The following is a 57671-nucleotide window of genomic DNA, read 5'->3' as shown; positions in this document are numbered from 1 at the left end:
ACCGAGCGGAAGGCCGCAAACAAGATGATATAAGTGAGCAGCAGAACAATGGCAAGGACGTATGGAATCCCGTTTTGAATTCTGTCCATGATATCCAGCTTGTAGGCCGGCGAACCCGTCACGTAAATGTTCATGCCTTCCGGCGGGTTCTGCCGGATTTCACGCACCAGCTTGACGGTAGCAGGGGCATTTTCGCCGTTTTCCGGCACTACCGCGATAACGGCCGCGTTCCCTTTAGCGGCATGACGTTTTGCGATTTCGGATCTCAGTTCGGGGCTGACGCCATCCGCCTCATCCTTGATGTAACCTGCGTAACTTTCGACGCGGCGAACGCCTGGTAGATCTTCAAGCATGGACATATATGATTTCACCAGACGGACGGACCGTGAATCTTCGTAAGGCTCGTTCAGCTCCGCCGCAATCATGATGCTGTTCGCTTCTTTCATGTCGTAGGCCTTTTTCATCAGTTCGGCGCCGTATCTGGAACCGTAAGTCGGCGGCAGCACTTCGGCGGACGGGATGCCCAGCTTCATGTGTATTGCAGGCAGCATCGCCGCAAGCAGTGCGGCCGTAACGCCGATCGCGATCAGCCCGGGGCGGGCCATGATCCATTCGGAGATGCGAACCCATGCCTGGCTGCCGATCCGGCTGCCGTCGTCGGCTTTCCGCCGGATGCGGACGGGAAGAGCGAATATCCGGCGCCCTAAAATGGCCAGCAGCGCAGGAAGAAGCGTGCTTGCCGCAATCACGGATACCAGCACGACCAACATCCCGCCGAGCGCCAGCGACCGAAAAACGGGTAGATCGACCAAGCAAAGCGCGAGGAGGCCCGCCATCACGGCCGCCCCCGAATAAAGCACCGATCTCCCCGCCGTCCGGCACGCCGCCGCAAGCGCCTCCTCCACAGGCCTTTCAGCCAGCTCCTCGCGAAAACGGCTCACCATAAACAACGCGTAATCGATTCCCACCGCTAAGCCGAGCATCGTTACCATATTGGGCAAAAAATTGCTCAAGGCAGCCCCCTGCGCCGCTGCGAAATATAAGCCCCCCATCGTCACCGCTACGCTCCCGATGCCGATCACGACGGGCAGCAGCGCGGCGGGAAGCGTGCCGAACAGAAGCAGCAAAATAAGCAGCGCGGCAGGAATGCCAAACGATTCGGCGCGGACGATGTCATGCCTTACGGCGGTGCTCATGTCGTGATAAACGGCCAAATTGCCGCTAATGTATGTATCGGTGCCGCTGATCCGCGGCACCGCGGCTTTGATCTCGTCAAAATGCCGCAGCGCTTCGCTTGCCGTTTCATTCAGCAGCACCGTATAAGAAATGATGCTATCTTCACCCGCGTTCCGGGTCACCATGCTTGCGTACATATCCTGCACGTACGGCTGCTGCCGCAGGGGGGCCAGCTCCTCCCATATGCGGGCCTGCTCTCCTGAAACGGTCAGGTTTTTGCCCTCCCTGCTTTGCAGCACGATGTCGAGCGAAGCGGCGGACATGCCAAGCTTTTCTTCGAGAAAAGCAATCCCCCGCTCCGATTGGCTGCCGGTCGGCGTAAAACCGCTGTCCTGCAAAAGAGACGGCGTTCTGAACGCAAACATGCCGAGAACAACGATAAAAAAGACCCACGCGATAGCGACCGCCCAACGGTAGCGGAAAATGATGCTCCCCCACTGCCCGCTTGGCGCTATACTCTGTCGCTTCCTCATGGATCTTCCTCCTTAATGCTCAAAAGAAATCGCCGGCTCGGCGGCGCTGTCCACTTCCGTAATGATGACGGAAAGCGACCGCGAAAGGTCTAATTCGTAGGGGACCTTCAAGCTCTGCCCCTCCGCGTCGCCGACAACGCGAACGATCGGTCGATGCGGCGTGCTCGGATGGATGGCGGATACGACGCCCGTTTCGCCCGTGCTTAATTTCACCGTTAATCCGGGCGGATAAATCGCCACCTTATCCCGGAACAACTCCAACTTTTTTTGATCGTATAATGTTCCCGATCCTGTATACAGAACCTCTACGGCCTGATGAGGCAGCATAGCGGGTCTGTACACACGATGCGAAGTCATGGCGTCATAGGAATCGGCCAGCGCCACCCACTGTGCGTATTCGTGTATATCCTTCCCCTGAACCCCCCGCGGATACCCGCTGCCGTTCAGCCGCTCATGATGCTGGAATGCGCAATGGGCGGCTAGCAGCGGGATGTTGGGCTCGTCTTTCAAAATTTTGTATCCGATCTCCGTGTGGGCCTGCATCACTTTATACTCTTCCTCCGTCAGCTTTTGGGGTTTGGCCAGCACCCGCTGCGGAATTTGCGTTTTGCCGATGTCATGGAGAAGCGCCCCGAGGCCAAGCGCCGTCATCTGCTGCTCCGTATAGCCGAACGCAATGCCCAACACAAGCGTGTACACGCATACGTTCAAGGAATGCTTATACAAATAATGGTCGGCCGTATTCATGTCCATGAGCATAATCATGGGCTGCTCCTGCCTGCTGACATCGTTCAAAATCGCTTCCAGCACCTTGGTAAAATCTTTGCCGAGATGAAAATAGCCCTTCGCAATTTTCGAGGTTTCGGACAAACGCTGGAAATTTTTACGGATATTTTGCAGCGCTTGACGGCGGGTTTCCTCATGGAGCATTTCCGGGATGCGGATTCCTTCCGTCAGTTCGTCTTCGATGTGTACGTAACCGATATCCAGCTCCACGAGCCGCCGAATCAGCGGCGGCGTCAGCTCGACGCCGTCGGCCAAAAGCACGACGCCTTCGTCGTTGAATATTTTTTTGCCGATCCTCATACCTTCCTGAAGCCTACCAACGGGTACTAAACGCAAAGCATATCCTCTCCTGCCTTAAATCACGGATGCTGTGGGCGTAAAGCCGTTATCCGTAAAAGTCTCCAAACCATGATTTCCACTGATACCGTTTTACAGGAAAGCCCATCCTTTGCATGTCTCAAACTTACGAATCAGCGCATAATGAAAAGCCAAAACACGATCGCTAAAATAAACCGGTATATCGCGAAATGGGTCAAGCGGATTTTTTGGATCAGTTTCATGAACGCAAGAACGACGACATACGCAACGACAAACGCGAGAATGAATCCGATGGCAAACAAACCAAGCGTGTCTTTCGTCAAATTTTGGTACGAATCGAGCATTTCATAACCCGAAGCGGCCACCATGATCGGAATCGCGATCAGAAACGAGAAATCCGCAGAAGCCTTATAGCTGGCGCCCGACAGCATCCCGCCCGAAATCGTCGAACCCGAACGGGAAAAGCCCGGCCAAAGCACGGATAAAATTTGATAAATGCCGATTAAAAACGCCTGCTTGTAGCTGATGTCATCGATCGTTTCCGCCGTGATTTTCGCCTTCGATTTATTGAACCATTCCGCAAAAATCATGAAAATGCCGCCTGCGACCAAAGCCCATATGACGGTGCTGGCGCTAAACAAGCTTTTGATGAAGTCCCTCGCAAAAAAGGCGACGATCAGCGCGGGCGCGATGCCGATAATGACGTGCAGCAGGTTCAGCTTTTTGTGCGGCGCGATGCGATTTTGCCCCGAATCGATTTTTTTGATCCCGAGCAAATCGAGAATCCGCCGCCAGTAAACGAGCGCGATGGCAAGAATCGCTCCGAGCTGGATGACCACTTCGAACGTTTTCATGGTCGGATCCTGATCGTTGTAGCCAAGCAGCTTCGACGTGAGAATCATATGCCCGGTTGAAGATACCGGAATAAATTCCGTAATGCCTTCCACAATCCCTAATACGATCGCTGTTATTGTATCCATTGCTTCCTCCCCAAGGAAAATCTTTACTTGGCTTCCGCCCATCGGTTTCGTTCGCTTTCGGCAAGGCTTCCCGGACGCTGAAGCTCAAGGCGCAGCAAATCACGCAGAAATTCGGGCAGCAAAAACCGCTGATTCCGCCCCATCGCAAGCGATTCGTATCCAATGCCAAACGTGAACATATCGAGCGTTCCAACCTCGTATTCCTGCTCGTCCTGCAGCCTTTCTCCCATGTATGTAATTTCGACAATCCTATCATAAGGGATTCGGCCCTTATCGTACAAGACTTCCAGACCATCAACCGCCACATTTCCCAAAATCTCCCCGCGAAATCCGAAGCCCCGGATCTCCCGGCCCCAAAAATCGGGCAGCAAACTTTCTTCCAGCGCGTTCCGAATATCCTTGCCTTTCAGCATGACGACGCAAGCGTTCACCGGGGACGGGCACAACGTATGGAGCAGCCCGGCCGAAATTTCCCCTTCAGGCAGCGGACCAAGCAGTTGCCCCGTGTTGACGATCGAAATGCCTGTCCCGGTAAACCTGCGGACGGCCTGAGCCAACAGATTCCCGAACGCGGATTCCGACGTATGATCGAGCGGCAGCGGCCGGTCGGTCGTTGCGACCGTCTCGCTTAGCGTTTCTTCGGCATGTTTGCGATGAAGGCTTAGCGCCTTGCTGACGGTTTCGTCCACCATGTCCGTATCGACCGGAACACAACCTCCTTCCGTCATCCGGTAACCGCCGTCCGGCTGCAGGTCCATTCGGATTTTGCCGACATAGTCCCCGAACTTTCCTGCCGCGCAAACGGCCGTATGGCCGATCAGGAGCGGTTTTTCGAGCAGGTGGTGGGTATGTCCGCCCAGAATCGCATCGATCCCCGGAATCCGTTCCGCAAGCCGCTGATCCGTCGCCAGTCCGAGATGGGACAACAAAATAACGATATCCGACTGAGGGCGAAGCAGCTCCACCTCTCTTCGGATCGCCGTTTCGGGATCCAGCGCTTTAAGGCCAAGCAGATCGTAAAAGGCCGAAAACGGCGCCGTCGCGCCCGTGATGCCGATTTTGGCGCCTCCTTTTTCGATGATCGCGTGCGTTTTCATCCAGGACGGGGGTTCGCCGGTCGCTTCCTCCAGCATATTGCAGCAAACCACCTGTGCCTGCAGATCGGCGTACACCTTAGCCAAATCTTCCGGCGTCAACGTCAATCCTTCGTTATTCCCGATTGTAATCGCGTCGTAGCCGGTCAAATTCAGCAGATCAACGTTAACTCCGCCCATCGTACCTTCGGTTTCCACCGCCGAGCGGTCCATATGGTCTCCGACATCCACCAGCAAGAGCGGGTTTCCGTTCGCCTCTTCCCGCTGCCCGGCTACATAAGCAGCAATAGGACTGACCTTGTCAAAATGGCTGTGTATATCGTTCGTGTGCAAAATCGTGATCGTTTTGGGCTTGTTGCGCTCCATAAGCTAAAGTCCTTCCTTTCTCGCGCAGGTGCAATATCGCTGACAAAAGCGGGTCTTCTAAGGGATAAGCATAACATTTTCATGACGGATATGGTATATTGGTTAGACATGAACATCATTGGTTGAGGTGAAAAATATGCAGCTTCGCATTCAATTATTTGCCGGTCTGGCGGAACGCCTGCACACCCGGGTGCTGGACTATACGGTTGAACGGTCCGAAATAACCGCCGACGAGCTGAAGATAGAGCTGTCCCATTCGTTTCCGGAGGCTGCCTCGCAGATCTCCGTTTCTTTTGTTGCCGTAAATCAGGAATATGCGCCAGGAGACTTCCTTATTACGGAAGGGGCCGAAATTGCCCTCATCCCGCCGGTTTCCGGCGGCGACGGCCAGGCTCACGTTGACGCCGCTTCCAAGGACGGACGATTTTGCATTACGGACCGGCCTCTGTCGGTTGAGGAAGTAACAAACAAAGTGCTGCATCCCAATCATGGGGCCACCCTTTCCTTTGTCGGCACGACGCGGGAGATGACCGGGAGCCAGCGCACGGTCCATCTGGAATATGATGCATACATTCCCATGGCGCTTTCCCAACTGGAAGCGATCGGCAAAGATATTGATACCCGCTGGCCCGGAACCTTATGCGCGATTTCGCACCGGGTCGGCAAAGTCGACGTTCAGGAAGCCAGCGTGATTATCGCCGTTTCGACAAGCCACCGTGCCGATTGCTATGAAGCGAGCCGATATGCCATCGAAAAATTGAAGCAGTCGGTCCCGATTTGGAAAAAGGAAATTTGGGACGATGGTTCCGAATGGAAGGGGCATCAACAAGGGCCGTGGGACCCAACCGCAAGCCTTTAAGTCTAACATATTGGCATTGTCAATCCATTTTTTTCTTGATATGATAGCAGGTAACAGATGTCGAATTTTGAAGAAATGGAGTGACGATTGCTTGAAAGTGCATGTCACAGACTTAAAACCAGGCGACCGGCTGGCGGCGGACGCATTCAGCGAATCAGGACTTCACGTGATGCAAAACGGAACGCCGCTGACGGAAGAAGATATCCGCAAGCTGATGAAGCACGGCGTGGACTACGTGGATATCGAGCCTGCCGTCCAGCAGCCCGCGGTCACGATGATTCACTCCCAGCAGATGGAGCTCTTGCAAAAAACAAAGCCCTATCTCGAGCAAGCCGTGGACGGATTCGAATCGATGTACTTGGAAGCGTTAACTACCGGCAGGTTTAACGAAACCATGGTTGATGATATCATGGAGCCCCTCGTCGATCAATTGAAGGAGCATAAAGACATCGTCTCCCTCATGCTCTGCATTGATCAAAACGACGATTATACATATCACCATTCGATGCAGGTCGGCATTTTATCTTATTATATTGCATCCTGGCTGGGATTTTCCAAGGAAGAAGCTTACGAGGCCGGTCGGGCAGGGTATCTTCACGACATCGGCAAATGCCAAATTCCCGGAAGCCTGCTGAACAAGCCCGGCAAACTGACTCCGGAAGAATTCGAAATCATGAAAAAGCATACGGTTTACGGGCACGATATCATCCGCGATTCGTCCCCGGACACCATTCCGGCGCTTGTTGCGCTTCAGCATCATGAACGCGACGACGGCAGCGGGTATCCCCACGCCATCGAGAAAAACGAGATTCATCCGTTCTCGAGAATTACGGCGGTGGCCGACGTGTTCAGCGCCATGAGCATGAACCGGGTATACCAATCCAAACAGGAGCTGCTGACCGTTATGCACGAACTTCACACCATGAGTTTCGGAAAACTGAGCGCCAACGCCACCCAGGCTTTCATCCGCCACATGCTCCCAAATTTCATCGGCAAAAACGTCATTCTCTCTACCGGAGAAAGAGGCACGATCGTCATGACCAACCCCGCCGACTTCTTCCGCCCACTGGTGAAAACCGAAACCAGCTTCGTGGATTTATCTTCCCGGCGTGACATCGGAATCGACCAAATTTTCCTGTAATATATATATCGCTATTTTATTCAACGTGTCCCGGTCAAACTTTGTCCGGACACGTTTTTTTACGCCTTAAGTAAAAGAACGGCCCATCCCTAATAGCTGAACTTCCACAAAAAAATACGTACCCGAGGCGCCAAACCGCGAAGGTCCGGCACAACGGATACGTATTTGGGTAAAGGTGAACGGATTAACCGATCGAACCTTCCATTTCGAATTTGATCAGACGGTTCATTTCAACCGCATATTCCATCGGCAGCTCTTTCGTGAACGGCTCGATGAAGCCCATGACGATCATTTGCGTCGCTTCGGCTTCGGTCAGGCCGCGGCTCATCAGGTAGAACAGCTGATCTTCGGATACTTTCGAAACCGTCGCTTCGTGTTCAAGCACGATGTTGTCGTTTTTGATTTCGTTGTACGGAATCGTATCCGATGTGGACTCATTGTCCAGAATCAGCGTGTCGCATTTGATGTTAGCTTTCGCTCCGTCGGCGTTGCGTCCGAAGGAAGCCAGACCGCGATAGGTAACTTTACCGCCGTGCTTGCTGATCGATTTGGACACGATCGTGGAGGTCGTATCCGGAGCGAGGTGAATCATTTTCGCGCCGGCATCCTGATGCTGGCCTTTGCCCGCAACCGCGATCGACAGCACCATGCCTTTCGCGCCGCGTCCTTTCAGGAGAACTGCAGGATATTTCATCGTCAGCTTGGAGCCGATGTTGCCGTCAACCCATTCCATGGTTGCATTTTCTTCGGCAACGGCACGTTTCGTAACGAGGTTGTAAATGTTTGGCGCCCAGTTTTGGATCGTGGTGTAGCGCACGCGTGCATCCTTTTTGCAGATGATTTCCACGACCGCGCTGTGCAGCGAGTTGGTGCTGTAGATCGGAGCGGTACAGCCTTCGACGTAATGCACGAAGCTGCCTTCGTCCGCGATGATCAGCGTACGTTCGAATTGTCCCATGTTTTCGGAATTGATCCGGAAATAGGCTTGCAGCGGAATTTCGCATTTCACGCCTTTCGGAACGTAGATGAAGCTTCCTCCGGACCATACCGCGCTGTTCAAAGCGGCGAATTTGTTGTCGGATGGAGGAACAACGCTCGCAAAATGCTCCCTGAAAATTTCAGGATGCTCTTTCAGCGCCGTGTCGGTATCCATGAAGATAACGCCCTGATCTTCCAGATCCTTTTGCATGTTGTGGTATACGACTTCGGACTCGTATTGGGCGGATACGCCGGCGAGGAATTTTTGCTCCGCTTCCGGAATGCCCAGCTTGTCGAAGGTTTCCTTGATTTCTGCAGGAACCTCTTCCCACGTCTTTCCTTGTTTTTCGGAAGGTCTTACATAGTACTGGATATCGTTGAAGTCCAACTCGTCAAGGTTGCCGCCCCATTTCGGCATCGGCATTTTTTCGAACTGTTCAAGCGACTTCAGACGGAATTCCAGCATCCATTCCGGTTCGTTTTTAATTTTGGAGATCTCGGTGACGATTTCGCGGGTCAACCCTTTGCCGGTTTGAAAAACCGCTTTGTGTTCGTCGCGGAACCCGTATTTGTACTCTTCTATTTCAGGGGCTTTTTTAGCCATGGGTTTGAACCTCCCTATCAATTAATGATCATGCTGTTTCTCGTCGATCCCTTTCCGCAGCGCATTCCATGCCAAGGTGGCGCATTTGATGCGGGCCGGGAACTTGTTTACTCCGGACAGGGCTTCAATATCCTCGTAGTCGTCGAAATGGACGTCTTCCCCTTGCATCAGCGCGGAGAACCGGGATGCCAGCTCCTTGGCTTCCTCCACCGATTTGCCTTTGACGGCTTCGGTCATCATGGAAGCGGAAGACATGCTGATCGAGCATCCTTCCCCCGTATATCTCGCATCCTGTACGATTCCGTTATCCACCTTGAGCTGCAGCGAAATTTTGTCGCCGCATGTCGGGTTATTCAAATCAACTGTTACGGTTCCGTCTTCGAATTTTCCCCGGTTCCGCGGATTTTTGTAGTGGTCCATAATCACGCGCCGGTACAAGTCATCAAGTTGCATTAGCCAAAATACTCCTTTGTCTGGATTAATGCGCTGATCAGACGGTCCACATCTTCTTTCGTATTATACAGATAAAAGCTTGCGCGTGCAGTCGAACTTGCTTCCAGCCAGCGCATCAGCGGCTGGCAGCAGTGATGTCCGGCACGAATCGCGATGCCGCTGGCATCCAGAACCGTGGCCACATCATGCGGATGCACCTCTCCGAGATTAAACGTGACCAGCCCGACCTTCCGTTCGCGCGGACCGTACAGCTTCAGGCCGTCAATCTCGGACAGGCGGTCGACCGCGTACGCGGCCAGATCATGTTCATGCGCCGCAATGGCGTCAAGCCCGATGCTTTCGAGAAAATCGATGGCTGCCCCAAGCCCGACGGCTCCGGCAATAATCGGCGTTCCTCCTTCGAACTTCCAAGGGAGCTCCTTCCAGGATGAATCGTACAAACCGACATCGTCGATCATTTCGCCGCCGAATTCCACCGGCTCCATCGCTTCGAGCAGCGCTTGTTTCCCGTACAAAACGCCGATCCCGGTCGGACCGCACATCTTATGGCCGGAAAAAGCATAAAAATCGCAATCCAGGTCCTGAACGTCCACCTTCATATGCGGGGTGCTCTGAGCTCCGTCAACGACCATGACAGCCCCGTGACGGTGCGCCAGAGCGGCGATCTCCTTCACCGGATTAATGACGCCCATGACGTTGGAGACGTAAGCCATCGTTACGATTTTCGTTTTGTCCGATACGACTTTTTCAACTTCCGGCAAAGTCACCGAACCGTCTTCCTGCAGTTTAACATATTTAAGCACGGCGCCGGTGGCTTTTGCCACCTGCTGCCATGGAATGAGATTGCTGTGGTGTTCCATCGGGGTCAAGACGATTTCATCGCCTTCGGCCAAGATGGAGCGGGCGTAAGACGAAGCAACCATGTTCAAGGAAGTCGTCGTCCCGCGCGTAAAAATGATTTCTTTCGTGCTTTTGGCATGAATGAATTTAGCCACTTTCTCGCGTGCGCCTTCATAAGCATCGGTAGCACGGCTGCCGAGCGTATGCACACCCCGGTGCACGTTCGCATTATCGTATTCGTAATAATGCCGCAGCGCTTCAATGACGGCCAGCGGCTTCTGGGAAGTCGCCGCGCTGTCCAGGTAAACCAATGGATGGCCGTTAATCTCCTGCTTCAGAATCGGGAACTGCTCGCGAATGGCGTTATTCATTGTCCCAACTTCCTTTCGATGACGGCTTGCAGCTGCTTCTGCAGGCTTTCCATCGGAACTTGGGATACGACAGGCGCCAGGAATCCGTAAATGATAAGGGATTCGGCGATTTCGCGGGAGATGCCGCGGGACATCAGGTAGTAGATTTGTTCCTGATTGACCTGGCCTACCGACGCCGCGTGACCCGCTTTAACGTCGTCCTCGTCGATCAACAGGATCGGATTCGCGTCGCCGCGGGCTTTCGGGCTCAGCATAAGCACTTTTTCCGTTTGCTGGCCGTCCGATTTCGTCGCGCCTTTTTCGATTTTCGTAATCCCGTTGATGATGGCCGACGCTTCCTCGCGCATAACGGCGCGGGTAATCATCTGGCTCTCCGAGGATTTGCCGAAGTGGTTGGCGCGTGTCGTATAGTTCAGCTTCTGGGATCCGGAACCGACCGCGATGACTTTCGAGTCGGATGTCGAACCGTTTCCTTTCAGCACCGAATACGTATCGCTAACCGTGTCGCCGCTGTTCATTTCGCCGACGATCCATTCCATCGACGCATCGTTTTCAATGACCGCGCGGCGGTAGCTCAGATCCGTAACGTTCGTTCCCATTTGGTGAATGGTTGCATAGCGGACCTTCGCCCCTTGCTTGGCGAATACTTCGACGGCCCCGTTGTGCGTAACCGCTTGGTTGCCTTCGGAAACGTAATTGTCCACGTAGGTGACCGAACTGTTCACGTCGGCGATGATCAGCACATGCGGCGCAAACGTCGCTTCGCCGTCATCCGTAAGCAATACGGCCTGAAGCGGTACCGTTACTTCGACGTTTTTCGGAACGTAAAGGAACACGCCTCCGTTCCAAATCGCGGCATGAAGCGCGGCCACGGAGCTTTCGTCCGCTTTTACCGCGGTATGCAGATGGGCTTTGACAAGCTCCCCATGCTCATTTGCCGCCGTTTGCAAATCGGTGAAAATAACGCCTTTTTCGGCAAGCTCCGGCGCAAGTTTCGTGTAAACGACTCCGGAGTTGCGCTGGATCAACAGGCTTCCGGATTCCTGATCCTGAACCAGCTCCTGAATGGATGCCGGAACCTCCGCCAGCGATGTCATGCCGGCATTTTCTTTATAGCTTCCGTAATTTTGAATGTCCAAGCGTTCGATTCTCATTTTCTCGAGCTTGGGCAGCTCCAGATTGGCGGCAAGCTCCAAGGCCTTCAGGCGATTTTCCGTAAGCCAAGCCGGTTCTTGTCTTTGTTTGGACAATTGGCTGAGGCTGTCCGCGTTCACCGGAAGAATGGTTTGTGTCGTCATTTCGGTTTCCTCCTTCCGTTTTTTACGCTTCTTGACCTACAGTCTCGTCTTCGATGCCAAGCTCTTCCTTCACCCAATCGTAACCTTCGGCTTCCAGGCGCTCTGCAAGCTCAGGACCGCCGGATTTCACGATACGCCCTTGCATCATGACGTGGACGAAGTCCGGTTTGATGTAGTTCAGCAGGCGCTGATAGTGGGTAATGATCAGGAATCCGCGGTCGTCGCTGCGCATGGCGTTTACGCCGTTAGCCACGATTTTGAGCGCGTCGATGTCAAGGCCCGAGTCGATTTCGTCCAAGATGACGATGTTTGGCTCGATCATCATCATTTGCAGAATTTCATTCCGTTTCTTTTCGCCGCCGGAGAAACCTTCATTCAGGTAGCGGTGCGCGAATTCCGGATTCATGTCGAGTTCTTTCATTTTCGCTTCCAATTGACGGATAAAACGGATCAAAGAAATTTCTTGACCTTCTTCACGGCGGGCGTTAATGGCGCTGCGCAAAAAGTCGGAGTTTGTCACGCCCGTAATTTCGCTCGGATACTGCATCGCCAGGAACAGACCTGCGCGTGCGCGCTCGTCGACTGCCATTTCGAGCAAGTCTTCCCCGTTCAGCGTTGCGCTGCCGTCGGTGACTTCGTATTTAGGATGCCCCATCAGCGCGGAAGCCAAGGTACTTTTACCGGTACCGTTCGGACCCATGATGGCGTGAATCTCTCCGCCCTTTATTTCGAGGTTGATTCCTTTCAGAATTTCCTTACCTTCAATTTCCGCTTTAAGGCCTTGAATCGAAAAGTGAGTAGCCATGTACGTTATTCCCTCCGTTAATTTGTTTTACCGAAATCAGACAGTCTATTTAAACAGGGGACCTTCCCTGATTTCAAGCAATCATAATTATCAATTTAAAATGAATCTAAACTGATTCTCACTGATTATCAATAATTCTATAATAAATACAGATTCATATCAACCTTCGCGCCGATGATTCCCCGAAATAATCGCAAAAGCAGGCCTGGCCTACAGCCAAGCCTGCTTATATATTCGCATTTCTCCCTTTTCGATGGGCAAAGCCGTCTTTTCCTTCGCGAATTACCGGAACCCTCGCCGGGTTCCCTGATAATATATTATGGAAGCTTTTCGGTTTTTTCAAAAACGGGGTTACTCCCTTCGAAAAGCTCTCCCGGCTTATCCGAGGTAGGAGCGCAGCATCCACATATGCTTCTCGAGATCGTTTTTGATTTTGATGAACAGATCTCCCGTCGGCTCGTCCCCTGCTTCGTCGGCAACCCGAATGCCCTCATGCAGCTCTTCGGAAACCGTCGCAAAATCCTCGATCAAGGTCTGCACCATTTGACGGGCATCCTCTTTGCCGGAAGCTTCCTGAATGGTGGCCAGCTCCAAATATTCTTTTATGGTTGCGGCCGGGCTTCCTTTAATCGTAAGAAGACGCTCGGCGACCTCGTCCATCTTGAGCGTAACGTCGTCGTACAGTTCTTCGAATTTGGCATGCAGCGTAAAAAAATGTTCCCCTTTGACGTACCAGTGGTAGTTGTGAATTTTCACGTACAGGACGTTCAGGTTCGCTACTTCCTGGTTCAATATTTGCTCAAGCGTTGTCGGTTTCGTTTTTGCAGATGTTTTTGCCATGAAAATCCCCGCCTTTTCTTTAAAATAATCGGCTCGCGCGCCAAACGCCCGCAAAGCCGCTTGCAATCCACATGTACAGGCTTTTTGGCCGGCATGCCGCCGCCTTTTGCCTTTGTTCATATATTACCCTGCCGCCGCCCGCATGAAACAAAAACGCGCCATCTTTCGGATGGAAATCTGTGCATGCAAAAAAATGTACAAAAAACCGCTGACATCCGATATACTGGATAATACCAAGCGATTAAGTTGGGTTTATTCGTTTTTACTTAGCGGAGGTGACTTTTGTGTCCAATTATCATCCACTCACGTTCGAAGAAGCGATCTCTTTCGCCCGCAGCATTCCGGGTCATTTTCCTGCAGACGCCAAGCTTGATTGCCAAGAAATCGGCGACGGGAATTTGAATCTGGTTTTTCATATTACGGACCAAAACGGCGGCAAAAGCATCATCATCAAACAAGCGCTGCCTTATGCGAAGGTTGTCGGCGAATCTTGGCCGCTGTCCCTGGACCGCGCCAGAATCGAGCGGGAAGCCCTTCAGCTGCAATACGGCCTCTGCCCTGGGCTTGCTCCGGAAGTGTATGCTTTCGATGATGAGCTTGCCGTTACCGTGATGGAGGATTTGAGCGATCATACGATTATGCGCAAAGGTCTCATTGAAGGCGCAGCCTATCCGCTTTTTGCAGGCCATATCGGCGAATTTCTGGCCAGAACGCTGTTTTTCACGTCCGATTTGGCCATGAACCCGCAGCATAAAAAGGAGCAGGTCAAAAAATTCATCAATCCCGATCTGTGCAAAATTACCGAGGATCTCATTTTCGAGGATCCTTACAAGCTGTCGGACAATAACAACTATCCGGAATATCTGGAGGACGAAGCCCAAGCCTTGCGGGAAGACGGGGCTCTTCATCTCGAGGTGGCGCTGCTGCGCGAAGCCTTCCTGACCCGCACGGAAGCGCTCTTGCACGGCGATCTGCATACCGGCAGCATTTTCGCAACAGCGGAATCAACCAAGGTCATCGATCCGGAGTTCGCTTATTACGGGCCGATGGGCTTTGACGTCGGGGCCATCATCGCCAACCTTCTGCTGAACTACGCCTCCCGGCCGGGGTGGACGAAGGACGCGGATGCCCGCCGGGAGACGGAGGAGCGGCTTCTTCGGATGGTGTCCGACATCTGGACCGAATTCGAAACGCGCTTCCGCAAGCTGTGGAACGAAGAAGCCAAAGATCCGATGGCGGGTGCCCCGGGTTACCAGGATCTTTACGTAACCAAAGTCCTCCGGGATACGGCAGGGTTCGCGGGCTGCAAAATAATCCGCCGCATCGTCGGCCTCTCCCACGTCGCGGACATCGACACCATCGAAGACCAGCGGCTTCGCGAGGAAGCGCAGCGCAAAGCGCTGGCCATCGGCAAGCAGCTCGTGAAAAACCATCGCGGCGTGAACAGCGGCGACGATATTCTACGGCTTGTGAAACAAGCGGTACAACCATTCGAAGGAGCGGTACGATGAACATTCAGGAATCGACGCAAAAATATGATCAACCGCTGACCTCGGTTCGATGGGAAGGGGACTCGCTGCGGCTGCTGGATCAGCGTCTTCTTCCCGAGACCATCGACATGAAAAACCTGACCACACCGGAAGAAGTATGGAAAGCGATCCATTCCATGGTGGTTCGCGGCGCGCCGGCGATCGGCATCGCTGCCGCGTACGGCGTCGTTCTCGGCGCCAAACAATACACGGGCGGGGACAAGCTTGAATGGCTTCAGCAGATCGAACAAGTATGCGCCTATCTGGCCACCTCCCGCCCGACGGCCGTCAACCTGTTCTGGGCGCTGGACCGGATGAAGAACAAGGCCTCCCGCCTTGCCGCATCGGAGGACGGCATATCCGGATTCTACGGCGCCCTCCTCGCCGAAGCCGCATCGATTCAGGCCGAAGACGAAGAAGTCTGCCGCCTGATCGGGGAGCATGCGCTGCCGCTCTTGTCCGACGGCATGGGCGTCCTGACGCACTGCAATGCGGGCGGGCTGGCTACGGCCAAATACGGCACGGCAACCGCGCCGATGTATCTCGCCCATGAAAAGGGCATGAAGCTGAAGGTTTACGCGGACGAGACGCGTCCCGTGCTTCAAGGCGCACGCCTGACCGCATTCGAGCTGCAGCAGGCCGGCATTGACGTAACGCTGCTTTGCGATAATATGGCCGGCATGGTCATGTCCAAAGGATGGGTGCAGGCGGTGATCGTCGGCACGGACCGCGTTGCGGCCAACGGCGACGTCGCGAACAAAATCGGCACCTACAGCCTTGCCGTTCTGGCCAAAGCGCACAACATTCCGTTCTACGTCGCTTGTCCGCTGTCCACGATCGATCTGAACACCGCGTCGGGCGAGCTGATTCCGATCGAGGAAAGGCCGGAGCATGAGATTACGGAAGGTTTCGGCAAAAGAACGGCGCCTCAGGGCATCAAAGTGTACAATCCGGCATTTGACGTGACGCCAAACGAATGGGTCACCGCCATCATTACGGAAAAAGGCATCGTCCGCGCTCCTTATAAAGATAACCTGGCCGCCCTTTTCCGCTAAAATACCGATAAGCCATCGTTGCTATCAGAGACCGGCTGACACAAAAAAAACCAGTCCTTAGCTGAACTGCACCCCAATTGTTAGACACCATCTAACATTGGGATTGCAGTTCACTTAGCGGGGGCTGGTTTTTGATTTGCGGCTGTTCCATCACTTGCTTCGCGAAAATCTATGACTATCGAACCACGCTACAGCATTTTAAGAAGCGCTTCATGTCCGGGCATGCCCGGAACGATACCAAGGGCGGCAGCTTCCGTTGTTACGGATTCGAGCGGCGACTCCAGCAATTCCTTGAGCGTCCGAACACCTACCGCCCTTCCGGCGATGATTTTGCGGTCTCCCAGGCGATCGTTCAAAAGCCCGACGTCAAGCGCCCCGCACATGATGTACCCGCGCGAGGTGCTGATCGTGAGCAGGGTGGTCTTGGGCAGCTTTACCTCAACTCCGACAAGGGTTTGCCCTCCGACCGAAATAGGCTCCATCGTCACCATAGGCTCACACCTCCCTTATAGGATAAATGCTCAGAATATGTGTATTCGTACATGGAGCTTCGCGTGTAGGCGTCCTTCACGCACTTAGGAATAAAGTTATGTCCGTATCCGACATTAGGACTATTCACGCTTACATGTTCGTGATATTATTTATACAGTTTGAGAGTTATTTTGCACATGGTATAGGCTGGGGGAATTATGGAGAATAAATCAAATCAAGAAGATTCAGGGTATTTGTTTAACGTCGATATCCTGGTGAAAAGCAGATCAAACGCGCTTGCGCTGCAAGCCATGATCGAAATGTTGAACGGATGCGAAAGCATCGCCGATTTCCGGATCAAATCCGGTATGGAGCTAGGGCAGCTGATCGAGTCTATGCTTCGGGAAAAACGGAAATCGCTCATTCATAAGTCAGAAGCACCGGCGGCGTCGCCTTTACCTGACGGCCACACTCAAAAATCAAAGACTGGACAACCGGCGAAAAGCCCCAGCTCCCCCGCTGAGAAAAAAATGAGTTCCGCGGATTACAGCTCCCAGCTGTATGAATGGATTACGGAATGCATCCGCGATAACCGGCTGACCCGGTTGACGACGAGCCGCGGCGGACAACCGACGAGCATGCCTTGCCGCATCCTGAATTTCGATGAAACCAATCAGCTGTTGAACGTTTACCATGTCGACGAAAAGCAGGTCTATTCGTTTAAGCTTAGCGAGATCATCGAAGTCGTCTGAAACGTGCAAAGCCCTTGGCCATCCGGCATACGGAAGGTGCAAGGGCTTTTTTAGCGTTAGTCTTTTCTGCGCGTCGCCGCTTCGGCAATCAGGCATACCCATCCGGCAATGAATGCGACGCCGCCGATCGGCGTAATCGCCCCAAGCGGCTTGATGCCGGTAATCGCCAGCACATACAAGCTGCCCGAGAACAAAATGATGCCTGCAAACAAAAGCCATGCCGCCCAGGCCAGCTTGCGCGTGCAACCCCAAAATCCGGTGACGACCGCGATCAAAAGAATGCCGAGCGCATGCGCCATATGATACTGAACCCCGGTTTCATACACTTTCATCGCGTCTTCGCCGACGATCGGTTTCAGCATATGGGCTCCGAAAGCGCCGATCACCACGGAGAGCATTGCCATCACCGCGCCGATGACCAAAAACTTGCGCTGCATGTCCGACCCAACTCCTTTTTTGCTTTTCGTAATGGAACAATCCTTCCCCATCTTACCCGATCCGGTACGGCTTTTCCACCGCAGCAACCCTCTTGAAGCCTTTTGCCGGCTTGATTTTTGCTTCATAATATGGAAGAGTAAGAAACATACATATCTATTTTTAAGGAGAGAAAGAGTATGGAACCACACCGGCATCCGCCGCAGCATAAACGGCACTCCGGTCCCGGGATCGCTTCGTTTATCATCAGCCTCGTATCCATGCTGGCTTATATCGTGAGCGTAGGCGCGATGGGGGCGATATTCGCAAAAGGCCTGGAAAGCGACAGCTCCTGGACCCAAAGCACGACGACGGGCGTCACCGTCATGACGATCATTCTGATCGGCCTGTTTGCCGCCAACATCATCGGCATCATTTTGGGCATCGTCGGAACGATCCTCCGGAACCGCAAAAAAATCTTTGCCGTGCTGGGGCTCTCTCTGAACGCCGTCATCATTTTCAGTTTTGGTCTGATGTTTGTCGTACTTATGCTAAGGGCAGGAAGGTGACGAAAATGCCAAAAGTTAAAATTTTTGCCGACAGCACTTGCGATTTGCCGCAGGAATGGATTCGGGATTACGGAATCGGCATAATTCCGCTGTACGTCACGTTTGGGGATACGACTTATAGGGACGGCGTGGATATTTCCGTGGCCGAGCTTTACGCGAAAGTGGACAAAACCGGCAGCTTGCCGAAAACGGCGGCACCGTCGCCGGCGGACTTCGTGCAGGCTTTTTCCCCCGACATCGAGGCAGGCAGAGACATCGTATATATCAGCTTATCTTCGGAATTATCCTCCACCTATCAAAACGCGCTCATCGCCGCGGAAGAATTTCCGGAAGGAAAGGTGACGGTCGTCGATTCCTTAAACCTGTCCACGGGCATCGGGCTTCAGGTGATGAAGGCGGTCAAAGCGGCCGAAGCAGGAAAAAGCGCGCGTGAAATCGCCGAGCTGGTCACAAGCGTCAGACCTCTCGTCGAAACCGAGTTCGTGATCGATTCATTGGATTATTTATATAAGGGCGGACGCTGCTCCGGCATGCAAAATCTCGTCGGGAGCCTGCTCAAAATCCGGCCGGTCATCAAGGTCATCGACGGAAAAATGACTCCGGCCTACAAAGTGCGGGGCAAAAGGGAAAAAGCATTGGAGCAAATGCTGAACAACGCCTTGGTCAACCGGGATCAAATGGACCCCGACCTGATTTTCGTTACCCATTCCATGGCCGATGAAGACGCACAGGAGCTGAAACGGATCCTTAAGGAGAAAACCGGCGCCAGCGAAGTCGCCGTCTCCGATGCCGGATGCGTTATTTCCTCGCATTGCGGGGCCAAAACGATCGGCATTTTATACGTGAAAAAACCATAAGGGAGATGTTCATGCCAAAAATCAAAATTTTCGCTGACAGCACAAGCGATCTGCCGGAGGCGTGGGTCCGCCGATACGACATCGGGATCGTCCCGCTGTACGTCGTTTTCGGCAACGAGCAGCTCCGCGACGGGGTGGACATTACCCCGGCCGAGCTCTATGAGAGAGTGTCCCGAAGCGGAAGCTTGCCGAAGACCGCCGCCCCGTCCCCTGCGGATTTTATGGCTGCCTTCGAGCCGCATGTCAAACAGGGGGATTCGATCCTTTACATCAGCTTATCCTCCGGTTTATCCGCCACCTATCAAAACGCCCTGATCGCGGCCGGCGAATTTCCGGAAGCTTCGATCCGCGTCGTGGATTCCTTGAACCTTTCCAGCGCCATCGGGCTGCTTGTCATGAAAGCCGTGCATGCCGCCAGGGAAGGCAAAAGCCTGGACGAGATCGCGAACCTGCTCGAAGCCGTCCGGCCGGAGGTCGAATCCGAATTCGTGATCGATACGCTCGAATATTTATATAAGGGCGGGCGCTGCTCCGGCGTGCAAAATTTGCTCGGCAGCCTGCTGAACATCCGCCCCGTGATCAAGGTCATTGGCGGAAAAATGACCCCGGCCTACAAAGTGAGAGGCAAAAAGGAAAAAGCGACGAATCAGATGCTGCAAAACGCTTTGGAGAAAAGCGGCCTGATGGACAACGACCTTATTGTGGTCGTCCATTCATTTGCGGAAGAAGAAGCGATCCGTCTGCAGAAGGCGCTTCAGGAAAAAACAAACGCCCGCGAGGTGGCTCTTTCCACGGCGGGCTGCGTGATCTCAAGCCATTGCGGCCCGAAAACGATCGGCATCATGTACAGTAAAAAAATATAATGCCATTATCCCGATTATAATGGAACGCCAAAAGGACAGCCTTGTTTCTGATATGCTCAAGGCTGTCCTTTTTATTTCCGCAAAAAGCCTGGATTGCATCGAATATCCGGTCCGGTCATTACATCCCAAAATTGGTGCGCTATGATGAATATGATGCCTTATTTTTTCCCCGGGTCGATATCTTGCGGATTGAGGCCGGCCCAAATGTTAGGAATTTTCACGTCTTCCGGATGCTCGAACACGAGAAATGCCGTGGGCAAGTACCGTTCGCCGTATTCCGAAGAAGGCTTATTGACGATTTGGTTATCCTTCACGAGTACCGTCGATGAACCGCCGTCCAAGTTGGCCGCGATGACGGCTCCGTGCTCCAGCATGATTTGCTGGACGTCGTACAAATTGGCGCCGATGCTGTATGTCGGCTGGCGGCCGTCGATCACAACGAACAAAATGGCGCCGTCGGCCCGTTGGCCCATCGCCGTCCGCGGCGCGATGCCCCAGCCTTCGCTGGCATTCCGGATCAATCCTTTGCCGTTGACGATAATCCGCGGCTGGAAGGTGACGGCTTCCTTGATGCCCATATCGCTGAGTTCCTTCAAGGAATAATGGCCTGCAACCATTTTGCCGTTTTTGTCGATGCCCACGACCTGGGTGGACTTGCTGTTTCCAAGGCCGTTGTAATACAGCTTGCCCTGGGAGATGACGATTCCGATCGGCTTAAACCCGTTGCCTTTCCAGTTCGGATCGGCAAAGCCGCCGGCGTTGACGCCTGCAATGGCCCCGGTCCGCTTCACCATGCTCGAGACTTTTTCGCCCTTCCCGCGGTTTTTCGGCACGCCAAGGCGTATTTTCGTCGGATCGTTTACCGTCATGACATAGCCGTGATATCCTTTGCCGGAAATTTCCTCGATTTCGACGAGCGGTTTTTTCTGTGGGGAAGTCTCAGCCGATGTCTGCTCCGGAATCGGGAGATGAATCTGATGCATATCCTTTTCCTCGCCCATCGCTTCGAAGCGCTTGTTGTATTCCGCGACTCTGCGGTCAAGTTCGGCCTGCCCGATAATATATTTGGCCAAATAACGGTGCTGCGTCGTAATGAGCGTATCCGCCATCAGAAAACGAACGTCGTTGCCGCTTGGCGTCAGGAACAACCAGCCGGCACCAAGAATCCCTATAATGAATACGGCCATGATGAAACGGGAAAAAAACCATCCAAAACCTTTTTTTCTTTTTCTTCGTTTTTTATTTTTTATCGATTGCTGTCTTACGGTAGATCTTTTCGGAAGCGAAGTCTGGCTCATCGTCTACGATCCTCCATATTTCTTCAAGCTTTGAAAATAAGACGCATGTTTTCAATAAAAAGTTACATGAAACGCAAGAAAAAAGCCAATCCTTTTTCAGGATCGGCTTTAAAAAGACACCTTTTTTGTTAATCCATGCTACAGAATGGTCAGCTTCTCTGCGGCCGGCACCCGCTCCTTTAATCTGGGAACGTCTTCGTAATAGCCGAGGCTTAGTATACTCACCGCTCTTTCGCCGGAGTGAATGTCCAACCATTCGCGAAACTGCGGGGAATCGCATACATCGTCGTCCTTGAGCCAAGTCATGCCGATCCCTTTCTCCCAACCGAGCAGGCTGAAATTTTGAATCATGCAGCAGGTTGTGGCAAAATCATCCTCCCATCCCGTTTGATCCGGATGCTCCTGCATGACGACAATAAGATAAGACGGCACGCTCATCGCCATGTCGGCGAATTGTTCCTTGATCCTGGCTTTATTTCTGTCGTACCTGCCCAGCTCCGCGCCGACCTCAAGCATGATGCCGACCAGCCTGCTTTTGGCTTCCATGCTGTCCAGAAGGATGAAACGCCAAGGCTCGCTTAGGCCGCGATTCGGCTTGGCGGCGTAGACCGCATCGTTCAGCAGCTCCACGATCGCCTCGCGCGGTACCGAATCCTCCGAAAAACGAATCACCTGTCTTGCGTCTTTGATGATCTCGGAAATGTTCATTCTTGCCATCCATCTTCATTCCTTTACCTATTGTTTGCTTGCCTAGCGGCCGGCGGCGACGCAACGAAGGATGTCGCCCGGACTGATCTTTCCCGCCAGTACCCCGTTTTTTTCGACAAACAGCGAACAGGCGCCCAGTCTTCCGAGCAAGGCCGCAGCATCGTCGAGTTCCGAGTCGAATCGGACTACCGGAGCTTTGCGCGTGGCGACCTCCATGACGTTGCAGTCCAGCAAACGGTACAGCTTCCGGTCTATTTCCTCATCGTCGAACCAAACTGCATAAGGGAACAACACGCAGCACATTATCGCCGGCACGATGGCCGGGTTCGTTCTGCCGATCCGCTTCATAATCTCCCGATCGCTGATCCAGCCGACGATTTCATTACGGTCATTGACGACCGGAAGCTCGCAAATTCGATAGAGGAGGAACCGTTCCAAAACGTCTCTGATTCGGTCGCTTTCCTTCACTTTCACTACGTCCCGAACGATAATATCCGACACAACCATGCTAAAGACCCTCTTTTATCCGATGGACCCTTCCATTTCGAATTTGATCAAACGGTTCATTTCCACCGCGTATTCCATCGGCAGCTCCTTCGTAAACGGCTCGATGAAGCCCATGACGATCATCTGGGTCGCTTCCGCCTCGCTGAGGCCGCGGCTCATCAAATAAAACAGCTGGTCCTCGGAAACCTTGGATACGGTTGCCTCATGCTCAAGCGTAATGTTGTCGTTTTTGATTTCGTTGTACGGGATCGTATCGGAGGTCGATTCTTTGTCCAGAATCAACGTATCGCATTTGACGTTCGATTTGGAACCCTCGCTGTTGCGGCCGAACGAAGCCAGCCCCCGGTAGGTCACTTTACCGCCGTGTTTGCTGATCGATTTGGAAATGATGGTCGACGTCGTGTCCGGCGCAAGATGGTACATTTTCGCTCCGGCATCCTGATGCTGGTTTTTGCCCGCAACGGCGATCGACAGCACGGAACCTTTCGCGCCGCGGCCTTTCAGAAGCACCGACGGGTATTTCATCGTCAGCTTGGAGCCGATGTTGCCGTCCACCCATTCCATATTCGCGTTTTCTTCCGCCACCGCGCGTTTCGTCACCAGGTTGTAAATGTTCGGCGCCCAGTTTTGGATCGTCGTGTACCGCGCGCGCGAATTTTTCCGGCAAATGATTTCCACCACGGCGCTGTGCAAGGAATTCGTGCTGTAGATCGGCGCGGTGCAGCCCTCCACGTAATGAACGAAGCTGTCTTCGTCCGCGATGATCAGCGTGCGTTCGAATTGTCCCATGTTTTCCGAGTTGATCCGGAAGTAAGCCTGCAGCGGCACCTCGCATTTCACGCCTTTCGGCACGTAAACGAAACTGCCGCCGGACCAGACGGCGCTGTTCAGCGCGGCGAACTTGTTGTCGCTCGGAGGAACGACCGTCGCAAAATATTTCTTGAACAGCTCGGGGTGCTCACGCAGCGCGGTATCGGTATCCGTAAAAATGACGCCCTGCTCTTCCAGCTCCTTTTTCATGCTGTGATACACCACTTCGGATTCGTATTGCGCGGATACGCCCGCAAGGTATTTTTGCTCCGCTTCGGGAATCCCCAGCTTGTCGAAGGTTTCCTTGATCTCGGAAGGAACCTCTTCCCATGTTTTCCCCTGGCGCTCGGCCGGCTTCACGTAATAGTGGATATCGTCGAAGTCCAGGTCGTTCAGGTTCCCTCCCCACTGCGGCACGGGCATCGCCAAAAATTGCTCCAGCGCTTTCAAGCGGAAATCGCGCATCCACGCCGGTTCCCCCTTCATCTCCGAGATGGCGGCGACGACGTCGCGGCTCAGCCCTTTGGCCGTTTGAAAGACGGATTGGTGCGCGTCCTTGAAACCGTATTTATAATCATCCAATTCAGGCATTTGTTTAGCCATGATCCATTCCCTCCTTTGTTCAAGCCTGTCCAAGCTTGCGTTCCGCCAGCGCCTGCAGCCGTTCCCGCAAACGGTCGTTCGGAATTTCCGATATGACGGGAGCGAGGAATCCGTAGACGATCAGCCGCTCGGCTTCCGCCCGGGCAATGCCGCGGGACATCAAATAAAAGATCTGTTCCGGGTTCACCTGCCCGACGCTGGCGGCATGCCCTGCCTGCACGTCGTCCTCGTCGATCAGCAAAATCGGATTGGCGTCGCCGCGGGCCTTCGGACTCAGCATCAGCACTTTTTCGGTCTGCTGTCCGTTGGTGCCGCTCGCCCCTTTTTCAATTTTCGTGATGCCGTTAATGATCGCCGTCGCGTCTTCGCGCATCACGGCGCGTGTCACCATGTCGCTGGTGGAAAACTGCCCGATATGCACTGCGCGGGTCGTCAAATTCATGTGCTGTTCGCCCGCCCCGACGCAGATCACTTTGGCGTCCGAATCCGCGCCGTCCCCTTGAAGAATCGACGCGGTGTCCGCCATGGCGTTGCCGGCGTCCATCTCGCCGACGATCCAGCGGATGCGGCCGTCAGCTTCGACATGCGCGCGGCGGTAGGTCATGTCCGTCACTTGTTCGCCAAGGCCCCGCACGGATGCGACATGGACCTCGGCCCCGCGTTTGACGAATACTTCCATGATGCCGAATTGGTCATGTTTTGCGCTTACCTCGGATATGGCGTTCTCCACGAAGGTGACCGAGCTGTTTTCTTCGGCCACGATCAGCACATGCGGCATAAAGCAGGCTTTTTCGTCATCCAAACGGAACAGCGCCTGCAGCGGCTCGGCGACGTGGACGTTTTTCGGAACGTAAAGGAACGCCCCTCCGCTCCAAAGCGCGGCATGGATGGCCGTAACCCGGTTTTCGTCCGCCCGGACCGCCTGCATCAAATACGGCTTGACAAGCTCCGGATATTCCCTCACCGCCTGTTCGAGGCCGGTGAAGATAACGCCTTGTTCCCGAAGCTCCTCGCCAAGCCGCTGGAACTCGATCCCGGAGTTGCGCTGAACAAGCACGTTATCGGATTCGATCCATTCCGAGACCGTGCCTTCCAGCTCCTTCAGGGAAGCACGTTGCTTCGGACGCGTGATTTCCCCGAACGTTCCCAAATTCCATCTTTCGATTTTTGTTTTTTCCAGCTTAGGCAGCGGCAGCTCTTCCGCAAGCCGAAAGCCTTGCTCCCGAAGCGCCGTCACCCATTCCGGCTCCTTTTCCGTGCGGAAGGCTTCAAGCACCCGATCCTTGTCCAAAGACATCGTGATCTCCGTATTCATGTTCAGATTCCCCCTGCATCTATCGGATTTTTGGCCCCGTCGTGTTCATCGGCATTGAAAACTCGTCCTCGTCTTGCCCGACCGTCTCGTCTTCGATGCCGAGTTCCTCCTTGACCCATTCGTAGCCTTCCGCTTCCAGCCGCTGCGCCAGCTCGGGCCCGCCGGATTTGACGATTCTGCCCTGCATCATGATATGGACAAAATCGGGCGTAATATAGTCCAGAAGCCGCTGATAATGCGTGATGATCAGGAACCCGCGGTCCGCGCTGCGCAGCGAATTGACGCCTTGGGCGACGATGCGAAGCGCATCGATGTCCAGACCCGAATCGACTTCGTCGAGAATCGCGATTTTCGGCTGGAGCATCATCATCTGCAAAATCTCGTTACGCTTTTTCTCCCCGCCGGAGAAACCTTCGTTCAAATAACGGTGCATAAACTCCGGATTCATTTCCAGCGTGTTCATGTTCGATTCCATCAGGCGGATGAACTTCATCAGGGAGATTTCATTTCCCTCCCCGCGCTGTGCGTTGATGGCGCTGCGCATAAAATCGGAGTTGGTCACGCCCGTAATTTCGCTTGGATACTGCATCGCGAGAAACAAGCCGGCCCGTCCGCGCTCATCGACGTCCATCTCGAGCAGATCCTCCCCGTTTATCGTCACCGAGCCGCCCAGCACCTCGTATTTGGGATGTCCCATCAGCGTGGAAGCAAGCGTGCTTTTCCCCGTACCGTTCGGTCCCATGACCGCATGGATTTCGCCGCCCCTCACTTCGAGGCTCAGCCCCTTCAAAATTTCCTTTCCCTCAACGGATGCCCGCAGTTGGTCAATTCGCAATGTCGTGTTCATTTTTACATCTCCTCCTGAATGGCGTTTTCCACTTCGCTTACGGCGTCTTCAAAAAAAGTTTTGATGAAATCGAGCTCGGCTCCGGAATAACGGCCAAGAAAACGGTCAATCCACTCTTCCCCGGCGCGGTGCATCTTATCATGCAGTTCGTAAAGCTTTCTGCCTTTCGGCGTCAGGTGAAAATAAATTTCTTTCTTGTTGTCGCGCATGCGCGCCCGCGCAATGAACCCGTGGTCGACAAGCTTGGCGCTGATCTTGGTAATGCTTGCCTTGGACAATTCCATATGTTCCGCAATCGCGGTATTGTTAATGGGCTCATGCTTGCCAATGCAGTCGACGACGTGGATGCTCGTGACGCTTTCCGGGCAATCCGTGATCCCGCACGCCCTGGCTTGTTCAGCCAAATTGGCATGTTCCTGGGTTTCGTATTGTTCCGTCAGATGAATGAACTTCCAATGCAGTCTGAAAATGGCCTTTTTTTGATCATCGGCATGCTCCACTTTCTCTACGGCTCCTTCCCTTGGCTAAATTCAACCCGTACCGTTTTCGGACCGTTTTCCAATTTCATCAAAATATTGTTTACTAGCTAACAATTCCAGTTTAACATCATTGATAATGATTATCAATATCAATATTAAACCTAAATAAAAATAATATTTTCCCTTTGTTAAAGCGGATATCATTGATATCATTCTTTACATTTTCTCGATATTGATAATCATTATCATTATTTTTCATTCATCTTATGCCTTCAACGCTGCTTAACCTCCAACAACGCTTCTTTGAGACTAATCATTTTCTTTAGTAACAATAAGCAACGGAAAAAGCCGCTAACGGCGCGAACTGCGCTATTAACGGCTTTCTTTGAGTCGGATATGCAATTCAAGGACGCTTGTCCCGCGCTCGTACCCAAGGCTATCCCCTCTTACCGCGAATAATCGCCGGGAAACGGTCTTGAGGAACGGCTGCGGCTGCGTTTGCGCCAGACCAGCTTGTCAAAAAGCTTGTAAACGACAAGTGCCGACACGATTCCGATAATTGCGCCGCTGATGACATCCGTCGGGTAATGAACCCCGTTCCAAATCCGGGAAAACCCGATCAACACAGCAAGAATGAGCCAAAAGACTCCGTCCTTTTTGCGGCATAAAAATATCGAAAACGCGATGACGAAAGACCCTATGGAATGATCACTCGGGAACGACGCGTTCGCCGCGTGCTCGATCATTTGATGAACATGATGGGTAACGAAAGGACGATCCCGGTAAAATAGATGGCTCAAAACAAACCCGATGCCAAATGCAAGACAGGCCGAAACCAGAGCCTGCACGACCATTCCGCGGTCCTTTCCTTTCCGTGTAAAACAGTATACGATCACAGCCAAATAAAACAAATACTCTGCATCCTTGGATAAAAAACGCATGATCGCGTCAATGGCCGGGTGACTGCCAGCCGCATCGTTAATCCAGCTAAACAGCGAATAATCCCATGATAACAGCAAAAAATCTTCTCCTTCCTTCAGTCGGCGCCCTGCATTGCTGACTTTTCTGCCCAAAAGTTTTTGCACGTTGTCCAGTATAATCGATTCCTGCCGTTTTTTACAAATCCAGCGATTTTATTTTACATTGCTTCAATAAAACTATCCCGACTTAAGCGGCATTTTCTCTTTCCCATTGATCCAGGCCCCGCAGCTCAAAATGAAAAGAGGCATCCCCCGCCGGGGAATGCCTCTGATGGCGCTTCCGGATGATTCAGTAGTTTTTTACTTTCATCGCGTCCAGGCTTTTGAACTCGTAGCCCTGCTGCCGAGCCCCGTCGATGATTCTGCCCAACGCCTCGGTGTTGTCCCTCGAGATCGAATGGAGCAGAATGACCGCCCCCGGGTGCAATTGGGCCATCACATGCCTGTAGGCATGATCCGCGCCCCGCTGGTCGTTGACGTCCCAATCCTTGTATGCAACCGACCAAAATACGCTGACGTAACCTTCCTTGCGGCTTACCGCCAACGAACGGTCATTAAAAATCCCCCGCGGCGGGCGCACGAATTTCATCACCTGCTGCCCGGTTTCGGCCGCCACCGCCTGTTTTACTTTTGCAAGCTCTTGTTTCAACTGGCTATCCGAAATTTGCGTCATGTCGGGATGGGACCAGGAATGGTTGCCGATCAGATGCCCTTCCGCCGCCATGCGCTTGACCAGCTCGGGTTTATCCTCGACGTAATGGCCCGTAAGAAAGAAGATGGCCGGAACCTTTTTCTCCTTCAGCACATCCAAAATTTTGGGCGTAAACCCGTTTTCGTAGCCATTGTCGAACGTCAAGTACAGCTCCTTGCGGGAGGTGTCCCCCAAAAAAATCGCTTCGTTTTTCTGCAATACTTCTTTAAAGCCTTCTTCGTTTATGGATGGAAGCTGGCCGTTTTTGCTTTTTTTGAATCCGAAATGGTAAGGACCGTCCGCCGACGCGGTTTGCTGAAAGCCGCAGCACAGCAGCAGCGCCGCAGCCAATACGATCGCTAAGCGCTTCATGTGGATATCACCTCTCCATCAAAAATGGTCTACATTCACAAACTAGTGGTAATATGCCACAATGAAGGCCAAGTTATGTGCGCTTCAGGCGATTTTTGGCACGTTTTCTCCCTTATTCATCCTTTCCGTTTTTTTCTTCGTCATGTTGTCCTTCGGAATGCCCTTGGTCCGATGCGGGTCCGTGATTCAGCAGCCGGCGCTTTTGGGCCGCCTCTTCCCGTTTCCGCCGCCCCGCTTTCCTGACCAGCAGCCAGACCAGAAATGCGAGCGCCGCAATGATGAGCACGGGAAGCGAGCCGGATAGAATCACGATGATCCACTGCACAATCAACGAAATGACGTCGACGCTGCTTTGAAAAGCTTGGGAAACGCGGTGCCCGAGCGGTGTCTGAACGGCCGACGGTTTTGGGTCATCCGGTTTTTTAGGCGTCTCATACAGACGGATTTCCACGGTCGAATAGGCCACGTTCTGATCGATGTAACGCATCCGGCCTTTCATCTGCTCGATTTCCGACTGGATGCGCTCCAGCTCATTGGCAAAAGCGACGAGATCGGTTGTTTTGGTCGCTTTTTTCATGAAGTTGACGTACTGTTCCTCCATGAGCTGTTTGGCCTTGAGCCTGGACTCCAGATCGACGTATTCCTCGGTTACGTCCTGTCCTTCGATGCTGCGCTGAAGATTTTCATGCCGGATGTGCTCTAGCCGGGATAAAAAGGAGGAGAAGCCGTTCGCCGGAACTTTGACGATAAACGTGCCTCCTTTTTCGCTCACGGACTCGGTTTCGCTGAAATTGACGATATACCCGCCGGACAGCGTCACCATATTCCGGACTTCCGTCTGCGCCGCTCCGTAGTCCTTAGTCTCCATCACGATATTCGCTTTGTACATCAGCTTTTTGTTCAGTCCGTCCGCCAGATCCTGCGACTGGATGCTCGCAGTTGAAGCCTGGATTTGCGACGATGCGTCCGGAAGCTTAGCATCCGCGGAAGCCGGTGCCTCTGCGCTATTTTCTCTCTGAACTTCCATTTCGCTTTTGGCTTCCGTCGCCTTCCCCTCGCTTGGCGCCTCCGCCCTGTCCGCCGAAGAAGCTTGCGTTTCGACCGACGCTTCATTTCCCGCGCTTTTGTCTTGTGCCCCCGACGAACAGCCGCTCGCCAATACCGCGAGAAGCAGCAGCGCAGCCATCCATAACCCCGGCTTTTTCATGTCTGAATCCCCCCTGAAAGATGGATAAATCCCATTTTATCTACTAACGGTTCCATCATCTGGAAGGTTGCAGGCGGCACAAAAAAGCTCCCCGGGAGTTTCCCGGAGAGCTTTTGCAATACAGCCGAAGGATTTTATCTGGCGGATACGCCACCGTCGATGGCCAGTTCCGCGCCCGTAATAAAAGAGGATTCGTCGGAAGCGAGGAACAAGACGCCGGCTGCGATATTTTCCGCTTTCCCCAAACGGGCGAGCGGCGTGTTGGACAAAAACCATTTCGTCATCTGGTCGTCGGCGAGCAGGTCTTTGGTCATCGGCGTTTCAATATAACCCGGGTGAATCGAGTTGCAGCGGATGTTGTCTTTGCCGTAATCGATCGCAATCGCCTTCGTCAACAAACGGACCGCGCCTTTGCTTGCCGTGTAAGGACCTGCGCCGTTGCTGCCGGTCAGGCCGGCGATCGAGGAAATGTTGATGATCGATCCGCCGCCATTTTTCTGCATGACCGGAATAACATGTTTAATGCCGAAAAATCCGCCGGTCAAATTGATCGACATGACTTTGTCCCAGTCTTGTGCCGTCGTATCCACGAGCGATTTGGCCAAAGAGATGCCGGCGTTGTTTACCAGAACGTCGATTTTGCCCCATTTTTCCACCGTTTCGTCAATGATACGGATCCATTCTTCTTCGGACGTGACGTCATGGCGGAAGCCGATCGCTTCGCCGCCGCTTTGGTTGATTTGATCCACGACTTCGTTAACCTTCTCTTCCTGAATATCGGTCACGACGACTTTTGCCCCTTCTTTGGCCAAAAGCAAGGCGTCCTCCTTGCCCATGCCGCCTGCAGCGCCGGTTACGATGGCTACTTTGCCGGATACTCTACCCATATCGCATTACTCCTTCCACATATCGGACTGAACTATCGTTAACTGTTCGTCCCAAAATTCGTTCCAGGCTACCTTGAAATCAATCGGATGATATGATAACTATCACTACGATATCAATTATATCACCATTCTGCTTTCAGCTCAATTGAAAGGGTTTTCAATTTTGTGAACATTTGTTAACCGTAAAAACAAAATAGACCAGCGTAAAAAAACCGCCCACCCTCTTTGAAAAAAAGGATGGACGGTTTTTATACCTGTTAACGGAAGTCGCTAGCGCGTCCGGCGCAGCCGCAAAGCTGCATTTTTTCGATGGCCGCTTTTTTCAGCGCTTGCTTTGCCGGAATCATGTATTTACGCGGATCGTTTTCTTCCGGATTGGCGGCAAATACCGCTTTGATGGCGTCCGAGAACACGATGCGAAGCTCGGTCGCCACGTTCATTTTCGCCATGCCGAGGGATACGGCACGTTTGACTTGCTCTTCCGGAATGCCGGAGCCGCCGTGCAAAACGAGCGGTACGCTGACGACGTCGGCGATCCGCTTGATGCGGTCAAAGTCGATGTTCGGATCGCCTTTGTATATGCCGTGCGCCGTTCCGATCGCCGGAGCCAGCGTATGAACGCCCGTGCGCTCCACGAACTCGGCGCATTCCGCCGGATCGGCCAGCATGGCGTCGCGTTCGTCCACGACGATATCGTCTTCGACGCCACCCACCTTGCCAAGCTCGGCTTCGACGTTGATGCCGACCGCATTGGCGGCTTCCACGACCTTTTGCGTAATCGCCACGTTTTCTTCAAAAGGCGAATGGGAGGCATCGATCATAACCGATGTGTAGCCCGCGCGGATGCAGCTCATGATGACGGAAAAATCGGAGCAATGGTCCAAATGGAGCGCGATCGGCACGCTGGCCCGGTTCGCGGCGACGGTGGCCGCGGCGGCGATGTAATCCGCGCCCAGATGCTTGACGGTGCCCACGGTCGACTGCAAGATCAGCGGAGACTGGGCTTCCTCGGCCGCCTCGACGACGGCCTGCAGCATTTCGAGCGTATGCACGTTAAAAGCGCCGATTGCGTATTTGTTTTTTCTGGCGGTTTGCAGTAATGAAGTTGAAGAAACAAGTGCCATGTTCATTTTCCCCTTCGTTGTATGGATTTCGATACATGAATGGCTTTTGGTGAATGGTTAGCTTTTTTGGTCTGTCAAACGGATGCCGCATGTCTTTGTTTTGCGTACATGGCGCTTCCGGTCACGCCCGCATCGTCGTTGTTTAATGCCGTGGCCACCTGAAGGCCTTCCCTGTAATCCGGCAAAATCCGGCTGTACAGCTCTTTTCGCAGCGGCTCAAGCAAACGGTCTCCCGCAAGCGCGCCCCCTCCGCCGACGATGATCAGCTCCGGGCTGTACAGCGGGACGGCATAGGACAAAGCGCGGCCAAGCAAGGTTCCCGCCTTTTCCATCACGCTCCGGGCGAGCGGGTCGCCCTGGTCATATGCCCGGGACAGATCCGCGGCCGCCAAATCCTCAAGCCGCTCTCCCGGATACCATTCCTGCAGAATGGACGCCTCTCCGCTTTGGATCCGCTTTTTCGCCTGGCGCACCATCCCCGATGCCGAGGCATAGGTTTCAAGGCAGCCGTGCAAACCGCAAGGGCATGGGTCGGAAAGCCCTTCCATCACGATATGCCCAAGCTCGCCGGCCATGTTCCGATAGCCGTAATAAAGCCGGCCGTCGTTCACCATCGCCGAAGCGATGCCGGTGCCAACCGTCAGCCCGAGGACATCCTTGAAGCCTTTGCCGGCTCCGTACATCGCTTCGCCGAAAACATAAGTACGGACGTCATTGTCGATGTACACCGGCAGGTTCAATCTGGCCTGCAGCCGCCCGGCCGCGGGAAGGTTCCGCCAGCCGAGGTTGCCGGCGAACCGGGCGATCCCTTCTTCCGGATCGACGAAGCCGGGCAAGCCGATCCCCGCCGCCGTGACCGAAACGGCGGACCCCGATCGGCCGGCGAATCCGGCGGCCGCTTCTTCGATCATGGATGCGATTTTTTCCAGGATGGCGTCCGGACCTTTGGAAACCTCCGTCGCCCGTTTGATTTGATGCACGACTTCGCCGGAAGGCGTTACCAAACCGCATACGATGTTGGTGCCGCCTACGTCCACGCCTGCATATATTTCCATCTTCACACCCGCCCTGCATGGTTCGTTATATTTGAAAATGTCAAAACAGCTGATGTTATTCCGCTTTTGCCACATAAACCCGGACTTGTTCCGCTTCCAGGCGCTTTCGCGTCTCCTCGCCGAGTTCTTCGTCCGTCATAATCCCGTGGAGGGCCGATATCGGCGCTACCTGAAACAAAGAGTTCCGGCCCGATTTGGTATGGTCGAACACCGCGATCGTCCGTTCCGTTCGCTTCATCATGATTTTGGCGGTGTTCGCCTCCAGCTCCGAGTAGGTGCTGACGCCCTGCTCCACGGAGAAGCCGTCGATGCCCATAAACATGATGTGGATATTCAGCGCTTCGAGCGTCCGTTCGGCCAATGGCCCGCACAGCTCAAAGTTTTTGCTCCGCAGGATGCCGCCGGTAAGCACCACCTGGATGTCTTCGTTTGCGGCCAGATCCATCGCAATGTTGACGGCATTGGTGACGATCGTGATGTTCCGGCGGTTTTTCAAAGCCCGGGCGATGAGATAGGTCGTCGTGCCACCCGTCAAGCCGATGACGTCGCCTTCCTCGACCAGGGACGCCGCGAGCTGGGCAATGCGTTCTTTTTCCCGATAGAGCTTGTTTTGCTTCTCGTGAAATGGAATCTCCCTTCCGGCCATGAGTCCGGCAGCCTTTGCTCCTCCGCCCATCGTCCGGATGACCTTTCCCGCCTTTTCCAAAGCCTCCAGGTCCCGTCTGGCCGTCGCCTCCGAGCAGTCGAATTGCCGGACGACTTCCTGAAGGGAAATCGAACCGTTTTCCAGGATGTATTCAAAAATTTGCTCCTGACGTTCTTCTTTCGATCCATTTCGTTCTCGCAAAACCATTACGCTCCTTTAGGTGTCAGATTTTGACCACTTGGGTCAAATTCCGCGGACTGTCCGGGTTTCTTCCTTCCCGCAGCGCGGTATAGTAACCGATATATTGAACCAGCGGCATGTTGAGGGCCGCTCTCGCCTCGTCGCTGAGCTGCCGGCCGCCCGTCGCGAAGACCAAATCCGCAAAAGCGGTATCTTCGCCGGCTTCGGCCGTCACGAGCACGACGTAAGCGCCATATGCTTTCATTTCCTGTGCAACTTTGATTTCATAGGCTCTGGCCGTTTCGGACAAGAACAGGCACACCATCGTACCCGGCTCCACCACCGATTTCGGACCATGCCGGAATTCCATTGTACCAAAGCTTTCCGTCCATACGCAGGACATTTCCTTCAATTTCAGGCAGGCTTCGTGAGCCAGGCCGTTATATGCGCCCATCCCGAGATAGATGAACTTGTTCAGCTCCGGATGGCCATGGATCAGTGCTTTGGCTTCGGCATCGCCTTTTTCGACGACGGACTTGCTAAGCTCCATCACTTCCTTCAATTCGGAAAGATGAGCTTCGCTGCCTGCGGCCTTGGCCATCGCCGCCTGCAGCATAAAGGTCATGCTGCTGAACGATTTGGTCATGACGGTGCTTTTTTCGTTGCCAAGCGGGGACAACAGGCACGGTACGTTTTTCGCCATCGTGCTTTCCCCGTGGCAGGTAATGCCGCAGGTCGTCCAGCCGGCCAAATCTTTGACCGAATCCAGCGCCAAAATCACTTCGGAAGATTCGCCGGAACGGGAGATGCCGACAAGCAGCACTTCCTTTTTCGCGGCGACCGCCTGCTCCCTGAACAGGTAAATCTCCGAGGATGGATGAGCGCTTGCGCTTTTGCCGGTCCATTTGCGGTAGGTGCTGGCGGCGGTCAGCGCGAGATAATAAGACGTTCCCGACCCGATAAAAATGACCTCGTCGAATTTGTCGCTTTTAAAATAATTGTCCACCCAATCCTGCTGCTGATCAAGCTGCTTCCAAGCGGCGGCAAGCGCTTCGCTTTGCCCTCCGATTTCCGGATACGTCAATGCGCCAAACTGTTCTGACAATACGAACACCCCAGTCTTTAAAATGTAATGATGAGTCTTTATGATGACATTATATTTCAATAATATGAAATATTCAATCATAATTTTGATTGATTTTTTCACCAATAAAGATCGAACTCCCCATGAAACACCGGAGACGATCCGACCTTAGAGCTTCTTAGCAAAGGTGCCTTTTCCCGATTCATCCCTTGCTTTTTTCCGGAACTCTCCGGGCAAATAGCCCGTCGTTTCGCGGAACACCTTGAAAAAATATTTCTCGTTCGGATAGCCGGACTGGACGGAAATCCACTGCACCGGTTTGTTCGTCTGCCGCAGCAGTGTCTTGGCATGCTCGATCCGCAGCTCCCGCACGTATTCATGGAACGTTTGGCCGACGATGTCTTTGAAGCAGCGGCTGAAATAGCTGCGGCTCATGTTCACCCGCTGGGCGACGTCCGGAAGCAGCAGTTCGGTTTGATAATGCTCGCGGATATAACCTACGGCATGAACGATGCATTCCCGAACTTCCTCCGAATAGGAGGATCCCGATGCCGCTTCCCGGTTTTCCGCAAGGGACGCCTCCGATTCAGCGAAATTTCCGCCTTTGACTTCACGGATCCTCCCGGCGATCCGGCTTAAGATGCCATCAAGCTGCTCCTGCTCCAATTCAATTTTTGTAATGTAATCCACCGCCCCGAGCCGAAGCGCTTCCTGAATCAAAGCAAAATCATGATGAAACGTGAGCACCACCATGCAGATCCGGGGATATTTGTCCTTGACCTCTCTCATCAGCTCCAGTCCGGACATGACGGGCATCGCCAAATCCGTGATCAACAGGTCCACTTCCGTGGTTTTCAGCAGCTCCAGCGCCTTTTCGCCGTTGCCCGCCTCCCCCGCGACCGTAAATCCGTATTTTTGCCAGGGCATAATCCCGATAAAACCTTTTCTCACCAGATGATCGTCATCCACAACCAGCACGTTTGTCATCGGCAGCATCTCCTTTGTCTTCAATGGGTATGGTGAGCATGACCGTCGTCGACACGCCGGGAATGCTTTCAATGGTAAAAGCGGCCCTGCCGCCGTAATGGCTTTTCAGCATGCGCACCACGTACTGCAATCCGATGCCCATGCCTACGTTGCCTTCCTTCTCGCGCCCCTCGATCAAACGCCGGATCGTCTCTTCATCCATGCCCCTCCCGTTGTCTTTGACGGCTATTTCAAGCAGGCGCCTGCCTTTCGCTTCACGGATTTCCACCTCGATCATGCCGTCCCCTTCGAGGCCGTGATACAGGGCGTTTTCTACGAGCGGCTGCAAAATAAATCGCGGAATCAGCAAATCCAGCGCCTCCGCTTCCACGTCGATGTGAACGTCGATGCGCACGTTATAGCGGACTTCCTGCAGGGAAATGTAGCTCCGGATGGCTTCCAGTTCGGCCCGGACGGTCGGCTCCCCGTTTTTGCCCAAATTGTAGTAAAGCAGCTTGTTCAGCGTGGACACCAGCCGGTCGATCTCCGCATGTCCTTCGCCTCTGGCGATCCAGCGGATCGTGTCGAGCGTGTTATGGATGAAATGCGGATTGATCCGGTTCATCAGCTTCTCCAGCTCAAGCGCCGACTTTTCGCGTTCGCTCCGTTCGATGTCTTCGATCAAACCGGCGATGCGGGCGCGCATATGGTCAAGCTGCTCATGGATCAGGTCGAACTCCAAATTGCCGGGGCGGCGCGGCGCGTTCGTCAGTTTACGGTGCTTTACGTCCCGGATCTCCCGGATCAGTCCCCGCAGCGGATCGTAAAACATGCGCCAAGTGAGCAGGGCAAACAAAAAGCTGATGACAAGGGCGGCCACGACCGTGCCCGTAAATTTCCCGATCCACTTGTTCACCTCATGCTCATACGACGATTTGGAGATGACCGTCACGACGCGCCAGCCTTGATTGCTTGGTTCCGAAAAAGCATAGTACCCTTTGATCCGCTTTTTTTCTTCCTGGATATCCGGAAAATGGCCCCCCTTCGGGAACGCGCCCTCCGCCTCCGTAAAGGCAATCCGTCCCCCGCCGTCCACGATGAGATGCTCGTAACCTTCCGCCCCTTCCCGATTCCGGATCAGCGCCTCCACCCATTTGTAATTCGTTTCGATATAGACGTAGATGTCGTCCCTTTCCTTCAAATCCACCTTGCGGACGGCCGAAAACACGAGATGTCCATCCAGCGGGTTAAAAGACTTGTGGGGTCCGTAATACGCGATCCGGTTGGCCTGAAGCAAAAGCGGCAGCTTGGTCAGCGAAAACGACGGGTCCGCCATGTAGTTTTCAAAAAACCGTTCGTTCGTTTCGTTCGAGAAATAAAAGATCATGCCAAGGTTCGGATTCGTAAAACTGATGACGCCAAGCTCCCTTTTGATTTCATCCTGCAGCGCCTTTTTGCCGTAAGCGTTCGCCTGCAAATATCTCTCGACGTCCTGGCCCACCTTGCCGTCGAAAGCGAGCTGCTGGGAGACGTGGTTCATTTGGGAAAAGGTGTTGTCGAGCGACATTCGCACCTCATGCAGGTGGCTGATCACGCTGGCTTCGGTTTTGTTTTCCAGCAAAGAGAGCATCGAATAATAGGTAATGCCGCCAAGGATGGCAAGCGGGAGCAGGGCCGTCAGCGACAAAATGATAAGCAGCCGGTTTTTCAGCGAATAAGGCGGCTTGAATAGGCGAAATATGGGCCGGTTTCGTTTGATTTTCATATCATCCTCCCCATGCCGGTTTATGTATACGCTTACAATTAATCCGATTATAAGTACCGTCTCTACCCGCGGCAAGGAAAAATATGTGCGCCCACCGCTTCACTCGCATCGTTTTCTTCATTATATCGCGGCAAAAACCCTTCAAAGTCACAATTCTTCTTTTTACCGGTCGCATTTTGTATCGAGACTGCGGCAAACCGGAGACGAACGTGGACCTCAGTGGACGAAAGTGGACTATTTATTCCGAAAAAAAGGTATCTCCAAGGCCGGACATAGCCCAGAGATACCCTTCTATCCGCATACAAGAAGCTGAGTTCGGATGATTCAGCCAAATTGGCGCTGACGGATGCCTATGCCCCTTTACGGTCCCGTCACCCGGACATCCAACTCGCCGTGATCCGGCAGCTGATACAGCTCCAGCTCATAAAGCGCGTACATGTTCCAGGTTCGGTAGTCGGCGTCGTTGATTTGGATCCGCAGCTTTTTGACTTCCAAGGCGTCCGGAATCGCGGCGAACGTCTTTTCCATCACGTTGTCGTCTTTATCGCTTCTCCATTGGATCGGAACATGCCGGGCAACGGTCTTGAAATTGGTGCCGTCTGTGGACACCTGCACGTCGATATCGTTGATCCCCTGCAGCAGGCCCGAGGTAGTTGCCATGACGATCGTGTTAAACGATTGCGGCTGATCCCAGGACAAGACGATGTCATGCGGGAACGGATAGGTGTCGTTATACCCCTGGGGGCTCGCAAACATGGTGCCGTAATCGCCGTCGGCCATTTTGGACGGACCGTAGGTCACGCCTTGATCGCCGGTTCGCGTTGCGGTCGCCGTCACCTGCGCGCTGCTTCTCGCCTTGTTGATGCCGGGTTCGTTTATGGCACCTTTGACCAGATGAAGCGTATATTCCTGTCTGGTTCGGCCGTCCGAAGCCGTGGACACGATCGTTATGCGGCTAATGCCGTCCGGAACGTCGGCGGTCGCCGCTTCGCCGCGGGCAACGGGTCGGCCGTTCACCGACATCGTGCCGTTTTCGTCGGTTTGGGTCGGTCTGACCGTCACGACATCCACCCCATCAGGCAGAGACAGGCGGTATTCGCGGACGCTGCTGTCGAACCGCAGCGATGGCACCTGATCGATCGCGATATTGCTGAGAGAGGCGTCATACGCTTGCTGTCCCTCCGCCATGTGGACGCGGAATGCGTCCAAATACAGGCCCTTGTTTTCCATGTTGACCACCTTGATCTTATGCCTGCCCGGCGTCAGATCGCGTTTGGCATAGATCGTAAAATAATCATGCTGCACCTTTTCGTACGCATCGGCTATGACCGGCTCCGCACCGTCGATCGAAACCGCCATTTTGCCGGAAGTTTCGTTTTTCTCGACGACAACGTCGATCCCTTGGCCTTCAAACTCGTATTCCACCGCATCGTTTGCCGTTTCCGTCACCCGCACGCCGCCTTGGTAAGCATACTGCCGGCTTTTATCATACCAGGTGCCGGAATATTTCAAATCCCCGCTTGCGTTGTCGGCCATGTACGTCAGCGGCAGCTGCTGCCCGTCGTACGGGCTGCTTGGAGCCGGGACGTCTCCAACCTGTTCGCCCGCCGCTGCACGGACCATGTAGTCATGGAGCGCTTTAACGTATTCCGGCGAAAGCGTGTACTTCCTTGCATCCGCCGGGTTCACCGCGCTGTCGACGATTTGCTGCGCCAGCTCCGGACGGGTTTCTTGGATTTTGCGCAGCAGTTCGTATTCCTCAAGACCGTCCCTTTGCGCCTCATAGCGGATGGAGCTTTTGACCGTCATGTTTTTCTTGTCCGGATAAACGATGGTCGAATCTCCATACCAGCTGCCGACGTACCACGCATTCCAGGCCCAGTGCAGGTGGCCTTGCACGCCATGCTGGAACAAGTTCCAGTACAACAGTCTTCCCGTCAAGGTCGGCTGCGTCCAAAATCGGTTGAGCCATGGGGGTTGGTTCACCTCGCAGGTGTAAACCCATAAATCGCTCCCGGCCGCTTGCTCGGCTTTGTATTGTTCCTCTTTTTCCTGGAACGCGGGCGTTAAAGGAACCCATACGTCGACGTAAGGTTTCGTTTTATCGTTCAATAGAATCCCGTGCGGATCGGCATCCATCGTTTTAAAATCCGGGACGATCGCTTTCACTTTTTTGGCGACGTACGTCCAATAATTTGTTGCATTGTCGTCGATCGGCTCATCCCGGATGTGCTGGTACCAGGTAAAGCCGTTTTCGCTCGTCCACCCTTTTTCCCGCAAATGGTCGTGCAAGGCCGTCAGGTAGTTGTGCAGAAAAGCGTCGGTTTGCGGCAGCGCGTCCGGCAGCTTTTCGTTCCAGGAAGCATCGGGTTTTTCGCCGGCCGGCATATAGTTCAGAATATGGATCAAATGGGCGTTTGCGAAATTTCGCATCCCTTTGTCGATGAAAATTTGCATATACCTGTCAAACAGCGACCAATCGATATCGTCCGGGATGCCGCTTAGAAATTCGGAAAGGTTCGTTCCCGTTTCTTTCAAAAACAGGTCCGTGCGGACCCAGATCATGTTCTGCCGGTAATCGGTCATGACCAGCGCGAAATTGTCCATCAGCTTAAACCATTTGTCGCTGTACGTTTCCACGTCGTAATAATGCTTTCCGACGTCGTACGCGTCCGACGAGGCGTCGCCGAACTGCATGCCGTCCCATGTAAAGCCGTTGGTCATCGCCCAAATGTAATTGATGAAACGGGTATCCGAGGTTTTCGGAATTTCCGCGTCGGCAACCTCCACCTGCAGCGGGATGCGGTAATCTCCGCGATTCGTTTTGACCGTCACGCTGCCTTCGTATACGCCGGGCTCGGTTGATGACGGCACATAACTCGTGATCCAAATCGGCTGCGTCGAGTTGGCGGCTGCCTTCATCGATTTCTCGTTCGACAACGGGTCCGGAATGTCTGACAGAGGATAAATCGGATCGCCTACCCGTTCGGGAAAAAAGATGTTCGGCTGAACCGTGTCCGGCAGCCCGTATTCGGCAAAATGGTACTTCAGGTTGCTGCTGGCGATGGACTTGCGCCCGCCGGATACGAGGTTTGAAAATTCAACTTTCGTGATTTTAAAATCGGACGTCCCCCGGACGGCGATTTGGGCGTTTTCGTATTCGTTTCTCGCCGATACGAGGCGAATGCCGGTTTCCGGGTTTTGCGGCAGCGTACTCGTACGGTATACGGTTTTGAGGGCATTGACGACCCACACGTCAAGTCCCGATGGGGCTGCCTCCGAAACGGGTGCCGCGGACAGCAGCAAAAGCAGGATGAGCATCAATGACGGCAGTTTTTTTCGCATGGAACATCATCGCCTCCATGATTTTATGGCAAATCATTTCTCGCTTGTAAGACATGACGCCTGCATAACATCCGGCAAAGTCGGTCAAGAGAGTCTGACCCTTTATTCCTTCACCGACCCGAGCAAAATGCCCTGAATGAAATATTTTTGCAAAAACGGGTACACGACAAGCACCGGAATGACGGCCACGACGATTTTCGCCGCGTTCAGCGTCTGGTTCGACAGCTGCCTCATCAGCTCGTATTTGTTCGGGTCCGAAGCCATCGTGCTGATGCTCATCTGGACGACCAGCTGCTGGATATAGGTTTGGAGCGGATAATGCTCCACGCTTCGCATAAAGATCATGCCGTCGAAAAACGAATTCCAATGCCCGACGATGCTGAACAAGGTAACGGTCGCAATCGAAGGCAGCGACAAGGGGATATACACCCGGAACAGCATATACCAGGGTCCCGCCCCGTCCATGCTGCCGGCTTCGTTCAGTTCCTTCGGAATGCCGCGGAAAAAGTTCATGAGCAAAATGACGTTAAATACCGGCACCGCGGACGGCAACACCAGAGCCCAGATCGAATCGAACAGCCCGAGGCTTTTGACCAAAATATAAAGCGGAATCACCCCGCCGCTGAACAGCATCGTAAAAATAAGGAACCACATGTACACGTTGCGGCCGGTAAACTGCTTGCCGGTGCGGGACAGGGGATAGGCCATGAGCACCGTCATCAAAAAGTTGATCGCCCCGCCCAGAAGCACCCGTTCCACCGACACCATAAAGGAATGCAGGAATTTCGAATCGGCCACGATCTGCTTATACGCATAAAGGTTGAAGCCTTTCGGCCAAAACGATACGGCTCCCGCCGCCGCATAGGCTTTATGGCTGAACGATACGGCTACCGTATGAATAATGGGCGCAATGGACGTCAAAGCGATCAACACCATGACGACGATTAACAGGGTATACCATATTTTGGCCGAAACCGTATGGCTGCGTACCACGAGCTTCACCTCCTTCCTGGTTAGAAAATCCGGTAATTCGCATACTTGTACGCCAGCGAGTAGGAAAAAATGATCAAAACAAACGCGATGACCGACTTCATCAGCCCGATGGCCGTCGCAAACCCGTATTGGCCGTCCAGAATGCCCGCCCGGTACACGTAAGTATCGATCACGTCGGAGGATTCATACACGATCGGGGAATACATGTTGAAGATCTGGTCAAAACCCGCGTTCAAAATATTGCCGATGGCCAGCGTCGCCAGCAAAATGATCGTCGCCCGAAGCAGCGGCAGCGTAATCAGCCGGGTCTGCTTCCGCCAATTGGCGCCGTCGATGGAGGCCGCTTCGTACAGATGCGGATCGATGCCCGCCAGCGCGGCCAAATAAATGATCGTGTTGAATCCGAACTCCTTCCAAACGTCGCTGCCGATCAGGATGTACGGGAACACGCGGTTATCCCCCATGAATTGAATCGGGCCGATTCCGAAAGCCTCGAGCATCCGGTTGACGATCCCGTCGGTCAGGAACAGCTCCGAAAAAATCCCCGCCAAAATCACCCAGGACAAAAAATGCGGCAGGTAGACGATCGTCTGCACCGTCCGTTTGAACGCCCGCTGCCGGACTTCGTTCAGCAAGATCGCGAACACCAGCGGGACGATCAGGTTGGCCACGATTTTGGCGATGGCGAGAAACAGCGTGTTGCGGATAATGACCCTGCTGTCGCTTAATTCGAAAAAATAGGTGAAATTTTCAAGGCCGACCCAAGGGGATCCGAAGATCCCCTTGCTGATTTTGTAATCCTGAAAAGCCATCAGCAGGCCGAACATCGGGATGATGGAGAAGACGACGAGCAGGATGGCGCCGGGCAGCAGCATCAAGTGGTAATGCGCTTGGAACGGTTTTCTGCGCTTCTTGCCAGGCCTAAATGCTGAAAGCTCCGTTTGCGGCCGGACCGGCAGGCGGGTTTGCTCTGCTTTTCCCATCATTTCCGAACGGCCTCTTGAACTTCTTTCATGATCTGCTCCCCGCCCTGCGCCTTCCAATCGGCCACGAATTGATCAAATGCACCCAGCGGCAGCTCGCCGAGGACGATTTTGAAATAGGTTTCGTTTTCAAGCTTCTGCAGATTGCTCCAGCGTTTCTCCATCGTTTTCGTCGTGGCCGTATACAGCGAATACACCTCGTTGAACTTCACGTCCGCCATCGGCTGCCCGCCGACCAAATACGCATAAGGAGGGCCCCATTCGCCGATATTCGCTTTCGGGTCGGCTTTATATTTGTTCCAGCGCTCCAAATGCCCCTGCATTTCCGGAGACAGCTGGTCCGGCGTCAACTTGCCTTCGACGGCGCCTTTGATCATTTCATGTTTTTTCAGCACCGCGTCGGGATCGCCGATGTTTAGGTCGATCGGGCGCAGGCTGACATAGGTTTGATCGAGCTTTTTATCGTCCGGCGTCGGCGTCTGGAGGAAGCGGGTGTTGAAGTTGAAATACGTGACGACCGCTTCCGGATGTTTGAAACCTTTTTTCACGACGAGGAAGCTGCTGCTCGGAGGCACGACGGTTGCGTTGTACCTCCCTTGATCGTCCGCGATGGCGTATGCCCTCCAATCGGCTTTCGGATCGGCCATCATCGCATTCGTCAAGGTGCCGAACGGCATATACCACGGCCCGAAAAAGATGCCGCTTTTGCCGCCGACCACCAGCTCGTCGGGGTTTTTGCGGAGCGCGAAATCCTTGTCGATCAACCCTTTCTTGTACCACTCTGCCAGCTTGCCAAGCGCCTGCTTGGCCTCCGGCGTCGTGGAGCCGTATACGACATTGCCCGAGCCGTCCTTAAGCCAAATGCTTGGATAGGCGCCAAAGGCGTTAAACAGCGCCTTAAAATCATAGTTCCAGCCGTAATCGGTCGTGACGACCCCGTTGTTGCCGGGCAGCCCGATCGTGTCGTTTTTGCCGTTGCCGTCCGGATCGCGGGCAATGAACGCCTCGGCGATCTTTTCCACGTCGTCCACCGTCTTCGGCGGCTGCAGGCCCAGCTTGTCGAGCCAGTCCTTCCGCACCCATACCTCCTGGAAGGAGTCTCCCTTCGGCACGATGTTCGGAATGGCCAGCAGCTTGCCGTCGATCGTCGCTTTTTCTAATGACAAGCCGTCGTTGAGTTCATAAATCTGCTTGACCTGATCGGACGCATATTTTTGGAATACGTCGGTCAAATCCTCTAGCTGGTCGCCGGCCGCCAACTCCAAAAACGTCCGTTCATCCACGACCATCGTATCCGGCAAATCGTTGCTGGCTACCGCCAGCTTCAATTTTTGCGTGTAATCGTCCCCCGAGGCGTACCACATATACTTGAATTTCACGTTCGTTTTTTCGGTGAAATAACGCGTGTACAGGTTGTCTTCGATCGTGTCGCCCTGCGGCATTCTTTCGTTCGGCGATACCGCTTTGATCGTGCTGACCTCAACAAGTTCCGGCAGGCGGAACGGGTCGATTGCCGTTCCCGCTTCCGTTTCCGTCTTCGCTTCCGCCGGTTTGCCGGACGATCCGTTCTCTTCTGCGGTCTCCGTCCTGCCGTTCGAGCAAGCCGAAAGCAAAAGCATCGCGACGGCTGCCAGCACCAGCGCCGACTTCCCCTTTTTCATAAGCGTTCCTCTCTTTCCTGGTAGGATGATTCTTATGATACAAGGCAAATGGGCTGACGGAGTCAGGATCCGGCTTCAAATGGGTGTCGGTTGATCTCCAAAATAGCGCTTACAGGATACGATCGTATACCTGCCAAAGGATAAAAAGTGACCATCGGTGCCGGGAATCCCCTTTCGGACACAAAAAAAGGATGCCGCAAGCCGCCGTAGCGAAACCTTGCCGCATCCTGATTCGGTTTTGTCGGGATTTCCCGCAGTGATAAACATGTCTTTAATGCGCTTCGCCTGTCCGATCCGTTTTCTATTCGAAAGCGCGGATGATTTCTTTTGCCGCTTGAACCCGCGACGGTTCAACAGGCTTCAGGTTGTCGCCGTCCTTGCGCAGCGCCGAACCGAAATGGACCTCCTGTACGCCCGTTTCCCCGATGAACTCCTGCAGCACCGGCACGGACAAGCCGTAGCCGGCCAGGATCGTGATTCCCGTTCCGCGGGACGCCTCCACCAGCCGCTTGATCTGCGGCGCAGACTTTGGAGCGGGCAGCGGCCCGCCGGAAGTCAGGATGCGGTTCACTTGCGGATATCCGGAAAGGACCTCAAGCGCGGACAATTGATCCTCGATTTCGTCAAACGCCCGATGGAACGTTACGTTTAATCCTTCCGTGCCCTGAAGGAGAAATTCCAGCGCCGCCGTGTCCACCTGTCCATCCCCGGTTAGGGTGCCGACCACGATGCCTGCCGCGCCGCATGCTTGAATATAGGCGATGTCTTCCTTCATCGAGCACAAATCGTGTTTGTCGTACACGAAAGACTGGCTGTGGGGGCGAACCATGACGTGAACCGGGATGTTCAGCCGGCTCACCGCTTCCCGGATCACGCCCGGTCCGGGCGTCAGCCCGCCTTCCAGCATGCCCGTCACAAGCTCGATCCGGTCGGCCCCGCCTTGTTCGGCCAACATGGCATCCGTCAAATTGGTTGCGATTACCTCAAGCTTCATGCCTACGCCCCCCTTCGTCCTCTGCCGCAGCGATCCGTTCGATGACAAAATCGGCAAGCAGCCTTACTCCGTATCCCGTTGCCCCCGTCACCTTGTAACCGCGCGAAGACGGAACCTGAACGGTATTGGCCATGTCGATATGGCACCAGCGCGCTTTCCCGCCTACGAACCGGCGCAGGAACAACGCAGCCATATTGGCGCCGCCATACGGATTCGACGCAAGGTTGGCCAAATCGGCGTAAGGGCTGCTGAGCAGCTCCTCGTCTTCGTCGACCAGCGGCAAACGCCAAATCCGGTCCCCGTTGCGTTCGCCGATTCGCATCAGCTGAGCGGTGTATTCATCATCTCCCCACACGCCTGCGACTTTCAGTCCCAGCGCGTGACCGACCGCTCCCGTCAGCGTCGCCACGTCGATGATATGCCGGGCGCCGCAGCGGAGCGCATGAAGAATCCCGTCGGCCAGGATCAGCCTGCCTTCGGCATCCGTATTCACCACCTGCACGGTCAGTCCGTTCGGGTAACGGACGACGTCGGACGGCAGGAAAGCCCCTCCGTCCGGCACGTTGTCGGCGATCGGAATGATCGCCGTGATCCGCGCCTTTGCCTCGAGGCGCGTCAGCAGATCCATCGCGCCGATCACCGCCGCCGCGCCGCCCATGTCAAACCGGGCATCGCTTAAGTCACGGGCATCCTTCAGGTTCATGCCGCCCATGTCAAACGTGATGCCTTTCCCGACCAAGGCCAGATGTTCGGCATCCGGATCCCCTTCGTAGCTGATTTCCACCATCGCGGGCGGATGTTTGCTGCCGGCGCCCACGGCCAAAAGCCCGTTCATCTGCCGCTGCTTCAGCTCCTCCCCTTGATAGACGGCGAGCTTCACGTTACGCCCGGCAAAAACCTGCCGGATGCGCTCCACAAAAGCGCTCGGGTTCAAATCGCTTGCCGCTTCGTTGCATAAATCGCGGGCAAGCGAGGTGGCTGCGGCGCGCATGCGTCCAATCTCCGCGGCAGGAAGCTCTTCCTCGCGGTTCTCCGGACTTAACCGGACCCGCTTGACCGGCTGCTTTTGGGCCGACGTTTTATATTTATGAAAGGTGTACGTTCCAAGTTCCCAGCCTTCCGTCCAGGCCGATACCGCTTCCTCCGGCCAGGTTTCGGCACCGAACAGATCCTGCAAACAAGCCGGGTTCACCGCGGCCGTCTCCCTGCCGAGGTCCTGGATCGCCCGGCCCGCGTTGCCTGCCGCCTCGCGCAACATTTCCATGCCGAAGCGCTCCCTGGCGCCGAGACCGATGATTAATATGTCCTGCTCGGCGGGGCTGCGTCCGTAAAACCAGGTTTGGGCCCCCCGCTCCTTCATCTTGGCCGAAAGCGGGAGCGATGGTGCGTATTCCCCGTCGTTAAACACAAGCTCAATCCGTACTTCCGCTTTATCGTTTGCTCCCGTATTGATCTCCATCATCATGCCATTCCTTTGCAAAAAGTTTTGTGCCTTTCTCCCGCCTACATCTCCAAGTTACCCAGTTCGGCCAAAGTCCGTGCGTACATCGCCGTGCAGCGCAGCAGCAGCTCGATATCCATATGTTCGTTCGGCTGATGGGCCGTGGATTCCATCCCCGGAAACAGCGGACCAAAGGCGACGCCCATCGGGAAATGGGCCGCGTAGGTGCCGCCGCCCGTCGACAGCAGCTCCGCCCGCTCGCCGGTTTCCGCCTCGTAGACCGCCTGCATCGCCTTGATCATCGGATGATCTCCGGGTACATGATGCGGTTTTTTTAGGCTCGGAGGTTCGATGGTCAGGCCGTATGCATGCAGCTTTTCTTCCAATTTCCTTAAAATGTCGTCCGCATCGCCGCAAATCGGAAAGCGCAAATTGATATGAAAAAACGTATCCCCCTGCGGGTCATATTGCAGCAAGCCGCTGTTGACCGTCAGCTTTCCGCTGATGTCGTCCTCCATCGCGACGCCCAAAGCGCGCCCATGCACATCGTCATGCAAAAGCGCATCGATCGTGCGCAAATAATGCCCGGCCCCCCGGTTCCACGAAAAATCCTTCAGAAAACGAATCAGCCTAAGCCCGGCGTTTATCCCAAGATGGGGCTCCATGCCGTGAGCGGCTTTTCCGGCCATATGCAGCATGAGCGCCCCCCCGCCGGATTCCGTTCCGCCCTTAAACCGGTTGACGCTGCAGTAGGCTTGGTACGCCTGTTCCAAGGTTTGAAGGGCTTCCGGTTCTCCCGCGACCGCCGCTAGGGCCGCTTCCGGAACCATATTGGCGACGACGCCGGAGCGGAAGGAAAGCAGTTCATAGTCCCCTTCGCCGCCCCGTCCTTCCTCCTCCGAAGGGAACAGGATCCGGGTGTTGATCTGCCCTTTTTCCGAACTGACGATCGGGAAATCGGCGTCGGGCGTAAAGCCGAAGACAGGCATCGGCTCAAGCTCCTTGTATTTCTCCATGCAGCGGTGCGTCTTTTCTTCGTCCGTGCCGAAAATAAGCCGGATCCGATGACGCAAAGGCAAGTTGAGATCCTTAACGATTTTCAACGCGTAAAATGAAGCCATCGCCGGCCCCTTGTCGTCGATCGCCCCGCGCGCAAAGATTTTGCCGTCGCGGACGTCGGGCTCGAACGGAGGCGTCACCCACTCGCCGGACACGGGAACGACATCGAGATGGCTCAGCACCGCGATGTAATGCTCGGCGTCTTCCGGGCCGTATTCGGCATAGCCGACGTATCCGTCCAAATTCCGAACGCGGAAGCCTTCGGCTTCGCACAGGTCCAGCATATAGGCGAGCGCCCGCGCAATTCCTTGGCCCATCGGCCGGCCCGGAGCCGCCGTCCCGGGATCGTAAACGCTCGGAATTGCCAGCAGTCCCTTTAAATGATCTTGAATCGCCGTATTCCGGCTGAACGCTTCCTGATACCAATCCATTGATTTTCAACCCCTTACGGACCGAACGTGATCGATCGTCGTTATAAAGTAAAAGAAGCTTTCCGCTCGCCGACGAGGACATGATTGTCGTTTTTGATTTCCTTCGGCACCACCGCGTACAATCTGTCGATCGTCTCCCGATTGCCGTAGCCGATCTGCTCCAAAATGGATGCGACGATGATCGGCCACGGCGTTTCCGAGCCGTCGATGACTTTCAGCGCAAAGGCCATGCGTTCCCGGATCAGCGAGAAGCAGTATACGCCCTTGGCTCCGCCTTTGGCGACGATATTCGGGTCGCGGAGCAGCTCGGAGCAAATGAAGTTATGGCTTGCGATGCTGTCCGGCGCTTCATGCATATATGTGGTCATTCGTTTGACCGCCTCGCGGGTGGCTTCATCCGGGATCAGGTCCGGGCAGGCCAGCTTCAAATAAGCTTTGGCGATATGCCGAAGCGGCAGCGCAAAAACCGGGAAGCCGCAGCCGTCGACGCCGATATTTATTTGATCCGCCGGGCATTCGGACATCTCCGCCAGCACATGCACAATTTCCTGCTGAATCGGATGGGACGGCTGCCAATACGTTTCGGTGTCGTATCCCGACTCCCGCGCAGCGGCAATGATGCCGAAATGTTTGCCAGAGCAGTTATGATAGATTCGTCTTGGCGCCTTTCCTTCGCGCATGCAGGCGAATTTCGGCTCGTCGTTGAGCGGATATGTAGGGCAGGTGAGCAGCTGTTCCTCGCTTAATCCGATTTTACGCATGATTGATTCCAAAGCTTCGATATGGTACGTTTCGCCCCGGTGGGACGCGGCGAACATCGCCGCTTCGGCAGCGGTCAGGCCGTATGTTTCCGCGATCCGCCGTTTCATGACCGGAATGGCCTGGAACGGCTTCGCCGCCGATCGCAAATACGTCACATGCTCCGCGCTGCCGATTTCGTAAATTACATCGCCTTTGTCATTCACCCCGCACAACACGCCCAAATGAACGTTTTCAAGCACCCCGCCGCGGTATTCTTCCACTAATGGTTTGAAGTACATGTTGGTTCCCCCGTTTTTGGATTTAGGATCATCATTCGAATTTGGTTCTTTCATGCTGCGATATTCATATCTGATTCTGTTCCATCTGATCGATCTGGCTTGCGATATCGAGGAAGCGGCTTTGCGCGAGCAGGCCCGACCCGATGATCACCCCGTCCTGCTCAAACGCGGAATAAACGATCCGAAACGTGCCGCGCAGCGGTTCCCACACAAACTCGCTCATGCATTTTTCCGCGATAAAATCCTTGACTTCCGGGTACTGTTCGACGAGCTTGCCGGTAAGAATGACGGTATCCGGATTGTACATGCAGGCGATGTTGCCGATCGTGACGGCGATGAAGGCCATCGCCCGGTCAAGAATGTCCGCCGCCCAGCCCTCTCCGTTCCGCCTCGCCTGAAACAGCTCGTCTAAGCCCGACACAGGCTTGATCTTGCGGGCTTCCTCTAGAAGCGCGGCTTCGGCGATATAGGTTTGCAGGCAGCCTCTTTTTCCGCATTCGCATAACGAGCCGCCGGGATCGACGATCGTATGTCCGATCTCGCCCGCGCTGTTGGATTCGCCCCGGTATATGTCCCCGTCGATGATAAGCGAAGAGCCGACGCCGCTCCCGAAGCCGATCAGCACCGAGCGTTTCGAGCCTGCGGCTGCGCCGTACGTATGCTCTGCAAGCGACTTGACCTTCAGCTCATTGTCCACCGCTGTCGGAAGCCCGGTCCGCTCCTGCAGCGCGGCGGCGATATCCGTGCTTTTCCAGCCCAGCTGCGCCGACAATACGGCCCTTCCCCCGTCATGATCGATGATCCCGGGAAGACCGACGCCAATGCCGACGATTCGGCGCCGGTCAAAACCGCCTTCCCGAATCAGCGTCTGGATGCCGTCCGCGAGCTTTCCGAGCGTCGCATCGGAGGGCTCTTCCGGATGGCGGGCGATGTAGCGGATGCCGACGACTTTGCCGTCCAAATCGACGACGCCGGTCCGAACGCCGGTTTTATCCATTTCCACGCCGACCGACAGCACCGATTTCGGATTGACCTGCAAAAAAACCGCCTTTCTTCCGACGCTTGTCGTCTCCTGCTCGATCTCGTGCATAAAATCCAGATGGTAAAGCTCGTTGACGATCCGGCTCACCGTCGTCGGGCTCATGCCGGTCCATCTCGCGATTTCCGCCCGGGAAACCGGCGAGTGTTTGCGGATCAGCTCGAACACGGTCGTCCTGTTTTTCCTTTTAATAAAATCCTGGTCGTGCTTTTGCATGCTCGGATTTCTCCTCATGTTCTTAATTAATTTCTCCAGTGATGTTATTAATTGAACTTTAAAATGTTTGCCAGGAGCTGTCAATCATTTTTATGCCATTCCGTTCTTGAAAATTTTCATGAAAAATAGAATAATTACAGTTGGTCCTTTTTCACGGATATCGCCAAAGAAAGGTTGTATATACAGCATGAACTCAACGAAAACGATTCACGGCAAGAAGAAGGAGCCGTTTCCGGTTTCTATCCTCTCGCTGACCGTAGGCGCCTTTGCGATCGGCATGACCGAATTCGTCATCATGGGCATCCTGCCAAACGTCGCCGAAGACCTGAACGTCACCATCTCCACGGCCGGACAGCTGATCACCAGCTACGCTCTCGGCGTGGCCGTCGGCGCGCCTATTTTGGCCATCTTAACCCATCGGCTGCCGCAAAAGCTGCTGCTGTGCCTGCTGATGGGAATTTTCATTCTCGGCAACGCCATCGCGGTCATCGCGCCGAACTACGATGTGCTTATGGGAGCCCGCATGATCACCGCGCTTTGCCACGGCACGTTTTTCGGGGTCGGCGCCGTCATCGCGGCCAATCTCGTCCAGCCGCACAAACGGGCTGGCGCGGTTTCGATCATGATGGCCGGCCTGACCATCGCCAACATTATCGGCGTGCCGCTCGGAACCTTCGTCGGGCAGCATTTGGGATGGCGGGCTTCGTTTGCCGCCATTGCGGTGATGGGCGTCATTGCGCTGATCGGCATCATCCTGTTCATCCCGCGCATCCGCCAGGACCAAACCTCCAGCCTTGCCAAACAGTTCAAAGCTTTGGCCCAGCCCAAGCTGCTCGTCATGCTGCTGGCCTGCGCCATCGGCAATTCAAGCCTGTTTGCGGTATTCACGTACATCGCCCCTTTGCTGGAGCAGGTGACCGGATATCATGAGCGGAGCGTAACCTGGATTCTCGTCCTGTTCGGCATCGGCGTAACCGTCGGAAACATCGTCGGCGGCAAATTGGCCGATTGGAAGCTCATGCCTGCGGTATTCGGCATTTTCGCCGGCATATGCGTGCTGCTCACCGTCTTTACGTTTACGGTCCACAGCCCGACGGGCGCCGTCATCACCATCTTCCTCTGGGGAGCCGGAGCGTTTGCCGTCATGCCGGGCATTCAGGTCAAAATCATGAATCTGGCGCAGGAAGCCCCGGCGTTAGCTTCTACCTCCAACCATTCGGCAGGCAATCTTGGGAACGCGTTCGGCGCCTTTAGCGGCGGATGGGTCATCGATCAAATGGGGTTGACCTCTTTGCCGTGGGTCGGCGCCGTCATCGTCGGTTTCGCGTTTTTGGTCGCATTGGCCGTTTACATTGTAGAACGCAGGCAGCAGATGCCGCTGTCTATGCGTACCTCCGGCAAACAGATGTAACGAAAAAAAGTTGCCCCTCCGTAAAACAAACGGAACGCGGGCAACTTTTTTGACTTTTGTAGGTGCTGCGGATTGATGGTTTCGAATCTATATGGAGTAAATCCCCACCCTTTATCCCTGCCGAAAAGATGGTTGCGCATACATATTTTCACTTCTATGATAAAGAGACTACGGTTTTAAAAAGGGAGAGATGAACTTGCCAAACGCCGTTTCCGATCAAATCCGTACATACTTGGAGCCTCTGGCGAAAGAAAACAAATTCTGCGGATCCGTACTGGTATCCCAACATGGCGATATTTTATTTTCAGGCGGATTCGGAAAAGCAAATATGGAACTGTCTGTAGACAATACGCCCCAAACCAAATTCCGCGTCGGTTCCATTACAAAAACCTTTACCGCGGTTGCCGTCCTGCAGCTGCTACAAAGCGGTTCACTGCGTCTTGACGATGCCGTTTCCCCATATTTTCCGGACCAAAAAGACGGCGAAAAAATAACCATCCATCACCTGCTGACCCATACTTCCGGCATCCCCAACTTCACGGACGATCCCCAAATGCTCGAATGGGCCGTGAGGCCAAGCACGCCTTTGCAGCTGATGGAACGTTTTTCGCAAAGGGAGCTCGAGTTCAGCCCGGGGGAAAAATATAAATACTCCAATTCCGGATACGTGCTGCTGGGCTCCATCTTGGAGCAGGTTACCGGCCAAACGTACGAGGAATATGTAACGGCGCATATTTTCGAACCGGCCGGCATGGAACATTCCCGAGTGGATCATCCGATGCCCCTTGTAGAATTGCGAGCGTCGGGATATCATCTCGACCATGACGGCAGCCTCATCAACGCGCCTTATTTTGACCCATCGAATGCGTATTCGGCCGGTGGAATTTTGTCCACGGTGGAGGATTTGCATCGCTGGGATCAGGCGCTTCGGACCGATCAGCTGCTTGAGAAATCGTACATGGAGCAAATGTATACTCCATTCAAGGGAGAACACGACTTTGCATACGGTTACGGCTGGATCATTCAAGACACTCCGTTCGGCAAGCTCGTCGCCCATAGCGGCGGGATTCCGGGATTCGCTTCGATATTGCTTCGTTTTATCGATTCCGGCTGCTCCGTTCACGTTCTCAGCAACATTATGCAGGACGTCAGCGAGATCGAAAAAAACCTTGCCGCCATCGTCCATGAGCAAAACCGCTGATCGAAGCAATATGAAGCTCAGCCTTTGACCGAGCCGATCATGACGCCTTTTTCGAAATATTTTTGCAGGAACGGGTATAACACGAGGATCGGCAGCGACGAGACGATAATGACGCCGTATTTGATCTGGTCCGCGTAACGCTGCGCATAACCGCCCGCCGCGCCGCCCGTTCCGGCGCCGTTCTGGAACGCCTGGTTGGACAGCAGGATGTCCCTTAGTACGATCTGAAGCGGCTGCAGATTATTGTCCCGGATGTAGACGAGCGCGGTAAAAAAATCGTTCCAATGCCCGACGAGATAATACAGCGCAATGACCGAAATCATCGCTTTCGAAAGCGGCAGCGCCACCTTCACGAAATACATGAAATGCGTGCAGCCGTCCATGACCGCGGCTTCGTACAGCTCCGGCGGCAAGGAGCTTTCGAAAAACGTCCGGGCGATGATCAGATAAAAGATATTGACGCAAAACGGCAAAATAAAAACCCAAAACGTGTTCGTGATGTGCAAATCTTTCATCAGTAGATACGTCGGGATCAGTCCGCCGTTAAAAAACATCGTCACGACGAACAAAAACATGATCACCCGCCTCGCCTTGAATTCCTTCCGCGACAACACGTAGGCGGCCGGTATCGTGAAAAGCATGTTGACGAGCGTGCCGAACAGCGTATAAAACACCGTGTTGCGGTACCCGATCCAAATGCGGCTGTCCTGAAAAATTTCCTTGTATCCGAACAAGCTCACGCCTTTCGGGAACAGCAGCACCTTGCCGTTCGCCACCAGCGTGGAATCGCTGAACGATGCGATGACGATAAAATAAAGCGGATAAACGATGGCCAGAAAAATCAGCGCGCACACCGCGAAAAGGGCAATCCTGAAAGCAAGCTCCTTGCCGTCCATGTTTTTAAGCGCCATCCTGGAACCTCCTTCCTTCCGGTCGAATCCTTGATTAATACAAACTCGTATTGGACACTTTTTTCGAGACGGCGTTCACGCCGAACAGGAATACAAAGTTAATGACCGTATTAAACAGCCCGATGGCCGAAGCGTAACTGAACTGATTGGACATGATCCCGATTTTGTACACGTAGGTGGAGATCACTTCCGAGACGGGCAGGTTAAGCGAATTTTGCATCAAAAACGTCTTCTCGAAACCGGTGCCCAAAATGTTGCCCATGCTGAGAATGAACAAAATGACGATCGTCGGGACAAGCGCCGGAAGATCCACGTAACGGATCATCTGCCAGCGGCTGGCGCCATCCATTTTGGCCGAGTCGTAAAGCTGCGGATCGACGGTGGATAAGGCCGCCAAATAGATGATGCTGTTCCAGCCGCAATGCTGCCAAATATCCGACAGCACGTACATCGGAATAAACGTATTGGTCGAGGCGATCAGATTGATATGCCCAAGCCCCATCGCCTTCATCATATGGCCGACGACGCCGGTTTCCGGCGACAGCAGCACGTTCATCATGCCGACCAGAACGATGATCGAAATAAAATGAGGCAGGTACACGACGGTTTGCATGACGTTTTTCAGCCGCTTGCGGCGGATTTGGTTCAAGATCAGCGCTAGAATAATCGGCGCGGGAAACCCGATCACGATCGTCGCGAGGCTGATGAAAAACGTGTTTTTCATCAAATCGACGAACAGGTAGCTGTCAATAAATTGCTTGAAGTAGTACAATCCCCGCCATTCGCCGCCGGTAAGCCCTTTCGAAAAATCGTAGTCGCGGAACGCCAGCTGAATGCCGTACATCGGAATATAGTTAAAGACCAGAACCACGGCAATGGCCGGCAAAATCATGATCCACAATTGGTAGTCGCGCTTGAGCAGCTGAAGCCCTCCCCGGTTGCGCATCGGAGCATCCCCTTTCTTCTTCCGGGAACCTCCGTGCCGCCGCGAATAAGTAGTCGGATGCACGAAGGTTCTCCCCGCTCAGACGTTTATTGGTTTTTCTTGTATTCGTCATAATACTTTTGCATAATTTCAACGTTTTGCTTCAGTCCGGCTTTTTCGCTCTCCTTCACGTAGGTGTCCCACTCGGCTTCGACGCCGCCTTTCGTGACCCATTTCGCAAAGCTGGTGTTGGCGAGATTCATGACGTTCGTATTGTTTAACGCCATCGTGTTGTTGTCCGCCGTCGAATATTTCATGAACGTACTTGGCAGCACGTCGTTGTCCACGTCGATATGGATCGCTTCGATCGGCTTGGACTGCTCGATGACCTCCTGCATATCCTTGCCGAGCGTCAGCTTCAGCGAATCCGGAATATAGAAGGCGCCGTTGTCGGCCATGCTGGACGTCCACTTCCACGTGCCCGGGTCCATGTTCGGATCGGCCGGCGGCAATACGGCGTAGGAGCCGTCCCCGTTATCCTTGATGTTCGGACCAAGCGAACCGAACAACACCTGCATGCCGACCTCCGGCGCATACAATTCGTTGATGAACCGCATGGCCGCTTCCTTGTTTTTCGATTTGGCCGACATGACGATATGATTGACGCCGTAGTTCAACGAATTGTAATCATAACTCCACGAAATCTCGCTGCCCGGCGCCGCTTTCGGCGGCGTTATCGACGTATACTGCGGCGCAAGCTTTTCGCCGAACCGGTCCGATGCCACCCAACCCAGCGTAAAGCCAACCTTCGCGGTATCTCCGTCTCCGCGGGCGACCGATTGATATTTCGTGTAATCATGCGTGAACACTTCCGGATTGATGAGGCCGGCTTTATAAAGCTTGTTCAGAAACATGACAAGCTCTTTGTAACGATCGTCGGTCAGGAAGTTTTTGACCTTGCCGTCTTCGACGAAGTAACCTTGCGGGCTGCCGTCGGTCAGCGTCATGCCGGTGCCGCCGAGCAAATATGCCGCGTTGAAATATCCGCCGATGCCTCCCGGCCAATCCATCGGAATTTCGTCGTTCGGGTCGCCATTGCCGTTGGCGTCCTTCTCCTTGAACGCGACAAGCACGTCGTACAGCTCATCCCAAGTGGTCGGAACCTTCAGACCGAGATTGTCGAGCCATTTTTGATTAATGTAGAGGCGAGACGCGGAGCTTGGCCAAAACCGCTGATACTTCGGCAGACCGTAAATTTTGCCGTCCGGCTGCGTCGCGATGCGCTTCGTATCCGGCTTTTCCTCGAACATTTTTTGCACGTTGGGCGCCTGATCCAGCATGCCGGACAAGTCCTGGAACAATCCCTGGAACTGGGCGAAATCGGCGTCCGTGATGACGTTTGGTCCGATAAACAAATCGGGCACGTCCCCGCTCGCGAGCATCGTTCCTTTCTTTTGCCCCCAATCCGCCGTTATTTCCTGCCATTCGATATCGACGCCGGCTTTTTCCTCCACCTTCTGCAGCCATTCCATCTCCGCCAGCGGTTTCGTTAAAGCATGTTTCGTCATGATGGCCGTCAGCTTCACCTTCTTGCCGCTTCCGGCGGGATCGGTTGATGCGCCTCCCTCGCTGCCCCCGTCTCCTCCCGAACTTCCGCAAGCCGTCGTCACGGCAGCCGCAATCATGATAACCGAGGTGAAAACGATTACTTTTTTCCGCATTCCAAATCGCATGGTTGTACCCCCTCAACTCGTATTTTCCGTCATCCGGACGGGATGTCTGCGGTGCTTTCGTCCGCTGCTCCAAACTTTAACGGCAAAGGCGACGGGCCGTAAACGACCAGTTTTCAAGCTATATGCATTTTTTGAAAGCGCTTGATTTTCGCTGCCGGAAACGGGCGACGGCTCGGCATTTTCCCTCATTTCAATTATTGAATATGTTCAAAAAAACGCCATGGAAATAAAGGACGCGGGATTACCCGCCGTATAAAGAAGGACTTGGGGCGGTGAGGTCTACCAAAGCAAAAAGGCCGAATTCAGAGGCAGGTTTGAGCCCTGAATCGACCCTTTAATTCGTCGGCCGCTGCGCTTGATGCGCTTGGTTACACCGCTTTATGCGTCTCCCGGTATTGTCCTGGCGTCGTGCCGACGATTTTTTTGAAAGAGCGGATAAAACTGGACGTATTGGTGAATCCCGCCTGGCGGGATATTTCGTCCAGCGTCTGACTCGTCTCGCGAAGCAGCTGCGCGGATTTTTGGATCCGCTGCAAATCGATGTATTCCTTGAAGTTCTGGCCGAAGGTTTTCTTGAAATAATGGCTGAAGTTCGACGGCGACATCCGAAAATAATCCGCGATCCGCTGCAGCGAAAAATCCGGCTCCATCCCTCTCCGTTCAATGAAACCGACGATTTCGTCCCGGGAGACGTTTCGGGAAGGCGGCAGCGTGCTTTGGATGATATCGCACAGCTTGCTGGAGCTGTCCCTGACGATGCCGGCCATCTGCTCGATCGTGTAACGGTGCCGGAATGCCGCATCCGTCAGCCG

52 protein-coding genes (2 of these 52 running past the window's edge) are annotated in these 57671 nt (G+C 54.1%); 10 read left to right on the top strand and 42 right to left on the bottom strand.

Features of this window, described 5'->3' with window-relative positions; all coding sequences use genetic code 11:
* The 4 genes from RJP21_RS25490 to RJP21_RS25475 form a co-directional block, all read right to left on the bottom strand.
* Positions 1-1709: the 5' portion of an MMPL family transporter gene (locus RJP21_RS25490; protein WP_310861788.1), read on the bottom strand. The gene continues 529 nt to the left of window position 1, outside the view; 1709 of the gene's 2238 nt are visible here — the first part of the coding sequence; the start codon lies at positions 1707-1709; its stop codon lies off the left edge, out of view.
* A gap of 12 nt (positions 1710-1721) precedes the next feature.
* Positions 1722-2795, bottom strand: coding sequence for an HD-GYP domain-containing protein (locus RJP21_RS25485; protein ID WP_310861787.1), 1074 nt, complete (start codon positions 2793-2795; stop codon positions 1722-1724).
* A 170-nt stretch (positions 2796-2965) separates the two neighbouring features.
* Positions 2966-3793, bottom strand: a complete 828-nt coding sequence (locus RJP21_RS25480; protein ID WP_310861786.1) for an undecaprenyl-diphosphate phosphatase — start codon at positions 3791-3793, stop codon at positions 2966-2968.
* A 23-nt stretch (positions 3794-3816) separates the two neighbouring features.
* Complete coding sequence (locus RJP21_RS25475) at positions 3817-5253, bottom strand: bifunctional metallophosphatase/5'-nucleotidase (protein WP_310861785.1); 1437 nt, start codon at positions 5251-5253, stop codon at positions 3817-3819.
* A 136-nt stretch (positions 5254-5389) separates the two neighbouring features.
* Between RJP21_RS25475 and RJP21_RS25470 the strand changes: the two genes are divergently transcribed.
* Positions 5390-6112, top strand: coding sequence for a molybdenum cofactor biosynthesis protein (locus RJP21_RS25470; RefSeq protein WP_160043231.1), 723 nt, complete (start codon positions 5390-5392; stop codon positions 6110-6112).
* 91 nt (positions 6113-6203) lie between these two features.
* Positions 6204-7253, top strand: coding sequence for an HD-GYP domain-containing protein (locus tag RJP21_RS25465; RefSeq protein ID WP_310861784.1), 1050 nt, complete (start codon positions 6204-6206; stop codon positions 7251-7253).
* A 184-nt stretch (positions 7254-7437) separates the two neighbouring features.
* On the opposite strand, the gene sufB (RJP21_RS25460) is transcribed toward RJP21_RS25465, so the two are convergent.
* The 6 genes from sufB (RJP21_RS25460) to RJP21_RS25435 form a co-directional block, all read right to left on the bottom strand.
* Positions 7438-8835: a Fe-S cluster assembly protein SufB gene (sufB, locus tag RJP21_RS25460; protein WP_160043229.1), complete on the bottom strand. Its 1398-nt coding sequence runs from the start codon at positions 8833-8835 to the stop codon at positions 7438-7440.
* A gap of 21 nt (positions 8836-8856) precedes the next feature.
* A complete protein-coding gene (gene sufU, locus RJP21_RS25455) occupies positions 8857-9288 on the bottom strand; it encodes a Fe-S cluster assembly sulfur transfer protein SufU (RefSeq protein ID WP_310861783.1) in 432 nt (143 codons plus the stop codon).
* A complete protein-coding gene (locus tag RJP21_RS25450) occupies positions 9288-10499 on the bottom strand; it encodes a cysteine desulfurase (RefSeq protein ID WP_160043227.1) in 1212 nt (403 codons plus the stop codon). The genes sufU and RJP21_RS25450 overlap by 1 nt, the downstream gene beginning before the upstream one ends.
* Positions 10496-11797, bottom strand: a complete 1302-nt coding sequence (sufD, locus tag RJP21_RS25445) for a Fe-S cluster assembly protein SufD (protein ID WP_310861782.1) — start codon at positions 11795-11797, stop codon at positions 10496-10498. Before sufD (RJP21_RS25445) ends, RJP21_RS25450 begins: the two co-directional genes overlap by 4 nt.
* Before the next feature lie 22 nt (positions 11798-11819).
* On the bottom strand, positions 11820-12602 hold the full coding sequence (gene sufC, locus RJP21_RS25440; RefSeq protein ID WP_310861781.1) for a Fe-S cluster assembly ATPase SufC: 783 nt from the start codon (positions 12600-12602) through the stop codon (positions 11820-11822).
* A 378-nt stretch (positions 12603-12980) separates the two neighbouring features.
* A complete protein-coding gene (locus tag RJP21_RS25435; RefSeq protein WP_310861780.1) occupies positions 12981-13442 on the bottom strand; it encodes a Dps family protein in 462 nt (153 codons plus the stop codon).
* Between the two features lie 284 nt (positions 13443-13726).
* On the opposite strand from RJP21_RS25435, the gene mtnK reads away from it, so the two are divergent.
* Positions 13727-14953, top strand: a complete 1227-nt coding sequence (gene mtnK / locus RJP21_RS25430) for an S-methyl-5-thioribose kinase (RefSeq protein WP_310861779.1) — start codon at positions 13727-13729, stop codon at positions 14951-14953.
* Positions 14950-16026 carry an S-methyl-5-thioribose-1-phosphate isomerase gene (mtnA, locus tag RJP21_RS25425; protein WP_310861778.1) on the top strand — a complete coding sequence of 359 codons (1077 nt, stop codon included), beginning with the start codon at positions 14950-14952 and terminating at the stop codon, positions 16024-16026. Before mtnK ends, mtnA begins: the two co-directional genes overlap by 4 nt.
* A gap of 188 nt (positions 16027-16214) precedes the next feature.
* On the opposite strand, the gene RJP21_RS25420 is transcribed toward mtnA, so the two are convergent.
* Positions 16215-16517, bottom strand: coding sequence for a YunC family protein (locus tag RJP21_RS25420; protein WP_160043220.1), 303 nt, complete (start codon positions 16515-16517; stop codon positions 16215-16217).
* Between the two features lie 198 nt (positions 16518-16715).
* Between RJP21_RS25420 and RJP21_RS25415 the strand changes: the two genes are divergently transcribed.
* On the top strand, positions 16716-17249 hold the full coding sequence (locus RJP21_RS25415) for a hypothetical protein (protein WP_310861777.1): 534 nt from the start codon (positions 16716-16718) through the stop codon (positions 17247-17249).
* Between the two features lie 56 nt (positions 17250-17305).
* Here the strand turns inward: RJP21_RS25415 and RJP21_RS25410 are convergent, their stop codons facing one another.
* Positions 17306-17686, bottom strand: a complete 381-nt coding sequence (locus RJP21_RS25410; protein ID WP_310861776.1) for a DUF423 domain-containing protein — start codon at positions 17684-17686, stop codon at positions 17306-17308.
* A 177-nt stretch (positions 17687-17863) separates the two neighbouring features.
* Here RJP21_RS25410 and RJP21_RS25405 point away from each other — a divergent pair, with 177 nt between their 5' ends.
* Genes RJP21_RS25405 through RJP21_RS25395 form a run of 3 tightly spaced genes read left to right on the top strand, consistent with a single transcriptional unit; the run spans position 17864 to position 19952 of the window.
* Positions 17864-18232: a hypothetical protein gene (locus RJP21_RS25405; protein ID WP_160043217.1), complete on the top strand. Its 369-nt coding sequence runs from the start codon at positions 17864-17866 to the stop codon at positions 18230-18232.
* A gap of 5 nt (positions 18233-18237) precedes the next feature.
* A complete protein-coding gene (locus RJP21_RS25400; protein WP_212957847.1) occupies positions 18238-19089 on the top strand; it encodes a DegV family protein in 852 nt (283 codons plus the stop codon).
* Between the two features lie 11 nt (positions 19090-19100).
* Positions 19101-19952, top strand: coding sequence for a DegV family protein (locus tag RJP21_RS25395; protein ID WP_310861775.1), 852 nt, complete (start codon positions 19101-19103; stop codon positions 19950-19952).
* Positions 19953-20110: 158 nt separating this feature from the next.
* On the opposite strand, the gene RJP21_RS25390 is transcribed toward RJP21_RS25395, so the two are convergent.
* The 26 genes from RJP21_RS25390 to RJP21_RS25265 form a co-directional block, all read right to left on the bottom strand.
* Positions 20111-21250: a phosphodiester glycosidase family protein gene (locus RJP21_RS25390; protein ID WP_310861774.1), complete on the bottom strand. Its 1140-nt coding sequence runs from the start codon at positions 21248-21250 to the stop codon at positions 20111-20113.
* A gap of 138 nt (positions 21251-21388) precedes the next feature.
* A complete protein-coding gene (locus tag RJP21_RS25385; protein WP_310861773.1) occupies positions 21389-21967 on the bottom strand; it encodes a nitroreductase family protein in 579 nt (192 codons plus the stop codon).
* Between the two features lie 33 nt (positions 21968-22000).
* Positions 22001-22465 carry a CBS domain-containing protein gene (locus RJP21_RS25380; RefSeq protein ID WP_310861772.1) on the bottom strand — a complete coding sequence of 155 codons (465 nt, stop codon included), beginning with the start codon at positions 22463-22465 and terminating at the stop codon, positions 22001-22003.
* A 15-nt stretch (positions 22466-22480) separates the two neighbouring features.
* On the bottom strand, positions 22481-23878 hold the full coding sequence (gene sufB / locus RJP21_RS25375; RefSeq protein WP_310861771.1) for a Fe-S cluster assembly protein SufB: 1398 nt from the start codon (positions 23876-23878) through the stop codon (positions 22481-22483).
* Positions 23879-23897: 19 nt separating this feature from the next.
* On the bottom strand, positions 23898-25193 hold the full coding sequence (gene sufD / locus RJP21_RS25370; protein ID WP_310861770.1) for a Fe-S cluster assembly protein SufD: 1296 nt from the start codon (positions 25191-25193) through the stop codon (positions 23898-23900).
* A gap of 19 nt (positions 25194-25212) precedes the next feature.
* A complete protein-coding gene (sufC, locus tag RJP21_RS25365) occupies positions 25213-26040 on the bottom strand; it encodes a Fe-S cluster assembly ATPase SufC (RefSeq protein ID WP_310861769.1) in 828 nt (275 codons plus the stop codon).
* 2 nt (positions 26041-26042) lie between these two features.
* A complete protein-coding gene (locus RJP21_RS25360; protein WP_160043208.1) occupies positions 26043-26540 on the bottom strand; it encodes a MarR family transcriptional regulator in 498 nt (165 codons plus the stop codon).
* A 425-nt stretch (positions 26541-26965) separates the two neighbouring features.
* Positions 26966-27538 carry an undecaprenyl-diphosphatase gene (locus RJP21_RS25355; RefSeq protein WP_160043207.1) on the bottom strand — a complete coding sequence of 191 codons (573 nt, stop codon included), beginning with the start codon at positions 27536-27538 and terminating at the stop codon, positions 26966-26968.
* 250 nt (positions 27539-27788) lie between these two features.
* Positions 27789-28562: a delta-lactam-biosynthetic de-N-acetylase gene (pdaA, locus tag RJP21_RS25350; RefSeq protein WP_160043206.1), complete on the bottom strand. Its 774-nt coding sequence runs from the start codon at positions 28560-28562 to the stop codon at positions 27789-27791.
* Between the two features lie 112 nt (positions 28563-28674).
* On the bottom strand, positions 28675-29769 hold the full coding sequence (locus RJP21_RS25345) for a DUF4349 domain-containing protein (protein WP_310861768.1): 1095 nt from the start codon (positions 29767-29769) through the stop codon (positions 28675-28677).
* A 134-nt stretch (positions 29770-29903) separates the two neighbouring features.
* Positions 29904-30656 carry an SDR family NAD(P)-dependent oxidoreductase gene (locus RJP21_RS25340; protein ID WP_310861767.1) on the bottom strand — a complete coding sequence of 251 codons (753 nt, stop codon included), beginning with the start codon at positions 30654-30656 and terminating at the stop codon, positions 29904-29906.
* 257 nt (positions 30657-30913) lie between these two features.
* Complete coding sequence (gene fba, locus RJP21_RS25335) at positions 30914-31780, bottom strand: class II fructose-1,6-bisphosphate aldolase (RefSeq protein WP_310861766.1); 867 nt, start codon at positions 31778-31780, stop codon at positions 30914-30916.
* 74 nt (positions 31781-31854) lie between these two features.
* On the bottom strand, positions 31855-32835 hold the full coding sequence (locus tag RJP21_RS25330; protein ID WP_310861765.1) for an ROK family protein: 981 nt from the start codon (positions 32833-32835) through the stop codon (positions 31855-31857).
* 55 nt (positions 32836-32890) lie between these two features.
* Entirely contained in the window at positions 32891-33682 is a 792-nt protein-coding gene (locus RJP21_RS25325; protein ID WP_310861764.1) for a DeoR/GlpR family DNA-binding transcription regulator, read from the bottom strand.
* A 22-nt stretch (positions 33683-33704) separates the two neighbouring features.
* Positions 33705-34766: an SIS domain-containing protein gene (locus RJP21_RS25320; protein WP_397386283.1), complete on the bottom strand. Its 1062-nt coding sequence runs from the start codon at positions 34764-34766 to the stop codon at positions 33705-33707.
* 147 nt (positions 34767-34913) lie between these two features.
* Positions 34914-35732 (bottom strand): response regulator transcription factor, encoded by an 819-nt coding sequence (locus RJP21_RS25315; protein ID WP_310861763.1) that lies wholly within the window; start codon positions 35730-35732, stop codon positions 34914-34916.
* Complete coding sequence (locus tag RJP21_RS25310) at positions 35707-37476, bottom strand: cache domain-containing sensor histidine kinase (RefSeq protein ID WP_310861762.1); 1770 nt, start codon at positions 37474-37476, stop codon at positions 35707-35709. Before RJP21_RS25310 ends, RJP21_RS25315 begins: the two co-directional genes overlap by 26 nt.
* Positions 37477-37836: 360 nt before the next feature.
* Positions 37837-40821 carry a glycoside hydrolase domain-containing protein gene (locus RJP21_RS25305; RefSeq protein WP_310861761.1) on the bottom strand — a complete coding sequence of 995 codons (2985 nt, stop codon included), beginning with the start codon at positions 40819-40821 and terminating at the stop codon, positions 37837-37839.
* A gap of 102 nt (positions 40822-40923) precedes the next feature.
* Entirely contained in the window at positions 40924-41814 is an 891-nt protein-coding gene (locus tag RJP21_RS25300; RefSeq protein ID WP_310861760.1) for a carbohydrate ABC transporter permease, read from the bottom strand.
* Between the two features lie 20 nt (positions 41815-41834).
* Complete coding sequence (locus RJP21_RS25295; RefSeq protein WP_397386282.1) at positions 41835-42800, bottom strand: ABC transporter permease; 966 nt, start codon at positions 42798-42800, stop codon at positions 41835-41837.
* On the bottom strand, positions 42797-44458 hold the full coding sequence (locus tag RJP21_RS25290; protein ID WP_310861759.1) for an extracellular solute-binding protein: 1662 nt from the start codon (positions 44456-44458) through the stop codon (positions 42797-42799). Before RJP21_RS25290 ends, RJP21_RS25295 begins: the two co-directional genes overlap by 4 nt.
* Before the next feature lie 301 nt (positions 44459-44759).
* Entirely contained in the window at positions 44760-45452 is a 693-nt protein-coding gene (locus RJP21_RS25285) for a copper homeostasis protein CutC (protein ID WP_310861758.1), read from the bottom strand.
* A complete protein-coding gene (locus RJP21_RS25280; protein WP_310861757.1) occupies positions 45442-46914 on the bottom strand; it encodes a M17 family metallopeptidase in 1473 nt (490 codons plus the stop codon). The genes RJP21_RS25285 and RJP21_RS25280 overlap by 11 nt, the downstream gene beginning before the upstream one ends.
* Positions 46915-46955: 41 nt before the next feature.
* Positions 46956-48383 (bottom strand): dipeptidase PepV, encoded by a 1428-nt coding sequence (gene pepV / locus RJP21_RS25275; RefSeq protein ID WP_310861756.1) that lies wholly within the window; start codon positions 48381-48383, stop codon positions 46956-46958.
* 41 nt (positions 48384-48424) lie between these two features.
* On the bottom strand, positions 48425-49423 hold the full coding sequence (locus RJP21_RS25270; protein ID WP_310861755.1) for an asparaginase: 999 nt from the start codon (positions 49421-49423) through the stop codon (positions 48425-48427).
* A 64-nt stretch (positions 49424-49487) separates the two neighbouring features.
* Entirely contained in the window at positions 49488-50678 is a 1191-nt protein-coding gene (locus tag RJP21_RS25265) for an ROK family transcriptional regulator (RefSeq protein WP_310861754.1), read from the bottom strand.
* A 187-nt stretch (positions 50679-50865) separates the two neighbouring features.
* Between RJP21_RS25265 and RJP21_RS25260 the strand changes: the two genes are divergently transcribed.
* Positions 50866-52089, top strand: a complete 1224-nt coding sequence (locus RJP21_RS25260; RefSeq protein WP_310861753.1) for an MFS transporter — start codon at positions 50866-50868, stop codon at positions 52087-52089.
* Between the two features lie 196 nt (positions 52090-52285).
* Entirely contained in the window at positions 52286-53290 is a 1005-nt protein-coding gene (locus tag RJP21_RS25255) for a serine hydrolase domain-containing protein (protein ID WP_310861752.1), read from the top strand.
* A 17-nt stretch (positions 53291-53307) separates the two neighbouring features.
* On the opposite strand, the gene RJP21_RS25250 is transcribed toward RJP21_RS25255, so the two are convergent.
* The 4 genes from RJP21_RS25250 to RJP21_RS25235 form a co-directional block, all read right to left on the bottom strand.
* Positions 53308-54201, bottom strand: a complete 894-nt coding sequence (locus RJP21_RS25250; protein ID WP_310861751.1) for a carbohydrate ABC transporter permease — start codon at positions 54199-54201, stop codon at positions 53308-53310.
* Positions 54202-54235: 34 nt separating this feature from the next.
* Entirely contained in the window at positions 54236-55147 is a 912-nt protein-coding gene (locus RJP21_RS25245; RefSeq protein ID WP_160043187.1) for an ABC transporter permease, read from the bottom strand.
* A gap of 86 nt (positions 55148-55233) precedes the next feature.
* Complete coding sequence (locus RJP21_RS25240) at positions 55234-56847, bottom strand: ABC transporter substrate-binding protein (RefSeq protein WP_310861796.1); 1614 nt, start codon at positions 56845-56847, stop codon at positions 55234-55236.
* Positions 56848-57227: 380 nt separating this feature from the next.
* A protein-coding gene (locus tag RJP21_RS25235; RefSeq protein WP_310861750.1) for a helix-turn-helix transcriptional regulator crosses the window boundary here: on the bottom strand, positions 57228-57671 show its 3' end. 459 nt of this gene lie beyond the right edge of the window; 444 of the gene's 903 nt are visible here — the last part of the coding sequence; the start codon falls outside the window, past its right edge — the gene reads right to left on this strand; its stop codon occupies positions 57228-57230.

It is taken from the genome of Paenibacillus sp. VCA1 (genome assembly GCF_031583795.1).
Classification (GTDB): domain Bacteria; phylum Bacillota; class Bacilli; order Paenibacillales; family Paenibacillaceae; genus Paenibacillus_AQ; species Paenibacillus_AQ albilobatus.
Note: the sequence above shows the minus strand (reverse complement) of the source record. Positions and strands in the feature narration are given on the sequence as shown.

Excerpts from the sequence above, each read along its gene's own strand:
- RJP21_RS25485 (WP_310861787.1), bottom strand. The coding sequence starts at position 2,795 with ATGAGGATCGGCAAAAAAATATTCAACGACGAAGGCGTCGTGCTTTTG.
- RJP21_RS25480 (WP_310861786.1), bottom strand. The coding sequence starts at position 3,793 with ATGGATACAATAACAGCGATCGTATTAGGGATTGTGGAAGGCATTACG.
- RJP21_RS25475 (WP_310861785.1), bottom strand. The coding sequence starts at position 5,253 with ATGGAGCGCAACAAGCCCAAAACGATCACGATTTTGCACACGAACGAT.
- RJP21_RS25470 (WP_160043231.1), top strand. The coding sequence starts at position 5,390 with ATGCAGCTTCGCATTCAATTATTTGCCGGTCTGGCGGAACGCCTGCAC.
- sufB (WP_160043229.1), bottom strand. The coding sequence starts at position 8,835 with ATGGCTAAAAAAGCCCCTGAAATAGAAGAGTACAAATACGGGTTCCGC.
- sufU (WP_310861783.1), bottom strand. The coding sequence starts at position 9,288 with ATGCAACTTGATGACTTGTACCGGCGCGTGATTATGGACCACTACAAA.
- RJP21_RS25450 (WP_160043227.1), bottom strand. The coding sequence starts at position 10,499 with ATGAATAACGCCATTCGCGAGCAGTTCCCGATTCTGAAGCAGGAGATT.
- sufD (WP_310861782.1), bottom strand. The coding sequence starts at position 11,797 with ATGACGACACAAACCATTCTTCCGGTGAACGCGGACAGCCTCAGCCAA.
- sufC (WP_310861781.1), bottom strand. The coding sequence starts at position 12,602 with ATGGCTACTCACTTTTCGATTCAAGGCCTTAAAGCGGAAATTGAAGGT.
- RJP21_RS25435 (WP_310861780.1), bottom strand. The coding sequence starts at position 13,442 with ATGGCAAAAACATCTGCAAAAACGAAACCGACAACGCTTGAGCAAATA.
- mtnA (WP_310861778.1), top strand. The coding sequence starts at position 14,950 with ATGAACATTCAGGAATCGACGCAAAAATATGATCAACCGCTGACCTCG.
- RJP21_RS25420 (WP_160043220.1), bottom strand. The coding sequence starts at position 16,517 with ATGGTGACGATGGAGCCTATTTCGGTCGGAGGGCAAACCCTTGTCGGA.
- RJP21_RS25415 (WP_310861777.1), top strand. The coding sequence starts at position 16,716 with ATGGAGAATAAATCAAATCAAGAAGATTCAGGGTATTTGTTTAACGTC.
- RJP21_RS25410 (WP_310861776.1), bottom strand. The coding sequence starts at position 17,686 with ATGCAGCGCAAGTTTTTGGTCATCGGCGCGGTGATGGCAATGCTCTCC.
- RJP21_RS25405 (WP_160043217.1), top strand. The coding sequence starts at position 17,864 with ATGGAACCACACCGGCATCCGCCGCAGCATAAACGGCACTCCGGTCCC.
- RJP21_RS25400 (WP_212957847.1), top strand. The coding sequence starts at position 18,238 with ATGCCAAAAGTTAAAATTTTTGCCGACAGCACTTGCGATTTGCCGCAG.
- RJP21_RS25395 (WP_310861775.1), top strand. The coding sequence starts at position 19,101 with ATGCCAAAAATCAAAATTTTCGCTGACAGCACAAGCGATCTGCCGGAG.
- RJP21_RS25390 (WP_310861774.1), bottom strand. The coding sequence starts at position 21,250 with ATGAGCCAGACTTCGCTTCCGAAAAGATCTACCGTAAGACAGCAATCG.
- RJP21_RS25385 (WP_310861773.1), bottom strand. The coding sequence starts at position 21,967 with ATGGCAAGAATGAACATTTCCGAGATCATCAAAGACGCAAGACAGGTG.
- RJP21_RS25380 (WP_310861772.1), bottom strand. The coding sequence starts at position 22,465 with ATGGTTGTGTCGGATATTATCGTTCGGGACGTAGTGAAAGTGAAGGAA.
- sufB (WP_310861771.1), bottom strand. The coding sequence starts at position 23,878 with ATGGCTAAACAAATGCCTGAATTGGATGATTATAAATACGGTTTCAAG.
- sufD (WP_310861770.1), bottom strand. The coding sequence starts at position 25,193 with ATGAATACGGAGATCACGATGTCTTTGGACAAGGATCGGGTGCTTGAA.
- sufC (WP_310861769.1), bottom strand. The coding sequence starts at position 26,040 with ATGAACACGACATTGCGAATTGACCAACTGCGGGCATCCGTTGAGGGA.
- pdaA (WP_160043206.1), bottom strand. The coding sequence starts at position 28,562 with ATGAAGCGCTTAGCGATCGTATTGGCTGCGGCGCTGCTGCTGTGCTGC.
- RJP21_RS25345 (WP_310861768.1), bottom strand. The coding sequence starts at position 29,769 with ATGAAAAAGCCGGGGTTATGGATGGCTGCGCTGCTGCTTCTCGCGGTA.
- RJP21_RS25340 (WP_310861767.1), bottom strand. The coding sequence starts at position 30,656 with ATGGGTAGAGTATCCGGCAAAGTAGCCATCGTAACCGGCGCTGCAGGC.
- fba (WP_310861766.1), bottom strand. The coding sequence starts at position 31,780 with ATGGCACTTGTTTCTTCAACTTCATTACTGCAAACCGCCAGAAAAAAC.
- RJP21_RS25330 (WP_310861765.1), bottom strand. The coding sequence starts at position 32,835 with ATGGAAATATATGCAGGCGTGGACGTAGGCGGCACCAACATCGTATGC.
- RJP21_RS25315 (WP_310861763.1), bottom strand. The coding sequence starts at position 35,732 with ATGACAAACGTGCTGGTTGTGGATGACGATCATCTGGTGAGAAAAGGT.
- RJP21_RS25310 (WP_310861762.1), bottom strand. The coding sequence starts at position 37,476 with ATGAAAATCAAACGAAACCGGCCCATATTTCGCCTATTCAAGCCGCCT.
- RJP21_RS25305 (WP_310861761.1), bottom strand. The coding sequence starts at position 40,821 with ATGCGAAAAAAACTGCCGTCATTGATGCTCATCCTGCTTTTGCTGCTG.
- RJP21_RS25295 (WP_397386282.1), bottom strand. The coding sequence starts at position 42,800 with ATGATGGGAAAAGCAGAGCAAACCCGCCTGCCGGTCCGGCCGCAAACG.
- RJP21_RS25290 (WP_310861759.1), bottom strand. The coding sequence starts at position 44,458 with ATGAAAAAGGGGAAGTCGGCGCTGGTGCTGGCAGCCGTCGCGATGCTT.
- RJP21_RS25285 (WP_310861758.1), bottom strand. The coding sequence starts at position 45,452 with ATGAAGCTTGAGGTAATCGCAACCAATTTGACGGATGCCATGTTGGCC.
- RJP21_RS25280 (WP_310861757.1), bottom strand. The coding sequence starts at position 46,914 with ATGATGGAGATCAATACGGGAGCAAACGATAAAGCGGAAGTACGGATT.
- pepV (WP_310861756.1), bottom strand. The coding sequence starts at position 48,383 with ATGGATTGGTATCAGGAAGCGTTCAGCCGGAATACGGCGATTCAAGAT.
- RJP21_RS25270 (WP_310861755.1), bottom strand. The coding sequence starts at position 49,423 with ATGTACTTCAAACCATTAGTGGAAGAATACCGCGGCGGGGTGCTTGAA.
- RJP21_RS25265 (WP_310861754.1), bottom strand. The coding sequence starts at position 50,678 with ATGCAAAAGCACGACCAGGATTTTATTAAAAGGAAAAACAGGACGACC.
- RJP21_RS25260 (WP_310861753.1), top strand. The coding sequence starts at position 50,866 with ATGAACTCAACGAAAACGATTCACGGCAAGAAGAAGGAGCCGTTTCCG.
- RJP21_RS25250 (WP_310861751.1), bottom strand. The coding sequence starts at position 54,201 with ATGGCGCTTAAAAACATGGACGGCAAGGAGCTTGCTTTCAGGATTGCC.
- RJP21_RS25245 (WP_160043187.1), bottom strand. The coding sequence starts at position 55,147 with ATGCGCAACCGGGGAGGGCTTCAGCTGCTCAAGCGCGACTACCAATTG.
- RJP21_RS25240 (WP_310861796.1), bottom strand. The coding sequence starts at position 56,847 with ATGCGGAAAAAAGTAATCGTTTTCACCTCGGTTATCATGATTGCGGCT.